A 48,004-nucleotide genomic window follows, 5' to 3' on the forward strand; every position below is an offset into this window, starting at 1 on the left:
TTCGCGCAGCTCATGGCCGCGGCCACGATCTTCACCCTCCCGATCATCGTGCTGTTCTTCTTCGCCCAGAAGACGTTCATTCAAGGGATTGCCACGACGGGCGGAAAGTAGGGGAGACGGGAATCGGGAGCCGGGAGTCGGGAATCGGTGCTGGGGAGTAGCTTGCGCGGATTCATCCGCGCTTTTGGTTCCGGCGAAGCCAGCCTTGGTGCTTTTGGGATCGTCGTAGAATCCCCTCATGCAGGAACTCATGGTCGGTTGGACGTTCCTCACCGGCGTGGAGCACGCCCTCCGTGACGACACGCTCTCGGACCGAGAGGCTCGTGAACTGCTGCGCGACTGCGCCGCGCTCGGCCAGCAGGGGTGGGCATTGGCGCACGCAGTGATCGACACGCTGCGCCTCGAAGCCGGCCAGAGGGTGGACCGTGAGCTTTCCCAACTTGAGATGGGCCCGTGGCTCGAAGGCATTGTGGATCAGATGGGGCGCTCGACGAGTCGCCACACTTTCGAAACGGTCCTCCACGATTCGTCGCGTGCGGTGGAAATGGATGCGACGCGTGTTGCGGCGGTCCTAATCATCCTCATGACGAACGCGCTCAAGTTCTCACCCTCGGGCCGAATTGGCATCGAAGTTCGGGGACGGGATGGGTGGAAGGAGTTCGAGGTGAGTGACGAGGGTCCCGGGATTCCGCCCGACGAGGCGGACAAGATATTCGACAAGGGCTTTCGAGGAGCGGCATGCTCAGATCTCTATGGGTCGGGGATGGGGCTGTACGTCGCCTCGCGGGTCACGAAGGAAGTGCTCGGCGGCGAACTCCGGCTGATGGATTCGCCAACCGGCGCGCGATTTGGTCTGCGAGTGCCGGTTTCGGTGACGCTGGAGGGAGGACGCGGAGCATGAAATGGATGATCCATCTGATCCTGATGACGCCATTTGCCGGGCTTTGTGCCGTTTGCCGCGCCGCAGTCGGGAAACTCACGGGACATCAGGTTCAACCCGCGGCGTCATCAAGACCAGATCCCTCTACGTCGCAGGGGATGACGGAAGCGGTAACCCTGTTCTGGCGGTGGGCGTACTCATGGGTGAACGGAGGAACCCCCATGTTCGCTTGGTCTGTGCTGTGTTTGATGGCCTTGGGGCAGCAACCGCCGCCCCCGCCCTACGTGCGCGTCGGCACTTACTCCCTCGGGGAGTTCACTCGGGCTTCGCTGGTCGGGGACGGCGTGCTCTACTACGTTCAGGGCGAGGTCTTGCGCGCCTTGGACCTCGCGACGGGGAAGCCGATCTGGCATCAAGCCCTCGTCGGGTCCGTGAAGCTCGCGACGGACGGCCACACGCTGTTCGCCTGCAGCGGAAGCTGGAACAACGATCCCGCATGGGTGTTCGCCCTCGATCCGAACACGGGCTCGATCCTGTGGAAGCTCCCGCGGAAGGGTCCTGCATCGCCGATGGCCGTTTCGGGTGACCGGCTGTTCCTCTCCATGGCGCAGGGAACCCTCTCGGCCTTGGACCTGAAGACGCGGCAAGCCGTGTGGCGGATCGACCTCCCTAGGCCGCCCAGACAGGCCTCAGACTCCAAAGAAGAGATCGCTATCACGGCACCGGGCCCGGTGAACGCGGTCACGGCCGAAAATGGGCGCGTGGTCGCGAACAGCGGATCGATCACCTCGTGTTTCGACGCGCGCACCGGCGCCTCGCTTTGGCAGGAGGGCGAATCGGCCTATTACGACGAACCGATCGTGACCGCGCGTGGTGTCGTGCTTGTCAAGGGTGGCAAAGCGTGCGTCGGCCGCGATCTAGCGTCGGGCAAGGTCCTCTGGCGGGTGGACCAGATGCTCGGCACTACAGTGAGTTCGCTCGAGGGGGCGTTCGCGATGCTCAGCCAGGGCAACTTGATCGGACTGGACCCGTCTTCGGGCAAGACGCTTTGGTCGCACGGACTGGGCTCTGGCCCGTTCACCGTGGGGCGACGATCCGACACGGTCCTTGGAGGCGTGCTGTTCGCGCGTGGTTGGGAGCGGATGATCGCCGTGGACGGTTTGGGAAAGGAGCTTTGGTCGTGCCCCGAGGATCAAGCTCTCGCGTCTCCGATCTGGACCGACGGCCGGCAGGTTGTTTGCTTCGACGGCCAGCGGTTGTTCCGCTACGTCCCGGGCACGCGGCCGGCGCTGCCCACCCAGCCGACCGCCCGAACGGAAGTTGCTGGGCGCCTCATTGCAAAGTTCGAGGACCTGGACGCCGAGGACTTGGCGCGGCTTGCGAGCCTCGGCGACGACGCCTTCGAACCGTTGCTCCGCGCATTCCTCGGGGCCGCCAAGGCTCAAGACTCCAGAGGTGCGTCCAGCGAGTCCTCGCGCTACGAATCGTTGGCTTCGGTGCTGAAGGCCACCGCCTCCAATCGGCGCGGCGACGATCTGCTCGCCGCGCTCGCCGCCTCCGGTCGGGGGAGTTCCGCCAAGCCGACATTGATCAGATTGCTCGCCCAGTTCGGCGACCCAGACAAGTACATCCCGTACCTTCTCAAGGAACTGGAGGTCCCCACTCCTGGATTCGAGTTCTACGACTCAAGCACCTATGTCTCGCGCATGATCGTGGCTCATTCGAACCATCCGTTGGCGGTTCGTTACATGATCGGGCAGCTCAAGGACCCAAAAGGCGACACCCAGCAGCGGTTCGATGCTTACGTGAACCTGGCGGCGTCGGGAAACGAGGAGGCCGTCGCGGCCGTGCTTGCGGAACGCTCCGAGCGAACTCTGCTCGCTCCGCTCGAAGAGCGCCTCGACCTGGCTCACGTCGGAGGGAGCACGAGGGATCAGGCGACATCGATCCTGCGCGCACAGAAGACCGATGCCAACGGGGTCACCTGGGGGCTGCTCAGCGTGGCCGTGCTTGGCAGCGACGGCGACCTCTGGCTCGTTCGCAAGGAGGGCGACGCCTGGACCCACCCTCGGTTCGCGGGAGTGAGTAGAGAGGCCCCGAGCAGTTGGGCGAATCCTCCGCCTCCGGTGCCGACATTCGCGGGCAAGACCGGAAAGGAGTTAGCGGACGGGGCCTGGTTCGACGCGCTCGTTGGCAATCCCGCGCTGGATTCGGACGCCGACGGCGACGGGTTGACCGACCTCGTGGAGGCGCGCCTGGGAACCGATCCCAAACGCGCGGACACCGACGGTGACGGAGACCCGGATGGGGTGGACCCTTGGCCCAATGCCCAGCGACGGCCCGAGTCCGATGCCGAGAAGGTGCTCGCGGCGGTCTTCGAGGCTCGTTACCACTTCTTCGGAGGGGACCAAGCGGGGATCTTCTTTGCACCTGCGGACATGGAGCCGTTCGAGATGGTCGGGTGGCGCGGACCAGTGATCTGGAAGGCGGATGCCCACGACTGGTCCACCCCGCTCGAGCAGTGCTACGAGCAGGGGGTCGCCTTTATCCGCTTCACGGGCGGCCGGGGCGGGGAGGACAAGCCATGGGAGGAGCAAATGATCACCTGGAACAAGGACCGCACCGAGGCCAGTACGCTGATCTCGACCTACTTCGGTGGCCTAAGCGGGACGGGCTACTCGGCGATCGTGCGCAAGATCGGTGATCGGTGGGTAGTCGTCTCGATGCGGATGGCCTACGTCTCCTAAGTCAACGGTGAACGAGCGTGGTCCGCGTTCAAGGCAGCCCGATGGATCATGTCGTGACGGTTGCAACGAACCGCAGATCCAAGAAGATCGAAGACCACGGCGGCAGCGGACCTGACGAGCTTTGGGCGGTTCAGACGATGATCGACGGATTGGTCCAAACCGCGACCGACTGGGAGAAAGTCAAGGGCTGAGGACGTGCCTGGGCGCGGCACTACCAGAAAGTCACCTCGAAGCCGGCGACGTTGATGAACCGATCCTTCGACTCGGGGGTTTTGTCCGGCAACACAGTCACGCGAATCGTGTGCAGGCCCGGGGGCAGGTCCCTGACGCTCCAATCGAACGGGGCTCCCCGTGTTGGCGCGTACTGGTCGACGACCGTAACCACCTTGCCGTCGATGCGCACCTCCGCGCGCCCGGCGTCGTCGTATTTCCACCCGAGCCAGCGCACCCCGGTGCCGTCGAACTTCGCCTCGCAACTGGCCCCAACCTCGTTGGAGAACCAAAACTGGCCGCCGTCGTTCCAACGGCCTGCCGTTTCCAGCCTGCGGAATCCGATGCGCTTGGGTAGCGAGGGGTCGAGGTAGAGAAAGTAATCCTCGCCCTCCTTGTAGGCGTAATACGGCCGTGCCAGCGTGCCCGGCTGAGACCGGAGCCTGAAGGAAAGCGCCTCCCCAGGCATCTTCTCGAAGTTCGCTGCAAGCTTGTCGAACTCGATGGCCCCTCCCGGATTGAACTCGGAACGGAACGCCATGGCGACCGGGCCGTAGGTAATCGCCGTTGGAAAGGTCTTCTTCGGGTCGATGGGCACCGATCGGAACTCCATGGGCAGCTCAAGTTCGAGGACTTCTCCCTTGCGCCAGCGCCGACTCACGCGCATCCAGTTCTTGCCGGCGTCGACAAGCGCCAACGGCTTGCCGTTCAACTTCGCCGTCATGGGTCCAGAAAGCCACCCCGGGCGCCGGAAGCTCAGAGCCATGGCCTCGCCGGGGGCCTCCTCGAAGGTCAGCGTGGTGCTCGGCGCCTCGGGAAAGCGCGTCGATTGCCGAAGCCGCACCGCACCGCCGTACGAATTGAACGTCAGGGTCGAGGGCACGAACAGGTTCACGCGCACACCGCCCCCCCTTTCTCGGAAATAGATGAGTTCCGGAAGGACCGCCACCGCCATGGGGCGCGTGCCTGTACAGCAGGTCCATTGGCCGTCGTTCACCTTCTGCCCCCCGAACGGGTTGTAGTCGGAGTTGTACATCACGCCCCCCGACGCACTCATCGGGATCGTCGCCGCGATTCCGTTGATGGCCAACCTCTCGACCCAATCGCCGTAGCGCGCGTCGCCGGTGATCAGGATCAAGAGCCGACACAGCTTGAAGGCGGCCCAAGAGCCGCACTGAGTCTCAAACGTGGGCGTGGTCGTCTCAAGGCGGTGGACCACCTCGTCGCGGAGCGCCAGCCGCTCGTCCGGCCCGTAGCCTCCGGTGGCAAAACACTGCTGGGTCTGCAGGAAGTCGTAGCCGCGGGTCACGGTGTCGAGATAGTGCTTCTCGCCGGTGGCCAGGTAGGCGCGCGCCGCCCCCGCAAGAGTGTTGACGTGGCTGTAGGCATGGTACGCCGTCGGCAGCGACTCCGTGCCAGGTCCTTGTCCTTTGAAGAGGGGGGCGCCCTTGGCGAGCCGATCCCAGAACGCCGTGTACTCCCAAACCTTGGCGAAGTCGCCGTATTTGTGCTCGCGGGTCAGGAAGTAGGCGCGGTAGAGGTTCTCGCTGAGCGTGTACCACTCCGTCGATCCTTGCCACACGTTGAGCGCATACGCGTTTGTGCGATCGAGGTTTTTGATCGCCCAGTCCGTGATGCGCGAAAGGTGCGCCTCGACGCCCTCGCTCTCGCAATAGACCGCCATGTCCACAAGCGCGCCCACCATCTTGTCGAACGTGTAGTGCGGCGCGTTGGGCTTGGTCGAGTAGTAGAAGAACCCGTCGGGCGCGATGCACTTGGCCCAGTTCGCCTCGAGCACCTCCGCCTTGGCCTTGCACGCGGGATCGCGGGTGGTCGCGTACATGCGCGCAAGCCCAGAGAGAATCTGGCCGAACGCGTTGAAGGCGTCGTCCGAATACCAACCTCCCAACTCGCGCCCCGGTGCGGGCAGCCCGGCCCTCCGCCTGAAGCCGAGCAGCAGATCGTCGTTGGGGATCCGCAGGTAGAACTCCTTGGCCTCGTCGAGCTGCGTCCTGAGCATTCCGGATTCGAGCGTGATGTCCTCGGGCTCGAACTCCCTAAGGCGTGGGTTGGGACCCATCGGCTCGAGGATCGAGATGCTGGTCCAACCTTGCGCAGGCTGTCCGACGGCAACCAAGTCCGACGCGAAGAGAACGTCCGGCCTGCTCTGGCCTTCGGCGACCTCGATCGTCCAGCCGTGGAAGGGGAGGTTGTCTCGGCCGCTCCACCAGTGGAGCGACGTCGGACCAAACCAGGACTTGTCTTCTCCAGCCGTCCAGTACCTGCCATCCAAGGTCGCTCGCACAGCCTCGACGGTCGCGCGGAAGTCAGCCTTGGCGGAATAGCAGCGTTGTCGACGCGGGGGCCCGCCGCCCAAGTTGTCGACGACGACTTCGGGCACCTCAAGCCGCTGGAATCCCTTGAGGAAGCTCTCGTCCAACGCGGGACGCTGGGCTCGAGACGGAACGGCGATCAGCGACAGGAGCAACGCCAAGGGGAGACCGAGAGCCCGTGTTGCAGGCATGGCTCACTTCAGTTCGCCGCGGAGGGCGTCTTTCCCTTTTCAACTCTCCGCAGGGCGATTATGCCCGAGGGCAACGGCGTGCGCCAATCACGGAAAATCCGACGGCACCGCGCCGACGCTCGCGACGAACTCGTCCCAGAGCGCCTGGGCGTCCTTGCCCGTGAGCTTATGGAACAACGGCATTGGGTCGTCGCCATGGCGGAGTGCCCGGTCCAACGCCGGCCCCAGACCCATGTCGTACTGGCGCGACACCCAGGCGAGCCAGTAGGCGGTGGTTCGGTAGCTGTCGGTGTACTTGTTGCGGGTTGCATCGATGCGCGGCCGTTTAGCCTCCGGCTCGTAGCGCCACCAGCGCACGTAGTCGGCGATGCCCTCGACGAGCCAGCCGGGCTTGGGGCCCCTTCCCGGGTAGGACTGCACGACGTGCGTCAACTCGTGGACGACCATCCCGAGATCGTCCGGATGGGCGGTGATCCACTCGCCGTTGATGGTGATCGTATTGCCCGACGTGTAAGCCGGCGCCGAGATCTTCTTCTTGATGACAAGCCGTATCTGCGACGGGGCCTTGTAATCCTCGGTGGCGAGCAGGGAGCACACCGTCGGGAACCACGACTCGACGAGCCCCTTGGCCGCCTCGCCCCACGCCTGACCCTCGGGGAAGTCGGACGCATCGACCGACACGGGAGGGCACTCCAGCCGCGGCGCCAAGGGATAGATGTGCTTTTGGAGCGGCTGTTGTGCCCCTAGGAGAGCCGCGCTCAAGAGGAGTGCGATGCATGCTGTCTGTTTCATCCAACCGTTGCTCGTTTCGCGAGTCATTTGTTCACCTCGTCCTTTGGCACGCCCGACAAGCGGGCGTGGCACCCGGTATCCACCCGGTATCCACCCGGTACCGGTCCGACCCATCGCCATTCTGATCGCAATCTGGCCTGGCCTCAATTCCATCCCCCATCGATTCGTGCCCGGGTCTCCGCCCAAGGCCGCACGCCGCTTGCCGCATCGCGCGATTCCACCGAGCACGCCCCGACGGCGCACCCGGCCTCCAAACATGCCTCGAGACCAAACCCGCGCACCCAACCCATCAGGAAGCCGGCGATGGTGGCGTCCCCCGCGCCCGTGGTCCCCACGGCCTCCACCGAGAAGCACGGGTGCTCTGCGGTCCGGTTCGCCCAGGAGGCCGCGTTCGAAAGTCCGGGAATCGTCGAGAGCCGGTCCTCGCCGGCGGTCCAGGCGGCCAGGCCTCGGGTCCCCCGCTTCACCACGACGATGCCCGCGCCCATCTCGAGGCACCGCTCGGCGCACTCCTCGGCGGGTCGCCCGAGCATGAACGCCAACTCCCCGTCGCTGGGGAAGAAGAGGTCCACAAGGGGCAGCACGCGTTCGAGGATCCGCCCCCAGGGCGCCTTCCCAGAAGGGGAGGCCGGATCGGGCAGGCTCATGTCCAGCGAGACCGCCGCCCCCGCGCGCCGAGCCTTGGCAAGCAGCGACTCCAACTCCCCGCCCTCGTCGGCGTACATCCGGGCCATGAGCGGCGGGTAGCCGAAGTGCAGCACCTTCGCCCCCTCCAAATGGGCGTCATCGAGGTCGCTCGCCGAAAACGTGTCGTTCTCGCCCGGCATGTGCAAGAACGTGCGGTCCCGGCCGGGCGGGCTGATCACGATCGAGTAGGAGGTCACACCGCCGGCGGTGGCCGCCAAGCCGCGTGTCAAAGAAGGCGACTCGGCGGCCAGCAGCTCGGCGACCACCCTTCCAAACGGGTCGTCGCCGATCTTCCCGACTAGGTCGACCGACACCCCGAGTCGGTGAAGGGCCCGGCCCACGTTCGGCACGCAACCGCCGGTGGCCAGGTCGGCGGCCCCGACCTCGATCAGGGCGCCGGGCCGCAGCTCGGCGTCCCTGAGGAAGTGCGGAATCACGTCGAGACAGATGTGGCCGGCGACGACGATCTCCGCCATCACCCGACCTCGACCGTCCGCCCGGTGCGCTGCGACTCCAAGGCCGCGGTGAAGAGTCGGTGGCTCGCCAGCGCCTCCTCCGGAGTCGCGCAGGGAAACGCGGGGCGGTTCCCAGCCAGCTCCTCGAGGTACGCGGCCCACATCTGCAGGATCGCATCGGTGAACCCGAACTCGAAGATGCTGCCCGTGATCGTCTGGGTCGCTCCCGCATAGCCCAGATCCTCCTCGCGCCACGCCTGCGGACCGCCGGGCTCGTAGGGCATCGTGCGGAGCGTCTTGGGATGGCGCGTGGAGAACTCGGCGCTGTTCTTCGTCCCGAGAATGCGCAGACTCCAGGTGTTGGTGTCGCCCGGTGAGATGCGTTTGGTTTCGAAGATCATCGGGAATCCCTCGGTGCTTTCGCACGCAAGGATCGCGTTGTCCCACGTCTCGCACGGTGCCGTGCCACCGTGCCCGTCGGGACGGGTCTCCACCACGTTGCTCAGCAGCGCGCGCACGTTCTTGGCGCGGAATCCCAACCGCAACGGAAGGTGGAGCACGTGCAATCCGAGGTCGCCCATGCAGCCGTACTCGCCGTTGGTCGCGATGCGGCGTTTCCAATTGATCGCCTTGTTCGGGTCGAGGTCGCTGCTGTGGCAGAACCCCGCCCGCACCTCGAGGATGCGGCCGAATGCGCCCTCTGACGCCATCTTCGCGATGCGCTGCGCACCGGGGAAGTAGGGAAACTCGCTCGAACAGCGCACCAGCAACTCGGGCTTGGCGTCCACGGCCGCGGAGATGCGCTCGGCCGCGGGAAGGTCGATGCCGAAAGGCTTCTCGGCGAACAGGTGCTTTCCCGCCGCGAGGGTGGCCGTGTAAAGCTCCTCGTGCCGGTGGTGGGGCACGGCGCAGTACACCGCCTCCACCGCGGGGTCGGCCAGAAGCTCGGAGTATCGGGTGGTTTGGAGGGGGACCTCGAAATGCGCACCGAACCACTCCATGGCTGCGGGGTCCGCATCGCAGACGGCCACGATTTCGGGCTTGGCGGAAACGCCCTCGAGATGGCACCACCGCGCCGCGGCGCTGGCGAACTCCCGACCCATCAGCCCACACCCGACAACCCCGAAACGGACGGTTCTCATGGCGTGAGGAGGGCGTGGGCGGCTTCGGGCGTGGCCCCTTCGTGGACGATGGCCATGAGCGCCCGGGTCATGCGCGCGGGACTCTCGTGCTGAATCACGTTGCGGCCGTAGACGATGCCCCTTGCGCCCTGCTGCATGAGATCGTACGTGCGCTCAAGGATCGTTGCGTCGGGCGCCCGTCCGCCGCCGCGCACGAGCACCGGAATCTCTCCCGCGATTTGGACGACGCGGTGGTACTCGGCCACGTCGTCGGTCGGGTCGGCCTTGATGACGTCGGCGCCCAGCTCAACGGCTTGGCGCACGAGCGGCAGGATCTTGTCGATGTTCCCATCGACCATGTAGCCACCGGAAGCCGTGTTGTCCCGCATCACCAGCGGCTCGACCATCAGCGGCATGCCCCACCGCTCGCACGCGGGTTTGAGGCGGCATACATTGGCCACGCACTGCTCGTGCAGTCCCGGTTGGTCCGGCAGGCGCAGAAGATTCACCACGACGCACACGGCGTCGAGCCGCAGGGCTTGCTCAACCGCATCGTCGATCAGGCGGCTGAAGAGGCGGGAGGGGAGGGCGTTCCCGTAGACGTTCGCCACGTCGGTCCGCAAGACCAGTGCGGGCTTGCGGGGGCCGGCGATCGACTGGAGCACGGGGGCGGTTCCGGGCGGAAGTTGGATCGCGTCGGGCCCGGCTTGGACGACCGTTCCGACGGCCAATCGGATGTCCTCGATGCCCCCCAGGAAGGAGCGCTCGTTGAAGAACCCGTGGTCGATCGCCACGTCGAAGCAGTGGCCGTCGGCGGCAAAGAGTCGGTTCAAGCGAGCGGTCGTGGACACCTTGGCCGAACTTACCCGTTTGCCGTGCGGCGCCCATGAAAAAAAGGGTGGACGCCATGGTCCACCCTTTCCAATTCGTTCAGGGCAGGGCCCGACCCGAGGGCCGGGCACCTGCGTGCGTCCCTACCGACCAAAACTTGCGCCTGCGGGAGAACGCGTGTGGCGTCCCTCGCCGACCTCCTCGATCAACTTGTCCGCAAATGCGGGGATGTCGTCGGGCTTCCGGCTTGTGACGATGCCGCGGTCGGTGACCACCGCCTCGTCTTTCCAGTGGGCGCCGGCATTCTTCAAATCGGTCTTGATCGAGGCGTAGCTCGTCACGTTGCGGCCCTGGAGCGCGTCGGCTTCGGCCAGCATCCACGGTCCGTGGCAGATGGCGCCGATCGGCCGACCGGACTCCACGAAGCCCTTGACGAACCGCACTGCCTTGTCGCTCATACGGAGCCGGTCGGGGTTCGCCACGCCGCCGGGAATCATCAGCGCGTCGAAATCTTCGGCGCGGCACTGATCCACGGTCTTGTCGACGTGCGCCTGTTTGCCCCAGCCGTCGCCCTTCCAACTCTTGATGTCGCCGGTCTCCAAAGACACGATGGTCGTGGTCGCACCCGCGTCCTCGAGCCTCTTCTTCGTGTCGAAAAGCTCCGATTCCTCAAACCCGTTGGTCGCGAGAATGGCGATCTTCTTTCCTTCAATCTTCTTGTTCATTGGTACCTCCCTTGGATGATTGGAACTAGCGTTGCAACTCAAGCTCTCTTAACTCCTTCTACGTCAAAGGTACTGGAGGTTCTTCGATTCTTGTGGAATCATTACGGTGCGTCCTTCCGCAACCCCCGCGCGCGAGAACGCCTTCGGTCGCATAATGCAATTGATGCGGACACGTCTCACGGTCCTGGGCGCGTTAGCCACGCTGCTGGCCGCGCTGATCGCTTTGGCTTCGCTCGTCTTCGGCGTTGCGGGCGCATTGGGCAAAGGGGGTGAGGTCAATCACACGACCGCGATTCCCAACCTGCTCACTGGTATCGTGTGCGCGCTGGCGGTGGCCGCGTTCCTGAGACGGCGCCGAGAGTGGTTTGGACTCGCGCTTGCGGGGGCGGTCGGCCACTTCGCGGGTCATGCGATGCTGCTTTCCCGCCTGGGAGATCGGGGCGGAGTGAATGCCGGGCGCCTCGCGGGGCTGTTCGCCGTGCCGATCCTGTGGCTGGTCGCGGTTCTCATCATGCGCCAGTCCCGGGAGGCCGTGAGCCAACCATGAAGATCCAAACCAAGCCGTTCCGCATCGGCGAAGGTGAGTCCGTGGATTTGGGGAAGTGCCCGACCCGCGTCAAGCCGTTCTACAAGTCGAAGGGCGACTACAAGGACCTCCTCGAGAAGCACATCGAGAAGCTGAGCGCGCTGCAGAACCTTCAATACGCCCACAACCAGTACGCCCTCCTGGTGATCTTCCAAGCGATGGATGCCGCAGGGAAGGACGGCGCGATCAAGCACGTGATGTCCGGCGTGAACCCCCAGGGTTGCCAGGTCTTCAGCTTCAAGCATCCGAGCGCCCAGGAGCTCGACCACGACTTCCTTTGGAGGACGACCCGGTGCCTTCCAGAACGCGGCCGCATCGGGATCTTCAACCGCTCGTACTACGAGGAGGTGCTCGTGGTGCGCGTCCATCCGGAGATTCTCCAAGGGCAGGGGTTGCCGAAGGAGGATCTCGAAGACCCCGAGATCTGGGACCATCGGATGCGATCGATGGTGGACCTCGAGAAGCACTTGAACCGCAACGGCACCAAGGTGGTGAAGTTTTTCCTCCACGTTTCGAAGGAGGAGCAGCGCAGGCGCTTCCTCGCGCGCATCGAAGATCCTGAGAAGAACTGGAAGTTCAGCCCAGGCGACCTGGCCGAGCGCGCCCACTGGAACGAGTACATGGCCGCCTACGAGGCGTGCCTCGGCGCGACGAGCACGAACCACGCCCCCTGGTACGCGGTTCCCGCCGACGACAAGTACAACGCCCGCCTCATCGTGTCCCAGGTGATTGTGGAGACGCTGGAGGGTCTGAAGATGACCTATCCCGAAGCCGAAGCGCACGGAGACGAGTTGGCCGCGTGCCGCCAACAACTGGAAGCGGAAGCAAAATAGCCGTTCGTCTATCGTCCTTCGTTGGTCGTTTGTCGTCCCCTCTCCCCGACAAACGACAAACGATCAACGACCAACGATCACTCCGTCCGCGCGTCCTTCAGGAACTTGGCGTGCCAGTCGAGGAACAGCCGGTTCCGGCCGCCGAAATGGACGGATTTGCCCTTCAAGTCGGCTGGCACCGACGGGATGGTGCGGGGGAAGTAGGCGTCCACGGCCATCTCGACGTCCGAGACGCCTTGGGGCGAGCCCACCTGGGGATTGCCCGCGAGCTGGAGATCGCGAACGGCCTGCTCCTCCGACTTGCCCCAGAGATTGTCGAGGGGCACGGGGTCGTCGGGTCGGTCGAAGCGCCACATCCAGAAGTTGCTCTTCCAACGGCGGCCGGCGACGTCGAACTCCTGCACGACTTGGGGCACGCGGCCGAGCGCGGAGGCTTCGGTTCCTGGACAAACGAGGATCTCGAAGTTCTTCAGGTAGATGCCCACTGTGGGCCCAAGCCAACCCGTGCGCGGATCGGAGGGAGGCCACGTAGTCCATGGTTTGTACCCGCCGGGCAGCGAGGATTTGAGGTCTCGGCGATCGGGGAGACGGTCGTCCCAGTCGCCCATGTACATCATCATCGCCGCCCCGAGCTGGCGGAAGTTGCTGATGCACGCGATCTGCTTGGCCTTGGCCTTCGCCTGCGAGAAGACGGGGAAGAGGATGGCCGCGAGGATGGCGATGATCGCGATCACCACCAAGAGCTCGATCAGGGTAAACCCCGCGGGCACAGGCGTCTCGCCTGCCTTTCGCGAGCTTGCCGTGGGGCTTGAGGGCCTTGGGGAAGTACTCACCTCGCGCCCCCGTGGGCAGGCCACGCGCTGTTCAACGGATAGACCTTGACTTCGCCGGTCCATGCGCCTGTTCGCTCCACCCGCAACCCGCGGGGGCCGTCGACCGGCAGCGCGAAGATCGGCATCGACACCGCTCCTTCTTGCGCGAAGATCTCGAGCGAGGCGCGGTCCACCAGCACCCGCAGCCGCAAGCGCCCTTCGACAGGTGCGACCCGCACGGACCTGTCGAGGCACTTCAAATCGTGCGATGGGGCATCGTAGGTGATGCGCTGGCCGTTGGCGACGAGGGCGAGCGTTCCCGTGGGCGGGACCTCCAGTGAGACCGTCGCGTCGATCAGGCCGCTCTCGACCGGAAACCAACCGGACCCCTGCTCCTTCACCAGGGGGCCATGCAGCCGTGCGAGCTCGGAAACCGGGTGGATGCGCAGCCTCGGGCCGTCTGGCGTGGACACCAGCGTCAACTCGGTGGGAATCCCCAATTCCTGGTTCCATGCGGTCCCCGGGAAGTTCGCATTGTTGTGCCACGCGATCTGCACGCGTCGGCCATTGGGGTCGTTGAAGTAGGTCTGCGCCGCGTAGCCCGTGTTGCCGAAGTTCGTGGGAATCGACTCGGTCTCGGGAGTAAAGGTCGTCCCGTCGAACGAGCCGACCCGGTAGCGGCCGCTGCCGCCCCAAAAAACCCACTTCATGCGCCCGCGATCACCGACGACCGGCAGTTCGAAGAAGTCGGGGCATTCGCTCGCCCCCGGCATCTCCACCGTCGAAAGGCGGGTCCACGCGCGAAGGTCTTTGGATCCGAGGAGCGCGTAGCGGTTGCCGTCGAGGAATAGCGCCATGACCCACTTGCCCGTGGGCTCGTGCCAGAGCACCTTGGGGTCGCGGTTCTCCGCCTCGAGGTGGCCGAGCACGGGGTTGTCCGGGAGTTTCGCAAAGATGCGCCCATCGGTCGAACTGGCGAGGCACTGCGTGAACGGCTGGCCCTTCGAGGCCTCGTTGGTGCCGCCCGCGGCCGTGTAGATGCACACCAGGGCCGGTTTGCCGACGGTGCCGAGCCCGCTTGTGTTGGCGACATCCACGACCGCCGATCCGGAGAAGATCGTGCCGAGGCGGTCGGGTTCAATCGCGTGGTCGATCTGCCTCCAGTGCACGAGGTCGGGGCTCACCGCATGGCCCCACGTCATGTTCCCCCACTGCGTGCCGAACGGGTTGTGCTGGAAGAACAGGTGGTACTCGCCGCCGAAGAACACGAGCCCGTTCGGGTCGTTCAGCCATCCCGCCTTGGCCGTGAAGTGGAACTGCGGCCGAAGCGGCTCTTCGTAAGGCGTGCTCTGAATCATGAGCGGAAGCGCAAGCGCAGCCAGGAGCATTGATCAGAAGGATAGCAGTCTGGGACTGCGCGGATACAAAGCTATCGCAAGGGGCCGTGGGTGCCAGACGGGTGCCACGCCCGCTTGGCGGGCGTGCGGAGGCCGGCAGCTCCACCTGGAACTCACGCCCGTCCAGCGGGCGTGGCAGTGCGCGCGAGAGCGCGCGCAACCAGCGAGGTGGAAGTCCTCGTCCGCTCTGCGCAACGGAGCGGTAGTTGAACATAACTGCGTCGCCGCGAGGCGGGGTGGAGAGCAATGGGAAACGAACGACCAGTCCGTAGGATGACGAACTCGATTCGGCATGGCGAAACCGGCGAGCCTGCTGCCAAGAGGCGAAGCCCGAACTCCCCGCTGTCGGGGATGGCTTCCGGCGTTGAGGTTGCGTGTCAAAGCGTCCGGAAGGGATCGCGGTGTGGTTGGAGACGGAACGGTCGGAAGGTCGCGCGCGTGAATCGTGGAGATCTGGAGAGGCGTCGGGGCGTAGGCCCGCCGCCGCAAGGCAAATGGGTAATGATCGCTCCCTCTCCAGAAGTCAGAGCGCCCATAGTAGCGTCGAAGCCCGGCAACGCGGGCGGAGCAAAGGGGCGCAGGAAGGTGGATGCGTGATGGAGGAACCGACGGAACGCCAGCCGGCGTCAGTGTCCGCGAGGACTAAGCAAGCCGGCGAGGTCCGAAGCCGCTGGGCGTGGACCGAGCCGACGGTTTGGACGGACCGCATGTTGGAAGCCCTGGAAGACGGGGTGAAAGGCGGCAGGTGGTACAGCCTGCACGACAAGGCGTTCAGCGTCCGCGCTCTGGAGGCGGCCTTTGCCAAGGTGAAAGCCAACAAGGGCGCTCCCGGCGTGGACAACTGGACGATCTCGCGTTTCGAGGCGAACCTGGCAGCGGAGATATCCCGCCTGTCGAAGGCCCTGTTGGACGGGTCCTACCGTCCGCAGGCCGTGAAACGGGTGTGGATCGCCAAACCGGGGTCTTCGGAGAAGCGTCCGCTGGGGATACCGACGGTGCGCGACCGGGTGGTGCAAACCGCTCTTCGCAACGCGTTGGAGCCGATCTTTGAAAGAGAGTTCGAAGACGGGAGCTACGGCTTTCGTCCCGGACGCTCGTGCCACCAGGCCCTGAAAAGGGTGTGGGGGAATCTCAAGAACGGCTCGGTCTACGTGGCGGACGCGGACCTGAAGAACTTCTTCGACACGATTCCCCACGAGCTGATGCTCACGGGTCTAAAGGAGAAGGTCTCGGACGGGAAGATACTGGCGCTGGTGAAGCTGTATCTGGCGCAGGGTGTGATGGGAGAAGATCTGGAACCGGGCGAGGAGGGAACTCCCCAAGGTTCGGTCATCAGTCCTCTTCTTGCCAACATCGCCCTGCACGGGCTGGACTTCATGGCGCGCGCGCGCGGCATCGAGCTCGTTCGCTACGCGGACGACTTCGTGGCCCTTTGCGGCACTCGGGAGGGGGCGGCGTCGGCTCTGGCGGCGGTGGAGGACTGGACCAGTCGGAACGGTCTGAAGCTGCACCCGGAGAAGACGCGCCTCGTGGATTACGGCTCGGGGGAGAGTTTCGAGTTTCTAGGCTACAAGTTCAAGAAGGGCAGGGCCTTTCCGCGACAGAAGAGCCTTAAGAAGCTGCGGGACAACATCCGCGCCCGGACTCCGCGCAATTCGGGACGCAGCCTTGAGGCGACCGTCTCCGATCTCAACCGGGTGCTTCAGGGCTGGTACCGCTATTTCCGGCACAGCTACCCGACGGCGTTCCCAGCCGTGGACCAGTTCGTGCGCCAGCGCCTCAGAGCGATTCTGAAAAAGCGCAAAGGGCGCGGACGGGTTCCACGCGGCAACGACTTCCAACGCTGGCCGAACGCCTACTTTCACGGTTTGGGTCTGTTCTCGACGGTGCAGGCCCACGCCGCCGACCAATCCTCTCGCAGGTGAACCACCAACCGGAGAGCCGGATGCGGGAAATCCGCACGTCCGGTTCGGAGGGAGGGGGGGAGTGTAACGGCTCTCTCCCTACCCCTATCCTGATGGGCACCCGATGGGCACCCGATGGGCACCCGGGTACCAGGAGCCCTGTACCGCAGATTTGGAACGGTTTCCCAATCCGCTCAATCCCATGGGTTACCTGCGGCTGGCCGTTTGGATCCTGTCCCCGATCTGGATCGCATCCAAGACCTCCATGCCCTGCGTGACCTTCCCCAGCACGGCGTAGGAGTGCCACAGGTACAGCCGGTCCTGCTTGATCACGAAGAGCTGCGAGTCGCCTCCTACCTGAAGGCCCGTCGAGGCGATGCCGACGACGCCGCGATGAAAGTCCACGTCGCTCGCTTCGAACGGAAGCTGCTTGCCCGACTCCCCGTCCCCCAACTTGGGGTTCAAGACCATTTTGCCGTCCTCCCCCTTGATTAGAAAGGGCTCGAGCGTCTTCGAGCCCGGGTCGCCCCACTGCGTGACCCAGTACTCCACGCGGTGGATGCGCTGGCGGTCGTAGAACCCGCGCTTCGCCAAATCGAGGATGTGGGCCACGGTTTTCGGGGAGTGCGCGGGGTCCGTGGTGACCACGAACGACTTGCCGGACGCCATCGTGAACTCGATGCGCGGGCCGGACGGCTGATACCCGCCTTGGATCCCGACAACGAGCGCGGCCAACAACGTTTGCAACATGGCTACGGGTTCTTCGCGCGCGTCCGGTATCCTTCCGTCTTTGGGGGTTGAACCGATGTCACGAATTCAAGAACTCGACGCCATCGTGGCTCGCCACGATTTGAACACGCACCCGTTCTACCAGGAGTGGGTCATGGGCACGCTTCCCATGGAGAAGCTGCAGGACTACGCCGCCGAATACGGCCGGTTCGTGGGAACCATCGCCAAGGGGTGGGACACGATCGGCGAGGCAGGCTACGCGGAAGAGGAGCGCGTGCACGAGCGGCTGTGGGACGACTTCAAAGGCGCGATCGGCGCCGGCGCGCCCTCGGGACGCGGCCACACCGAAGCGCTGGTGACCGCCGCGGACAGCCTCTTCTCGTACCGACCCGAGGCTGTGGGGGCCCTGTACGCCTTTGAAGCCCAGCAGCCCATCACCTCGAGGAGCAAACTCGACGGCCTGAACGCCCATTACGAGGTCTCCGAGGCTGGCAAGGAGTACTTCGTGGTCCACGCCGACGACGTGCACGAGGTGGAGAACCTGAAGCGCCGCGTCGAAGCCATGAGCGACGAGGAGTTCGCCCGCGCGAAATCCGCGTGCTCCGTGGTGTGCGCCGCCATGTGGTCCGCGCTGGACGGCGTCTACCACCGCGCCTAGACTGGTTTGTGGTTTGTGGTTGGTGGGCGAGGGGGACAAACCACAAACCACAAACCCTACGCAGTTGTACGGGGATTCCGGGGTTTTTTGGCGAACGTGGAAAAACCCCGTTGAGTATCCGGGAGGCGAACACCGAAGATTCTCTTGTCTGGCGCGGAAGGATCCGCGCGTCTGAGACAGGAGGTTTCGAATGCCGGTCTTTGCCTACACTGCCATCGATTCAAGCGGCCGCACGGTTCGCTCCGTGACGGAGGCTGACGACGAGCAGTTGGTCTTGGCGAAGCTTCGCGACCAAGGGCTCCACTGCACGGAGATCAAGCGCTCCGGCAGCTCGATGAAGAAGAGCTCCTTCGGCAAGAAGAAGCTGAAGGTCAAAAGCCTCGTCGTGTTCTCGCGCCAGTTCGCGACCATGATCGACGCGGGCATCCCGATCCTCCGGTGTCTCGACATCCTCGTCGGGCAGATGAAGGACCCGGTGATGCGCGAAACGGTCGGCGCCGTCGCCGTCGATGTGAAGGGCGGCCTGTCGCTCAACGAAGCGCTGGGCAAGCACCCGCACGTCTTCAACAAGCTCTATGTGAACATGATCCGCGCCGCCGAACTCGGCGGCATCCTCGACCAGATCCTCGACCGGCTCGCCGGGTTCCTCGAGTACGAGGCCGAGATTCGCGGAAAGATCAAGGGCGCGATGATGTACCCCGTCATGGTGCTCTGCTTCTCGGTGCTGATGCTCTTCGTGCTGTTCAGCTTCGTGCTTCCCAAGTTCAAGGAGATCTTCACCGGCATGAACGTGGAGATGCCGCCGATGACGGCCGCCCTCTTCTCGTTCGGCGACTTCATGCAGAAGTCGTGGTGGGTCGTGATCCTGCTCGCTGTCGGAAGCTTCTTCGGGCTCAAGATGTGGGGCAAGACGCCTCAGGGCCGGTATCAGCTCGACTTCCTGAAACTGCGGCTGCCGATCGTGGGCGAGCTGGCGCTCAAGATGAGCGTCGCCCGGTTCACCCGTACGTTCGGCACGCTCATCAGCAGCGGCGTCCCCATGCTGCGCAGCCTGGAGATCGTGGGAGAGACCTTGGGCAACGTCGTGTTGACCAAGGCGATCGACGACACGCGCACCAGCATCCGCGAAGGGCAGAAGCTCTCCGCGCCGCTGGCCGCCTCCGGCCTGTTCCCCAACATGGTCACGACCATGATCGACGTCGGCGAGGAATCCGGACGCCTCTCGGAGATGCTGGTCAAGATCGGCGACTTCTACGACCAGGAAGTCGAGTCGACGGTCAAGGGCCTCACGTCGATGATCGAGCCCATGCTGATCATCTTTATGGGTGTGATCGTCGGCTTTATCGCCATCTCGGTCATGACGCCGATCTTCAAACTCGTGAACAGCGTCTCGTAACAACTTGGTTCCGGGCGAGTGGATGCTCGCCCGGGTTTCTTCAATGTCCCACTTGGGACCGCGGTTACGGGAAGGGCCAGGAAGGCGCTTTCCGGAGCCGGCTAGGATGGCCGGCTGGAATGGTCAACGGAGTGTTGTATGTCTGAATCGATTCGTACGCATCAGGACCCGGAAGGGCTGGTTCTTCGCTACCTCAAGAAGCCTACGCCGGACATCAAAGACCTGATCATGGTGCAGTACGCGGGGCTTGTCGAGCGGATCGCTCGCCGCTTCAGTGGGCTGGAGCCGTTCGAAGACCTGTGCCAGGTGGGTTTCATCGGTCTGCTGAACGCGCTCGGGAAGTTCGACCCCGAGGCCGGAGTGCGGTTCAACACCTATGCGACGTACCTGGTGGCGGGAGAGATCAAGCACTACCTGCGCGACCGGACGCAGACGATCCGTCACCCCGCGTGGCTGCAGGAGCTGCGCCACAAGGTGAACCGGGCGGCAGGCGTTCTGCAGCAGACTCATGGCCGGACCCCCACCGAGCGGGAGATCGCCGACGCCCTTGGCGTGAGCGAGACCGCGGTGAGGGAGGTGTTCGTCACCCAGGAGATGCTTCGGGTGTCGTCCCTCGACGCGCCGGCCCCGGGTGATGAGGACGGATCGGGAGAGACCGAGAACCTCGACGCCGCGGCGTTCTGCCCGGAGCAACTCAGCGTCGAGGACCGCATGATGCTCGAGAACGCGATGAAGCAGCTCCGCACGCTCGAGCGGGACGTGCTCATGCATTTCCACTTCGACATGATGAACCAGACGGAGATCGCCTCCAAGCTTGGGATTTCCTGCAACTACGTGTCCCACATCCTTCGGCAGTCCCTCGCGAAACTGCGCAAGATCCTCGCCGGCGAAGAGGAGAAGGACCGCGTGCTGCGCCGCCAGGCCTCCGAGATCGACTACGAGGTGGTGGACGCCGAGACCGGTGCCTATACCGAAGCCTATTTCCACACGCGTCTGGCCGAAGAGGTTCACCGCGCTTCCGCCGCCGAGGGGTCCGTGGGCTTGGTGTGCGTGAACTTCAAAGGGCTCGAGACCTTGCGCTCGTTCTACGGCGACGCGAGCGTCACCGACTTCATGGCCGACGCTGCCGAGTTCCTGCGCGAGAACGTGCGCCGTATCGACATCGTTGCCCGGATGGGGGTGAGTGGCTTTGGTGTGATCCTGCCCGTGAACGGTCCCAACGTCGTGCTGGTTCGCGAGCGTCTCGTCCGCAAGATTCAGGATTGGATGAGCGGGCGCCTTGCGCAAAACGGTCCGATCGAGGTGGAACTGGGCCAGGCCCTTTACCCGCAGGATGGGAAGACCGCGAAGACGCTCCTGAAGAAGTCGGCGCTCAAGCCGCTGAGCGAAGCGGCGTAGCCAACGACCAACGACCCCTGGGTGCCACAATCGAAGCATGCCCAGCGCGATCCCAGTGGCCCACGACTTCAACTGTCCGTGGTGCTGGATCGGGCTGTTCCATGCGCGGAGGCTTCAACAGGAGTTCGGGGTCGCCATCGATTGGAGGCCCTACGAACTCTATCCCGACACCCGCCCCTGGCCCGAGCCGATCGCGGTCCCGCCGGTCAGCGGGACGCGCCCGCCCACTCCGGGCCGACTGACCCTCGCGTACGCCGCCGAGGGCATGGCCGCTCCCGCCGTGGCGCGACCCAAGAGGATGCGGACGCACGCGGCCCATGAAGCCGTGGAGTATGCGAAGACCGAAGGCGTCGCCGACGCCCTCGTCGAGCGGTTCTACCGCGGGTATTGGGAGCGCGGACTGGACCTTGCCCAGCCGTCGGTGCTGGCCAACCTGGCCCAAGGCACGGTGAAGGATGTCGGGAAGATGCTCGACGCCGTCCGAGACCGGTCGTTCGCCCCAAACATCGTCGGATTCGACGACGACGCCTATGCGAGCGGCGTGTTCCACGTGCCGACGTTCTGGATCGGCGAAAGGCGCCTTGCCGAGCAGCCGTACGTCGCCATTCGATCCGCGATGGAGGAGGCGGGTTACAGTCCTCGGGCGACGGGGGCACCCTACGCAGTCGTGCACTTCGACAAGGCACCCTCCGACCGGCCCCGCGTCGTGATGATGATGGTCGCGACGATCGACGGCAAGACGACGACCGGCACGCGCGACGAGCCGGTGATGGACCTCGGGTCCGAGGTCGACCACGCGGCGATGAGACAGGTCGAGAGTGCCGTGGACGCCGTGATGATCGGCGCGAACACGCTCCGGAGCACTCCAAAGCTCTGGTACGACGCCCGGCTCCAGCGCATCGTCGTGACGCGCTCGGGGCGGGTGGACTTCGCGGCTCGGTTCTTCACCGACGCTCCCTCCCGGGCGGTGATTGCGACGCCCGTGTCGGCAGCGCTCCTGGCTCCGGCGGACGTGGGTCTTTGGCGCGGAGGGGACGAAGGGGTCGACTTCGAGGCCCTCCTTCGCTGGCTGCATGTCGAGCGGGGGGTGAACACGCTCTTGGTCGAGGGAGGGAGCGACCTCAACGCCGCGCTCTTGACGCTCGACCTTGTGGACGAGCTCTTCCTGACGATCGCACCCAAGATCAAATTGGGGGCCGAAACCCCGACGATCGCCGACGGCGCGCCTCTTGCGCGGGACCAGGTGCGCCGGTTCGAGTTGGCGGAGCACCACCGGGTCGGAGACGAGCTCTTCGTTCGGTATCGCCGGGTGAAGGGAAGCTGACATGCCACGGTCCTCGACAAGTCCCCGCAAGGCGCGCCGATCCGTTCGCCGGCCGCTTGCCCCGGCCACCTACCTTCTACGAAACGCACGTCGGACGCTACCGCTGACCGGGGTGATCCTTTTGGCGGTGCTGTTGATCTCGGGCATCGTGTCGATGATCGACTCGATTCCGCTCTCGATCCGCACGATCTACCGCTACTCGGAGCACTCGCTCGGCGTCACGCCGCGAGGCGATCCGTCGCTGACGGAGTCGATTCGTCAGGAGATCTTGGCGGAGTCGCCCGTTCCGATCGAACGCATCGTCGTTTGCCGGGCGGCGGGTTCGCAGGTCCAGAGCATCGTGGGGAAGTGGCCCTTCGTCGTACTCGGCTTGAAGCCCGACGATCTCAAGTTCATGCTGAAGGAGCTGGGCTCAACCCGGGTGGAGGGACGTCTGCCCGAGGTGGGTGCGCCGGAGGTCGTGATCAGCGAGCCGGTGGCGCGGAACCTGAGCCTCAAGATCGGCTCGACCCTGCTCGGCCCCAACCTCCCCGAGAGTTACTCGCCCTACGACGTGAAGGTGGTCGGAATCGCGCAGACGGATTTGTGGTTGATGTTCGCCGATTACGACTACGAAGCGGCCAACCACTTTCCGCCGCTCGACAATCTGATGGTGATCGCACCGACGCTCGCACAGCAGGAACAACTGGACCGGTGGGCCGTGGCGCGCTTCAAGGGCCGTCGCGCGCAGATTTTCGCCTTCCACCGGCTCGAGGAGGAGACGAACGAGATGTTTCGCATCCTCTACCGCATCCTCGACGTCGTGATCGGAACGCTCGTCGCCGTGATCACTCTGATGATGGGGATGCTGATCAACATCTACCAATCGCAGCGGATCGTGGAGTTCGGGCTGTTGCAGGCGCTCGGCTACACGAAGCGGCAACTGCTGCGGCGGACGATGGTCGAGACCATCGCCGTGTTGGTCGCGGGTTGGCTGATCGGCATCGCGGCGGCGTATGGGCTGCTGAACGTGGCCAAAGCCGTGCTCATGGATCCCCAGGCCTTCGCCCTCGACCCGCTGGACCCCGCGGCCTACCGCTACACGCTCCCCGTTCCGTTCGCGATCCTCGCCGTCGCCGCGTTGACCGTGTGGTTGAGGTTTCGGAAGTTCGATCCGGTGGGGGTCGTGGAAAGGAGGCTGGTTTGATCCGCGGATCCCAGGTCTCGCTCGTCTACAACGACCATGGCCGCCCGGTGCATGCGTGCCGCGATCTCGACCTCGACATCGGGGCCGGCGAGTTCGTCGGGATCCTGGGACCGTCGGGGTCGGGCAAATCCTCGTTGCTCTATCTCCTCAGCGGCCTCAAGGTTCCCACGTCGGGAACGGTGCACTACGAGGGGCGCGACTTGGCGTCGATGAACGACGAGGAGCGGAGCGGCCTGCGGCTCCGCGCGTTCGGCTTCCTGTTCCAGCAATCGTTTCTTCTGGGGTATCTCACCGCGCTCGAGAACGTGCTGATCGCGGCTCCGGAGGGCGACCTGGAGGAGCGCGCCTCGGCGTTGCTCGACCGATTGGGACTTGCCGGCAGGACGCACCGCATGCCTCATGAGCTGAGCGGAGGCGAGCGCCAACGGGTGTGCGTCGCGCGGGCGTTGCTCGGGGAACCACGCGTCATCTTTGCGGACGAACCGACCGCGGCGCTGGACCATCGGAACGGGCTCGAGGTGGTCCGCCTCCTCGACGGGCATCGCGGCGACGGCGCGCTGGTGATGGTGACGCACGACCCCTCGATGCTGGAGAACGCCGACCGGATTCTGCATCTCAACGATGGGAAGTTGGAGGAGTAGGTGTCGCGACAAGAGTTCCTGCCTGACGAAGCCGCCACCCGTGCTTTGGGCGCGCGGTTGGCCGCCAGGTGGAGAGCCGGGGACGTCGTGCTTCTGGAGGGCCCTCTCGGGGCTGGCAAGACGACCCTGGTCCGAGGGGTCCTGGAGGCGTTGGGCCACGCGGATTCCGTGCGCTCGCCCACCTTCAATCTCCTTCAGACCTTCGCCACCGCACCGCCGGTGATGCACGCCGATCTGTATCGGGTGTCCACCTGGCAGGGCATCGGCCTCGAGGAGTATCTCGACACGCACCTGTGCCTCATCGAGTGGCCGGACCGGGCGGAGGGGCTCCTGCCGAAAGAAGCGTGTTGGCGGGTGCGGCTGGACTTCGCGGGCGAGGGCAGAAGCGCCAAGGTACGGGAGCCCGGGTAACCACCATTTGGGAGTGCGCGACCTTGGTCGCGCCTTCCACCCGAGCGGCTTGCCGCGAGTCCGGCGGGGAGCCGGACAAGTCCGGCGGGGGACAAGGCGACGCGCAAGCGCGCGCACTCCCAGGCGGGGGGCAGGCGGGATTTGGGAGTGCGCGACCTTGGTCGCGCCCTCGACGCGAGCGGCTTGCCGCGAGTCGGGCGGGGAGCCGGACAAGTCCGGCGGGGACAAGGCGACGCGCAAGCGCGCGCACTCCCAGGCGGGGGGCAGGCGGGATTTGGGAGTGCGCGACCTTGGTCGCGCCTTCCACGCGAGCGGCTTGCCGCGAGTCGGGCGGGGAGCCGGACAAGTCCGGCGGGGGACAAGGCGACGCGCAAGCGCGCGCACTCCCAGGCGGGGGGCAAGCGACGCGCAAGCGCGCGCACTCCCAGAGCCAAGGCGACGCGTGGGCGCGCGCACTACCAGGGGGGCGCTAGGGGCGAGGGGCGCGGGCCACGCCCTCTGTCCGCACGTGGATCAGCCGCTCGCGGTGGTCGTTGAACATGCACAGCGCCCGCACGCCGAACTGGCGGGAGACGCTGACGGCGGTCTCCCAATCGAGGGGATTGACCTTGCCGTCCTTGCATCGCTCGGCTTCCAAATCGAATCGGGGGCAGTCTCGGCAGTACACTTGAATGTCCGGACGCCCCAAGAGGGGCGGAGGGTGCAGGACCATCATGACACGTCTCGCTTTGATCGTCGCAGCGACGCTGCTCCATGGATCGGGGCCTTCGATTCGGCTCGAGGGCCAGTCGTTCGTTCTCGAGCAGGAGGGCCGAACGGTCAGCGTGCCCCTGTCCCGCAAACCTGCCGCGGAGCCGAAAGCCGTCGCGTACCGCGAAGGCGATGCGTTCGCCGTGTGGGACGTCGATCGGGGTCTCTCGATTCGGAAGGGGAAGGCGTTGGTCAGCTCCTGGCTGCCTGAGCTGCCGCGCTCCAAGCGGTTGTTCAGCGAGGAGGAGCTCGCCAAGAACAAGAAGCGGCTCGCAGCCAAGGAGATCGAGGCCGGTGCATCCGCGCTCGCAGGCTCGGTGCGGATCGGCAGCGTGGCCTACTTCCTGGTCCAGTGGCGGGACAAGAACGACGAGCCTTGGCTCGAGGCCCTCGTGAAGGTGGATCTCAAGGACAAGAAGCCGATCGCCGAGCTAGCCGGGCGCTTCGACGGCTTCTCGGTTGCCCGCGGTAGGATCGGAGACGAGCTGGTCGGCTTCGAGGAGCGGCTGATGGTCGTCGCGGAGCAGGGCGAAGCGTGGGGCATCGCCCGTTTCGACCCCGCCAGCCACCTCTTCTCGTTCGACATCGTCGGCTCCAGGCTCGCCAAGTCCGAGCCCATCGGTTCGCGCACGGTGGTGGTTCAGGAGAAGACCTCCTACGGAACGGTGCTCCTCGCAAGGGTCTATCTCCCCAACGGCACCCGGCGCAACCTCGCGGAAGGCCGGGGCTCGTTCGCGTTGATCGACGACCAGGAACCCCTGATCGCCAAGGTGCGCGATGCCCGCGGGGTCGCGCTGCGCAATCTCGATTCGGGGGCGGAGCTTAGACTCCCGGGCTCCAGCCGCATCGATCGGTCGGAGTTGGGCGTGATCGTCTCGTCGCCGCCCCAGAGCCCGACCGCGGCGCTCCTCTACGATCCCGTTCGGTGGGATCGCCTGGCCCTTTGGACCGCCGGACCCCAGGTTTCCGGCGGAGGCGGCTAGCAGGGTTCTGAAGATGGCGCACGCGCCGATTTCAGCACCCCGCTAGTTGTTGCGTACTTCGATGGACCAGTCCACGATGTCGAGGTCCGGATCGGGATTGTCGCCCGACGGCTCGAGGTCGAAAAACCTCGTGTTGTCGTAAACCCCCGCGTTCTGCAGCGGAATCGACACGTAGCTGTTGATCTCCGAAGGGAGGGCCCCATTGCCAAGCGCGTCCCACGATTTGCTGCCGCCGGACCCCTGAGGCACGCGGTCCATCGTGAGGAAGTTCACCTGAATCGACTTGTAAAGCAAGGCGTCGGCCGGAGTGGGGGCGATCTGCGTGAGGTCGACTTCGAACTGCAGCGTGCGGCCGTTGACCGGCACATCCACGAAGTTCACAGGCGCGCCGAGCAGGAACCACTCATTCAGCTGCGCGTCGCGGAAGGCGAAGAGGTTGTACTGGGGCGATTGGAGCGCGTCCCACTGAACGAAGTAAGTCGCGTTCCCGGCGACGAAGCCGTTCCCCCACGGAGGAGCGATCACGGGAATGGGCCCCTGGGTCGTGGGGTTCAGATCGACCGATGGGCGCAGCGCCACGATGTAGACGTAGCCCGGACGCAGCGTGCCCGCCACCGTCATCTTGAAGACCAGGCGCTTCGTCTTCGGACCGCCGCCGGTGCTCGGGAACTTGGCGCAGCCCCCCGCAAGAACCAGGGCCAAGACCGCTGCAAGCGCCGCCGCTCTCATAGCACGCTCTCGTTCCAGTAGAGGAACCGGTGGCACGACTCGCACTCGACGAGCCGCCCCTCCTTGGCACCCTCGATGAGGCGCTCGGGGAGCAGAGTGCCGCACATCTCGCACGAAGAGGGGCGTCCCGTGATCCGAGTCATCGCAATGCCTCCGTGCTTCTCGCGCGAACGCTCGTAGCGCTCCAGCATCACCTTGGGGATGCCCTCCAGGGCGCGAGGACGTTCCCCGGTCCGCACCTTGAAGTCGGCCTCCAACGTCTCCTTGAGCTTCACGACCTTCTGACGGTGCGCGACCAGCTCGGCCTTCTTCGCCTCGAGCCTTTCCTTTACCGCCTCGGCCTTCTGCTTCGCGGGGGGGACGAGCTCCCACAACTCCATCAGGCGCCCATCGAGATCCCCCCGATGTCGCTTGAGCATCTCGATCTCCTTCTGCAGGTTCTCGATCTCGCGCGGGCTCTTCAGGCTCCCGCCGAACAGCTCCTTCTCGAACCGCCGAATCTTGTCCTCCATGCCCTTTTGCTGAAGTTCGATGTCGTGCTGTTCGCCCGCCAAGGCCTTCGCGGCTTCGTCGAGCTTGGCGTGTTGCTCGGAGAGGGCGTTGATCTCCGCCTGGATCTCGCGTCCCGGATCGAGCGCTGCGGCGCGCTTTCGAATCTCGACGATCGCGAGATCGACTTTGTGGAGCTTCCATAAACGGTGCAGGTCGTCCGTGGGCATGGCTCATTATGGGTTCGCACGACCAACGAGATGGGGAAGGAATCGGCCCAAAGATCGCGAAATGGGGCATCGAAGCCATGCCCAGCATGTTCTCGCACCTGATTCTCGACGTCAGGGACCTTGAACGGTCGCTGTCCTTCTACCACGATTTGTTGGACCTTCCGATCATGCGCGAGGACGCCTGGGACGGGCACCGCCTGGCCTACCTGAGCACGGGAAAAACCCAGATTCTCCTGCTTCAACAACCTGCGGACGAGCAGAACCCTCTGCTGGACCGAAGCGGGGGGCTCGTGATCAACTTCCAGGTCAAGAACCTGCCCGAGATGGCGAAGAGCCTTGAACGCAAGAACGTGAAGGTGCTGCGCGGACTCGAAGTCGCGATCTGGGGCGACCGCACGTTCCTCGTCGCCGATCCGGACGGTTACGCCGTACTCCTTTCCGAATCGGCCGAGACGCTCCATTGAGCGACGTGCCAAACTGAGCCCATGGCGGTCCGGGTCGGATTCTTGAGTGTGGCGCACATGCACGCTTGGGGCTATGCGAAAGCCCTGCAGCACGAGCCGCGCGCGGTCCTCGGTCCCGTGTGGGACGAGAACTCCGAGCGGGCGGCCGCGTTCGCGCTGGCCCACGGGATCGAGGCCGCGGAGACGATCGAGCAGGCGCTCGACGCGTGCGACGCCGTGGTGGTGACGAGCGACAACCGTTCGCACGCCGAACTGTGCGAGCGGGCGGCGCGGGCCGGCCGGCACATTCTTTGCGAGAAGCCGCTCGTCACGAGCGAGGAGGAGGGGGCGCGGCTGATCGCGGCCGTCGACCAGGCGGGCGTGAAGCTGATGACCGCCTTTCCGTGCCGCTACTCGCCGGCCTTCCAACGGCTCGTCGAGCGTGTCCGCGCCGGTGACATCGGCCCGATCCGAGCCGTGTGCGCCACGAATCGCGGACGGTGTCCTTTCGACTGGTTCGTCGATCCCGAACGGTCGGGCGGAGGGGCGATGATCGATCACGTGGTCCACGTCGCCGACCTGCTGCGGGTGCTGATCGGGGAAGATGTGGTCCGGGTCCAGGCGATGGTCGGCAACAACATGTACGGGGAGGAGTGGGAGGACACCGCCATGCTCACGCTCGAGTTTCCCGGAGGCGTGTTCGCGACGCTCGACTCCAGTTGGTCGCGGACCAAGAGCTACAAGACGTGGGGCGATGTGGCGATGAACGTCGTGGGCGATGGCGGGGTCATCGAGCTGAACCTGTTCGGCCAGGCCCTCGACGTCTTCGACGACGCGGCGATGGCGCACCGGCTGCACGGCTACGGTTCCGATTTGGACTCGGGCCTGGTCGCCGATTTCGTGCGGTGCGTGGAAGAGGACTCGCCGCCGCCGATCACCGCCCACGACGGGCTGCAAGCCGCGCGCGTCGCGCTGGCCGGGTACGCGAGCATGGGCGCCTCGGAGCCGGCCGTGCCCGTCTCGGCATAATCTCGGTCGATGCCCCGCATCTCGATCCTGCTCACGTGTTACAACCACCTGGCGTACCTCCCTGCGTGCGCGGAGGGGGTCCGGGCCCAAACCTTCCAGGACTTCGAGGTGATCGCACTCGACGACGGGTCGACCGACGGGACGCGCGATTGGCTGGCCGAGCACGCGGCCGACTGGAGCCTGGTCTTCAACGAGCGGAATCTCGGCACCTACGGAACGCTCAACGTCGGGCTGGCAAAGGCGACCGGGGAGTTCGTTGCGGTCCTGAACGACGATGATCTTTGGGCGCCGGGAAAGCTCGCCGCGCAGTTGGCGTTGATGGACGCCCATCCCGAAGTCGGGCTGGTGCATACGGACGGCGGGTTCATCAACAGAGAGGGCAAGCCCCTGGCGGGTTCCCCCTTGGGATTTGCGTTCCCTCGGACCGAGACGGGCAACGTGCTGGCGGACCTGCTGTACCAGAACAAGATCATCGCCAGCGCCGTGCTGGCGCGGCGCGCCTGTTTCGAGGCTTTGGGTGGGTTCAACGAGGCGTACTTCGGGTCGGGCGACTGGGAGATGTGGCTGAGGATCGCCGAACGGTGGGACGTGGGATTCGTCGACGAACCCCTGACGTTCTACCGTGTGCACGGCGAGAACGCGAGCCACAAGCTGGACCGCATTTGGAGGGACGACGAGCGGCTCCGCGACTGGATCGAGACGCGCGCCGAGGTCTACGCCCGGAGGGTCTCGGATGCTCCTCGGCTTCGGAAGGCGATGGCGCACAACGCGGCCTGCCTGGGGACGGTCCGGACGCTGAACGGCGACCCAGCGGGCGGCCGCCGCGCGTACGCGCTGTCGATCCGGCGGGAACCCGCGCGTTTCAAGAGCTGGCTCCGGTGGATCGCGACGTTCCTGCCGCGGGCCGCCTTCAGGAGGTTCCTCTAGCCGTGACTCCCATCTACCTCGACCACGCCGCCACGTCGCCCCTTCGCCCGGAGTCGCGTGCGGCGATGCACGCCGTGGAGGGCGAGGTGGGGAACCCGAGCAGTCTCCACGGGTACGGGCGGCGCGTGTTGCGCTTTGTGGACGAGGCGCGCGAAGCCGTGGCGCGGGCGTTCGGGGGAGCGTTCGCCGAAATCGTGTTCACGTCGGGTGGAACCGAGGCGGCCAACCTCGCGGTGGTCGGCACCGCCCTTGCGCACCAGGGTACGCGGCGGCGCGTTCTGGCCTCCGCGGGAGAGCATCCTTGCGTGTTGCAGACCGCGCCCCTCTTGGAGCGCCTCGGCTTCCGACTCGAGACGGTCCCGATCGACCGCGTGGGCCGGCTGGACCTCGATGCGCTGCGGGACGCGCTCGGAGACGACGTGCTTCTGGTGGCTTTGATGCACGCGAACAACGAACTGGGAACCCGACAGCCGGTGGCGGATGCGGCGCGCCTGGCGCACCACGCGGGGGCCCTCCTGTTCACCGACGCGGTGCAGACGTTCGGTGCGGAAACGGGGTCCGTGGAGGATCTGGGAGCCGACCTCGCCTCGATGGCGGCGCACAAGTTCGGGGGCCCGCTGGGAGTAGGGGCGCTGTGGGTTCGGGGCGGAGTGGAGGTGGAGCCGCTTCTGCGGGGAGGTGCGCAGGAGCGGGAGCGGCGCGGGGGAACGGAGAACTGGCTGGCCTTGGCGGGGGTCCCGGCAGCCCTGTCGGCCGTCGACCCCGTCGCCGAAGCCGCTGGCAAGGCCGCCTGCCGGGCTGCGTTCCTCGGCGCGTTGGAGGGAGCGCCGGTGCGGTCGGTCCCCGAGGAGGAGGGCGTCCTTCCCGGGCACCTGCACGTGCGGTTTCCCGGAGTTTCCGCGGAATCGCTGCTGATCGCGCTTGATCGGCTCGGGGTCGCCGCAGGAAGCGGATCGGCATGCAGCTCGGGCGCCGTGGAGCCCAGCCACGTCCTGCGAGCGGCGGGATACGACGAGCGGGAGCAGCGCGAGGGGGTGCGCTTCACGTTCGGGTGGTCCTCCACCGTCGAAGAGTCTCGGGAGGCCGCCCGACGCGTGTCCGAGGCGGTCCGACGCATTCTCGGCCGCTGATCGCGGCCCGATCCCCTGGTACATTCATGCGACGCATGAGCCTTCCCATCGAGGATCTCACCCCCCGACAGATCGTCGCGGAGCTGGACAAGTACATCGTCGGCCAGTCCGCCGCCAAGCGCGCCGTGGCCGTCGCCCTGCGCAACCGCTTCCGGCGCCAGCAACTCCCGGCCTCGGATCGCGCGGACATCCTGCCCAAGAACATCCTGATGATCGGCCCCACGGGCGTCGGCAAGACCGAAATCGCGAGACGCCTGGCCCAACTGGCGCGCGCGCCCTTCATCAAGGTGGAGGCCACCAAGTTCACCGAAGTGGGCTACGTCGGTCGCGATGTCGAGTCGATGGTGCGCGACCTGGTCGGCGTGGCTCTGCGGCTGGTCGAAAACGAGCGGATCGAGGCGGTGCGCCCGCTCGCCCAGGAGCGCGTGGTCGAGCGACTGGCGGATCTGCTCGAGCAAGACGAGCAGCCCGAGCGCCCGCAGCGCAGGCGGGTAAGCCCCTACGACAACCCCATCGTGCGGCAGGCGTTCGAGATTTTCGGGCAGAAGATGGACGACGACTATCCCGAAGAGGTCGAAGTCGAGGTCGAGGTCGAGACGGACCCGGAAGAGGAAGCCAAGAAGCGCGCGAAGCGACGCAAACAGCTGATCCGAAAGATCAAGGCGGGGAAGCTCGACGACGCGTTGGTGGAGATCGAGACAGAGGAGTCCAGCAACCCGTTTGTTCAGGTCTTCTCCCCGCAGGGGCTGGAGGAGATGGGGCTCGACATGTCCCAACTCGGCAGCCCGTTTCCTTCAAAACGAACCGAGCGCACGGTCACCGTGGCGGAGGCGCGGGAGATCCTCTTTGGGGAGGAGGCCCGCAAGATGATCGACCGCCAGGGCGTCCAGCGCGAGGCGATCCACCGCACCGAACAGACCGGCATCATCTTCCTCGACGAGCTGGACAAAGTGGCGGGGAAGCAAGGCGGCTCGGGCCCCGACGTGTCCCGCGAGGGAGTCCAACGCGACCTGCTGCCGATCATCGAAGGCTCGACGGTGGCGACGAAGTTCGGACCCGTGACGACCGACCACATCCTGTTCATCGCGGCCGGCGCGTTCCACATGGCCAAGCCCAGCGACTTGATCCCGGAGCTGCAGGGCCGCCTGCCCATCCGCGTGGAGTTGGAAAACCTGACCGAAGAGGATTTTCGACGCATCCTGCGCGAGCCCCAGAACGCGCTCACGAAGCAGTACGTCAAGCTGCTGGCCACCGAATCCGTGGAGTTGGCGTTCACAGACGATGCCCTCGATGCCATCGCCGCCTTGGCGGCGGAGGTGAACTCCAAGACCGAGAACATCGGGGCGCGCCGGCTGCACACCGTCATGGAGAAACTGTTGGAGGAGTTGCTCTTCGATGCGCCCGAGGCCAAGTCCACGACGTTCGACGGCAAGAAGGTGCGCGCCAAATTGGCCGAACTGGTCAAAGACGAGGATCTGAGCCGGTACATCCTCTGACGGGTCGTGCCCGCGGTCGAAACCTTGTAGAATGGCGGACAACGGTTTGTCTCTATTCCGCAAATCGTGCTTGGGCCATGGACGGCCCGGAGGGGAACAGAGTTGAGGATGTTCGATGGATGGAAGGTCGCGCTCGGCGCGGCCATGGTCGTGGGGCTCGTGGGCGTGGCTCGTGCCGGCATGTTCTCGGACGAGGAGCGCGCCGACGTGGTCCGCTACTGGTCGGAGCCGGGCCGCTACACCGTCTCCACGCCCAAAGAAGCGGCCAAGCTGGGCGAGTGGCAGGTTCGGCTGACGCCGGACGGTTCGCAATGGCTGTGGAAATACAACCAAGCGCGCGGCCTGGGCAAGACCCCGCCCGCGCAAACGCCGCCGCCCAAACCGGACCAGGTCGTCTGGGACCAGTGGATCGACGCGCGGGTCGCGTGGGATCGATTCGAGGCGTGGAACGAAGCGGTGTCCAAGAACCTCGCCCAGGGATATGCCCTGGGCTCCTATCCCGACCTGCTCCCGGAGAAGCCGGGCGACGCCCCAGCCGGGTTGCTCGACCTGGTGGGCGCGCCGCCCAAGTTTGCGTCGGCGGTTCGCCCGCTTTGGCACGAGATCCGTTTCGACGACGGGCAGGTGGTGGGTTACAGCGACAACCCGAACATGCGCGCCCGCTACGCGTACTACCGCTTTCCTGACGGCGTGATGTCGGCCGGAACACCTGTCAGAACGCTCCCCCAGGAGGAGCTGGACGACCTTTTCGAAGCCGCCCATGTCACCGATCAGGAGCAACGGGTGATGAAGGCCGTGTCGTTGCTCGAAGGCGGGTTCGACTCCGTGAACACCTACGACACGGGGTTTGTTTCGGTCGGTTTCATCCAGTTCGCGTGCTTGAGGGAGGGGGGCGGTTCGCTGGGGGGCGTGCTCCTGCGCCTGAAGAGCGAGAACCCGGAGGCGTTCCAGACCACGTTTCGGCGGTTTGGGATCGACGTCACACCCGAAGGACTGCTGGCCGCGGTCGACCCGCAGACCGGCGACGAGGCCGAAGGGCCCGCCGCCGCCGCCAAGATCATCGCCAAGAAGCCGCTTATCGCCGTCTTCCAACGCGCCGGGCAGAAGAGCCGCCCGTTCCGGGTCGCCCAGATCGAGGTGGCGCGCGATCGGTATCTTCCGACCCACGATCCCGTCGTGTTCACGGTCGGGGACCGGCAGATCGCCTGCACGGTCGCCGACATCGTGAAGTCGGACGCGGGCCTCGCGACGCTGATGGATCGCAAGGTCAACACCGGCAAGCTCGATCCTCTGGCCGAGGTGGTCGCCGACATCTTTGCGACCAACAAGCTCAGCAAGCCGGAGGAGTTGGCCAAATACGAGCGGGACCTGGTCGCGGCGATCCGGTTTCGGAAGGACTACCTGGCGGACGCGTCGCTGGTCCAACCCGGTCCTGCGGCAGACCCGCAACGGAACTACAACCCGGCCTCGCGCCGGGGATCGCGCGGCGGTCAGCCCCGGCCCTAGATCGGTCGCACTTTGGGGCGGATTGCAGGAGATCGCCTGAAGAGGGCGAATCCGAAGCGCTACCTATGGCGAACAACGGTCTGACCAAAATCATCGCCGCGTCCTCCGCCGGCACGCTCATCGAGTGGTACGACTTCTACATCTTCGGCAGCCTTGCCAAGCTGCTGTCCGAGAAGTTCTTCCCTCAGGGGAATCCCACGGTGGCCCTGCTGGCGACCTTGGCGACCTTTGCAACGGGGTTTGTGGTTCGGCCCTTCGGGGCGCTGGTGTTTGGCCGCATGGGCGATGTCGTCGGACGCAAGCACACGTTCCTGCTGACCCTGTTGCTGATGGGCGGGTCCACGGCGCTGATCGGTTTGCTTCCCACCTACGGGCAGATCGGCGTGCTGGCGCCCGTGGTGTTGGTGGTGCTTCGGCTGGTCCAGGGTTTGGCGCTCGGAGGGGAGTACGGAGGGGCCGCCACCTATGTGGCCGAACATGCTCCTGATGGCCGCCGCGGCTACTACACGAGCTTTATTCAAACGACCGCGACGCTCGGGCTCCTCGTTTCGCTGGCCGTGATCGTCGGGATGCAGGAGGGGATCGGCAAGTCCGCGTTCGAGGCGTGGGGATGGCGCGTGCCGTTCCTGGGTTCGATCGTGCTCGTCGTGTTCTCCTATCTGATTCGGCGCAGTCTGGAGGAGAGTCCGATGTTCGCGGAGATGAAGGCGACCGGGGCGACGTCGGAAAGCCCCCTTCGGGAGAGTTTCCTCAAGCCCGCGAACCGGCGATTGGTGCTGCTCGCACTCTTCGGCGCGACGGCGGGGCAGGGGGTTGTGTGGTACACGGGTCAGTTCTACGCCCTCTACTTCCTGCAGACCGTGTTGAAGTTCGATCTGGTACGTTCGAGCCTGATCATCGGCGCGGCGCTGGTGCTGGCGACGCCGCTGTTCGTCGTGTTTGGAGCGCTCTCCGATCGGATTGGCCGCAAGAACATCATGATGGCGGGCTTCCTGCTGGCCATCGCGACGTATCTCCCCATCTACCGCGCGATGGTCGCGGCGTCGGGCTTCGACCCGGTCGCGGGTGTGGTGGTGGGCGAGCCGCAGACGCTGGTGCTGGTCGGGCTGGTGTTCATCCAGGTGGCGTACGTCGCGATGGTGTACGGTCCGATCGCCGCGTTCTTGGTCGAGCTGTTCCCGACGCGCATCCGGTACACGTCGATGTCGCTGCCCTATCACCTCGGCAACGGCGTGTTCGGAGGCCTGGTTCCTCTGATCGGAACGGCCGCCGTCGCCGCGACGGGCAACATCTACGCGGGCCTGTTCTATCCGATGGCGATCGCGGGGATGACCCTAGCCGTCGGCACGCTCGGAATCCAAGAGGTCGGCGAGGTCGCTCTGGCAGGCGCCAAAGACTAACCCCCAAGGCCCAAGGCCTAAGGCCCAACCTTCCAGCTCTTCCAGTAGCTCTCGTCCTCGAGCTCCAAGGCGTGCTGCGTGAGCTTGAGCGGGTGGAACGTGTCGAGCATGACGGCCAGCTCCTCGGTCCGCGTGGCGCCGATCGCCTTTTCGACGACGCCGGGCTGCGGTCCGTGGGGAATCCCAAGCGGGTGCAGGGTGATGGAACCGGTCTCGATCCCTTTGCGCGAGCCGAACTTGTCGTTGCAGTAGTAGAGCAGCTCGTCCGAGTCCACGTTGCTGTGCACGTAGGGCACGACGACCGCATCGGGATGGTAGTCGAGCATGCGCGGGCAGAACGAGCAGATCACGAAGTTGTGGCCTTCGAAGGTCTGGTGGATGGGGGGCGGCATGTGCAGCTTGCCCGTGATGGGGGAGAAGTCGTGGATCGAGAACGCGTAGGGATACACGTAGCCGTCCCAACCCACGATGTCGAACGGGTGGTACGGGTAGTTGTAAAGCGTGTAGCGGCCCCTCGCCTTGATCAGCACGGGAAACGACCCGCGCTGGTCCACGGTGGCCAGCTCGGAGGGTGGCCGGAAATCCCGCTCCTGGAAGGGGGCGTGCTCCAAGAGCTGCCCGTACTCGTTCCGGTACCGTCGCGGCGTCTCGATGGGACCGTGGCTCTCGATCGCGAGCATGTGCGTCGGCAGGCTGTCGAACTGCAGGCGGTAGATCGTTCCCCTTGGGATGACGAGGTAGTCGCCCGCCTGGAAGGGGACCGTGCCGAACATCGACTGAAGCTCGCCCGATCCGTCGCGCACGAACAGGCACTCGTCCCACTCGGCGTTCTTGTAGAACGTGTCCATCTGCTCGGCGACGTGGGCGTTCGACCAGAGCACGTCCTGGTTGCCCAGCAGGAGGCGGCGCCCGGAGATCGCATCGCCCGCGGGGGGCATCGGCTCGGTCTTGAGGTGCCGATGGCGCAACGGCTCGTCCTCGAGGAACGGCGTGGTCGCCGGGCCGCGGTCCTCCCACTCCGCCACTTCGGTGGGGAGGTGGTGGTGGTACATGAGCGACATCGGCCCCGAGAATCCGCGCGTGCTGAACAGCTGTTCGGTGAACAGGGTGCCGTCGGGCTTGCGGTACAACGTGTGGCGGGTCCGGGGCACTTTGCCGAGGCAAACGTATCTGGGCATCGTGGCCTCATTGTACTGAGTGGTCCCGCAATCTCGCCGGTGGCAACTTTGCGGGAAATCGGAGGAAAAACACGCAATGTTGCCTGGGGACCCTAAAGAACCTGAGGGAATCGACCGTTCTTATCAATGAAGGCGGAGAACGCCTGTGGCAGAAAAAGGCACGGTCGGGGCGACCCGAACCACGCAAAGCCTAGGATCTCGCAATTGAGCGAGACAGCCGGGATGCCTGTCTGGAAAGAGCCGATATGCGAATTTCAGACACCGAAGTGAAGAAGATCCTCTCGGGGAGCGATCCCCTCGTCCAGGAGATCGAAGAGATCTCCCTCGATGGCGCGCGCAACGGGCGCGACAAGGAGCTCATCGACCAGGTCGTCGCCAACGTCGCGGCGATGCCGGATCGGGATGAGGTCGTCGCCGAACTCAAGGCGCGCATCGAGGCGGGCCAGTACAACCCCACTGGGGACGAGATCGCCGACGCGATGATCCGCCGGGCCATCGCGGACCGAGTCCGCTAGGAGCTCGCGACGCCGAACAGCGGATCGTTCGCCAGCGACGCCTGCACGACGCCCACGTACCACTCGCCCGCCTCGTTGGCGGGCCGTTCGTGCCAGTCGTAAAGGTAGTCGGTTCCCAGGTCGACGTCGGGCAGGCGCTTGGGGAGTCCATGCCGGGGCATCCAGAGCTCTCTCACCACCGGGTAGTACTCGGGGGGCAGGGGCGTCTGCATGAGCACGTAGTCGTCGGTCACATCCACGACCAACACCTTGACCAAGTTGTATTCCCAGAGATTGCCTTCGAGTTGGGCCACGTCCGTGTTGCCTCCTTCGCTGGATAGGACGGAGCACGCCCGCAAATGGGAGCGCGGCCCGGGGCTTACTCGCGAATCTTCGGCGGGTCGGGCGCCACTTCGATCGGCTTGCGGAACGCCCCTTCGATCTGGGTCTTGATCACGTCGGCAGGGAGGTCGACCGTGGAGTCGGCGACGACGTGGAACGGGATGAGGACCGTGACGCGGCGGTTGGAAAAGTCGAGCGGCTTGTCGGGCTTGCGCAGCTTGTTGGCGGCGTAACCCCGCACCTGCGAGATCTGCTTGAGGGTGACCCCGCCGCTTTGCAGCGCGCGCTTCATCGCAAGGGCGCGGTCCGTGCTGAGGTTGAGGTTGTCGTAGTTCGCGCCGGCATAGGGCATCGCGTCGGTGTGGCCCTCGACGACCATCGTTCGACCCGACTGGGCCAGCAGCGGAGCGACTTTGGCGATCAGCCTCTTGGCGTCCGGGCGGATGACGGCCTTCCCGGTTTCGAAGAACACGGACCCGCTGGCCTCCATGAACTCGATCCGCAGCCCCTCCTCGGTGATCGACATCTCCATGTTCTTGAACAGGTTGCGCAGACTCGCGTCGGAGCCGATCGCCTCTTCAAGCTTGGTCTCGATCTTCTTGATCTCTTCTTTGTCCGATTTCTCCGCCATGTTCATCGTGTCCCCGCCCTGGCCTTGGCGGGGCGAGGGAGAGCCGGGAATGGCGAACGGGGTGCGCGACTTCGGTGGGTTCTTGATGAAGCCGTTCGGGTCGTTGAAGTAGCCGGCGACCATCGAGCGCGTCTCGTCCGACATGCCCATGATCCACATAACCATGAAGAACGCCATCATCGCCGTCACGAAGTCCGCGTAGGCCACCTTCCACGAGCCGCCGTGGTGCCCATGGCCCTGGACCTTCTTCTTCTTGATGATGATGGGGGTGCCGTCGTTCATCAGGCCGCCTTCTGCTCCTTCACGGAGGTCTCCATCTCGGCGAAGCCCGGCCGCACGCTCGGTTCGATGTTGCGACGCGCGAACTCGACGCAGGTGATCGGGGACTCGCCGCGGGCGAAGCTGAAGAGCGCGAAGCGGATGCAGTTCATGTACGACGACTCTGCCGAGAGGCGAAGCTCGATCGCGCGCGAGATCGGTGCGAACACGCCGTACGCGAGGAGGATGCCGAGGAACGTGCCGACGAGCGCCGCGGCGACCGACTCGCCGATCGCGGCCGCGTCGCCGCCGATCTTGCCCATCGTGATGATGACGCCGAGCACCGCCGCGACGATGCCGAAACCGGGCATCGCATCGCCGACCGTCTGGATCGCCTCCGCGGGGACCCGAGCCTCGTGGTGGGCGGTCTCGAGGTCGATCTCCATCATCTCCGAGAGATCGTGCGGGCCGACCGCACCGGTGAGGATCACCTTCATCGTGTCGCAGAAGAACGCGACCGCGTGGTGGTTGGCCAGGAACGTCGGGAACTCGCTGATGATCGCGCTCTCCTCTGGATTCTCGACGTGCTGCTCAAGCCCCAACAGACCCTCTTTGCGGGCGACGTTGAAGAGCTGGTACATCATTTTGAGGATCTCGAGGTACGCCTCTTTGGTGAACGGGTCGGGCTTGAGGAGCCCTGTGAACGCCTTGATCGCGCTCGAGAGGTTCTTCATGCCGTTCGCGCCGAGGAACGAGCCGAAGCCGCATCCGCCGAGGATGATGAACTCGTTGATCTGAATGAGCACGGCGATGTTGCCGTGATGCATGACGTATCCGACCATCGTCGCCGCCAGCACCAACACGATTCCAATGATCGTAAACATTAGCCGCCCATCGCTCCCCGCCTGACCCTCATGGCACCCAAGGGTTCTATTCCACACTGCCCCCGCATTTTTGAGGTGCCCCGGGCGAAATTCTCCGACCGCGGGCCAGGCAGATACAATGGGAAGTATCGGCACGCTGCGCCGAACATCGTGATGCCTTCCTCCACCCGACGCGTCCACCTCCTCGACCCCCACACCGTGAACCAGATCGCCGCGGGCGAAGTGGTCGAGCGGCCCGCGTCCGTGGTGAAGGAGCTGGTGGAGAATGCGCTGGATGCCGGCGCGACCCGCATCGAGGTCGAACTGGCGGACAGCGGGCGCTCGCTGATCCGGGTCGCGGACGACGGCCTCGGCATGGACCTGGAGGATGCCCAGGCGGCTCTTCAACGGCACGCGACGTCGAAGATCTCTTCGGCCGACGACCTGCTCGAGGTGCGGAGTCTCGGATTTCGGGGGGAGGCGTTGCCCTCGATCGCCTCAGTTTCGCGCATGACCCTCTCGTCCGGCGTCGAAGACGGGCTGCGGCACGTGCTGGTCGTGGAGGGCGGACGCTTGGACGAGCCCCGTCGCGCGTCGGGCCCGCGGGGCACCGAGGTGCGCGTGGAGGACCTCTTCTTCAACACCCCGGCGCGGCTCAAGTTCTTGAAGTCCGACACCACGGAGTTGGGGCAGTGCCTGGAGGTGGTGTCGCGCCACGCGATCGGGCACCCTTCCGTGTCCTTCACCGTCAGCCACAACGGCCAAGAGGTGTTGCGCACCTCCGGCTCGGGCGAGCTCTTGGAGGCCATCGCGGGCGTGTGGGGAAGGGACGTCGCCCGCTCCCTCGCGGAGGTGGACAGCGCCACGGCTGGCATGCGGGTGCAGGGGTTTGTGAGCCCTCCCCACGTCACCCGCCCCACGCGGGCGTACCAGTTCGTCTTCGTGAACGGCAGGCCGGTGCGCTCCCGCACGCTGATCGCCGCGCTGGACCAGGCGTTTCGGGACTTGACTCCCGAGCGCCGGTACCCGGTGTTGGCGTTGTCGATCGACATCGACCCTGCGCGGGTCGACGTCAACGTGGCGCCGACCAAGAGCGAGGTGAAGTTCCAGCACGAGGGTCAGGCGTTCGACGCGTTGCGCTACGCGATCCGCTCGGCTCTGATGGAGCATGGAATGATGCCCGCCGCGACCGGCGTCGGTGCGGCGAACGAGGCGCTGTCGGCGCTGCGGGGGGACGGAGGCGGCTTCGCGGGGTTTTGGGCCCCGAGTTCCGGGGGCAGCGCGGCGTCGCTCGATGCGCAGCGGCCTCTGGAGATGCCGCTCTCGGACGTCGCCGCGGTGCAAGCGTCGCAGCCGCTGCAAACGGAGCGTTACCCGTTCGCCGAGCTTCTGGACGGCCTGCGCGTGCTGGGCCAGGTGATGAACACGTTCATCGTCGCCGACACGCGCCGCGGCATCGTGATCGTGGACCAGCACGTGGCGCACGAACGCATCCTCTACGAGTATCTGTGCGGGCTCAAAGGCCCCACGGCCATCGAGCGGCAGACGATGCTCGCGCCGGAGACGCTTCATCTGGACCGTCGCGCGGCGGTGATCCTGCGCGAGCGGCTCGAAGAGGTGGTGAACGTCGGTTTCGACATCGAGCCGTTCGGAGGCGAGAGCTTCCTGGTGCGCGCGGCGCCCGCCGCGCTGCGGGGCAAGGACCCGCTGAAGGTGTTGCGAGACCTGGCGGACGAGTTGGTGGATTCCGTGGTGTCGCGCAAGCTCGCCCCCACGCGCGAGCAGATCTGGATCACGAGTTCTTGCAAGATGGCGGTGAAGGCGGGCGACCCCCTCGGGATCGCGGAGATGGAGAAACTCATCGTGGACCTCGCCAGCACCGAAAACCCCTACATGTGCCCCCACGGCCGCCCCATCACCCTCACGTTGACGTCCGAGGAGCTGTTGCGGCGCTTCAAGAGGACTTGATTCCTGGTTTGTGGTTGGTGGTTTGTGGTTTGTGGGGGTGAGGGGCAGGGGTGAGGGAGAAAGGGCCAGAACCCCCTCGCCCCTCTGGGGGAGAGGGGGCAGGGGGTGAGGGGCTGTGAGCGAAGCGAACTGCCGTAGCGAATTGTGAGGATTTTAGGGATCGACCCGGGTTTAGAGCGGATCGGATGGGCCCTCGTTCTGCGCGAGGGGTCGCGTCTCACGGCGATCGAGTACGGGTTGATCCAAACCCCGCGCGTCGAGTTGCCGGAGCGGCTGCGCATGGTTCACGAGCAGGCGTGCGAGCTGTTCGACCGCACGGCGCCCGATGCGCTCGCCACCGAGCGGCAACTGTTCGCCGCGAACAAGACCACGGCGCTTCTGGTCGCCCACGCCCTGGGGGTCGTGCTTCTGGCCGCTTCGGAGCGCGGGTTGGAGTGGGCGGAGTACGCGCCCCCGGAGATCAAGCAGGCGGTCGTGGGGAACGGCTCTGCGGACAAGAAGCAGGTGCAGTTCATGGTCCAGCGTCTCCTTTCGCTCAAGGAGACACCCAAGCCCGACGACGTGGCCGACGCCCTTGCGATCGCGATCTGCCACGCCATGCGAAGCCGTGTTTCAGGTCTTTAGTCTGGGAGTGCGCGAGCTTGCTCGCCGCCCTTCAAGGCGGCGACTTGTCGCCGGTCCGCAACGAGAACGAGGCGCCACGTAAGTGCGCTTTGGTTCCCCTCCTGAGCGAGGATAGAAGCACCAGGCGCGGTGGACCCGTCCCATCCATATGCTCCGTCCCACTCCGTACCGGCCTGCCCGCATGGCCCCCGAGGAAAGCGTACGCCTGCTTCGAGAGCAGTACGAAGTTGCAGACGCCCGCCGTTCGGTGCGCATGTTCTCCTCGGACCCTGTTCCTCGCGAGGCGATCGAGTGGGCGATCCGCATTGCGGGAACGGCGCCAAGCGGGGCGCACAAGCAGCCTTGGCACTTCGTGGCCATCGGCGACCCCGAACTGAAACGGCGGTTGCGCGAGGCGGCGGAGGAGGAGGAGCGGAAGTTCTACGACGAGAAGGCCCCGCCCGAGTGGCTTGAGGCGTTGGCTCCACTTGGAACCGACTTCAAGAAGGAGCATCTCACCGAGGCCCCGTGGGTGATCATTGTCTTTCGACGCGACTACGACGTGCGGGAGGATGGGACGCGCGCGAAGAATTACTACATGACGGAGTCCGTGGGGATCGCCGTGGGATTTTTGATTCAAGCGCTGCATCGTGCCGGACTCGCGACATTGACCCACACCCCGTCGCCGATGACGTTCTTGCGGGACCTGTGCGGTCGCCCGCTGAACGAGAAGCCGTTCGTCGTGCTCCCGGTTGGTTACCCCGCTGCGGACTGCGTGGTGCCCGGACTCGAACGAAAGCCGCTGGAGGGGATTGCGGAGTTTCGGTAGGGCCGCCCCCCGGTACACTCCCCCTATGATCATCCGGTACGCCATCGGGCTCTTGGCAGGGGCGGGGGCGGGGTTTGGCTACCACCTGCTGATGAAGGCGATCGGGTCGCAGTGAATCAACTGCCATCAACCGGCGGTGCCGGTGATCGGAGGGGCGCTCGTTGGACTGTTCATCGTCCTGACCAGCTCCCGCTAGACCTATGAACGCGCCGCTCGCGGTGTACGTGCACACGCCATTTTGTCCGTCGAAGTGCGGCTATTGCGACTTCAACTCGTACGCGATGGACGGACCGATCGTCGAACGGACGATTGTGGCGATCGAGCGGGAGATTCGGTCCAGCCCCTGGGCGGGGCGTCCCGCCAAGACGGTGTTCTTCGGCGGCGGGACCCCGACATTTCTGACGGAACACCAACTCGTCGGGCTCTTGAACGCCGTGTTGGAGGTCCACCCCCCGGTCGAGGGCGCGGAGATCACGAGCGAGGCGAACCCGGGAACGGTGGACAGGCCCAAGTTCGCCGCGATGCGCGCGGCGGGCTTCAACCGCATTTCCCTGGGGGCGCAGAGCTTCTTGGAAGACGACCTGGTGCTACTTGGCCGTGTGCATCGTGTCGGCGAGATCGAGCGCGCGGTGCTCGCGGCGCGGGATGCGGGGTTCGACAACGTCAACCTCGATCTCATGTTCGCCCTGCCCGGCCAGACCCTGCGGGCGTGGGGCGCCAACCTCGATCGCGCGATCGCGCTGACACCCGAGCATCTCAGCCTGTACTGCCTCACGCTCGAACCGAACACTCCCTTCTACAAGGAGCACTTGCGCGGGACGCTCGTGCAGCCGGGCGAGGAGCCTCAGGTCGCGATGTACGAAGAGGCCGTGGACCGGGCGGGCGCCGCGGGCTACGCGTGCTACGAGATCAGCAACTTCGCCAAGCAGGGAAGAGAGTGCGCCCACAACCTGTGCTACTGGCGAGGTGAGGAGTACGCGGCCTATGGGCCGGGTGCCGTGGGCCGAGTGGGTCCGACGCGCCGGACGAACCTGAAACACCCCGAGCGTTACAGCGCCGCCGTCGAGGCCGGAGCCGATCCCGCCTTCGAAGAGGAGGCGCTCGACGCAGAGACGCTGCGGACGGAACGCCTGATGCTGGGCCTGAGACTCGCCGAAGGGGTGCGCGCCGAAGGCGTCGCTCCCGAAGCGGTACGCCGGCTCGTCGACCGCGGCTGGCTCGAAGCCCCGAACGGCACCCTGCGCCTCACCCGCGAGGGCCGCCATTTCTGCACCGAAGCCACGTTGGAACTGATGTAGGAGGGTTCGCCCCGACGTTCGAGCGCCTCTCGTCAGGGCGGTCGCCACACCGCGGGATGACGAGAGACGCGAGATGACCATGCACCGCGGGATAGACTCCCAGGCATGCAGCTTCGCATGTGGATGTTCGACCTCGCTCGCGAGCAGGCGCCGACCCTGGACCACCTGCGCACGTGGTGCGCCCTGACGCGCGACTCGGGATTCAACGCGCTGGGGCTCTACCTTGAGCATCGGTTCGCCTACCCTTCGGCGCCTTGGGCCGCGGGCGTGGGCGCGGTGACGCCCGAGATGGTGCGATCGCTGCATCGCGAGTTTCCCGAAATCCAGATCGTCCCCTTCGTGAACCTGCTCGGGCACTTCGAGGGGGTGCTTTACACCGAAGAGGGGAAGCGGTACCGCGAAGAGCTGTTCAAGGGCATGCAGGCGTGCCCCTCCAAGCCTGAGTTTGTGGCGTTCGCCGAGCGGCTGCTGGACGACGTCATGGACGCGTTCGACAGCGACCTCATTCACATCGGTGGGGACGAAACGTGGCAGTTGGGTCTATGTCCCGAGTGCAAGGCGAGGGTCGAGGCCTCCGAAGGTGACGGTAAGGCGGCGATCTACGGCGAGCATTTCGGCTCCATGGCCCAGCGGGTGCTCGACCGAGGCAAACGGCCCGCGGTGTGGGGCGACATGTTCCTCGACCATACGACGGCACTGCAGTCCATGCCCAAAGAGACCCTGATCTTCGATTGGCAGTACTTCAAATCGTGCGAGCCGAGCAGTCGCACGTTCCTCGACGCGGGCCACGAGGTCGTGTGCTGCCCCGCCCTCCACACGTACAACGCCACGTGGATGCACGTGCCGCAGAGCGAGGAGAACGTGCGCACGCTCGCCGCCGATGCGACCCGTCTGGGCGCCCACGGAGTCTGCGTCACCACCTGGGAGAACGCCCTGATGGGCGCCTACGACACCCTCGCGCCAGCCATCCGCGCGTGCGGACAAATCCTCATGACCTCGCCGCTCGACGGCGCGGGTGGCGGCGAGTTCCTCCGCGGGTATCTCTCAGAGTCGGAACGCCACGAAGAGTGGGCCCGCCTCATGGGGGTGGAGCTTCAAGAGGCGGGCGGAACGTTCGCGTTCGGAGGCATCCGCAGTTCTCTCAAGGTGCGTCTGCTGCTCAACGCCAATCCGTTCCTGGCGTGGATGCACCATGCGGACGAACTGTGCGGCGAGGTGGGGGACAAGGCGCTCGGCGTGTTCGAGCGCGCGCTGGCGGTAGCGCCGACCGAAGCGATGAAGGGCCCCCCGCAGTTCGGCCGCGGTGCCGTCGAGTTTGTGCGCCTGGCCGAAGCCGCACGCCGCGCGTATGCGGAGGGAAATGTCGAGGCGGCCATCGGCAAGCTCGCGCCGACCCGCATGCTGTTCGATCAGCTCGAAACCGTGGCCAAGCGCACGCACGAGCGCTGCGGGGGCTCGCTTGCGGACATCGAGCGCTGCCGGATCGCCAAAGCGCACGTCGAGCGGGTGATCCAACGCATTCGGCGCTACGGCGATAGGTCGCTGGGGTACCTGCCCGCGTTCGAACACCTATGCCACCCCAAGTTCATGCCACACGACCAGGCCGCATGGTGGCTGATCAACCGCTGGGCCAACGAGTAGCTCCCAGGGCTTACATCCGTTCCGGGGCGGAGATTCCCAGCAGGTCGAAGGTGGCGCGCAGGCCGGTGCGCGCAGCCTCGCAAAGCGCCAGCCTCGCGGCGGACCGCTCGGGCTGCTCGGGCTGGATCACGCGGCACGCGTCGTAGAAGTGGTGGTACGTGCGGGCGAGTTCCACCGCGTAGGTCGTGAGCCGGTGGACGCCGTAGTCTTCGGCGCAGCGTCGTACTTCATGCGGCAGATCCAGAATCTTTTTGATCAGCGCGCCCTCCTTGGAGTGGACCAACAGCTTGCCCAACGAGGAGTCCGCGCGCAGTCCCGCCTCTTCGGCCTTGGCAATGACCGAGCAAATGCGCGCGTGCGCGTATTGGACGTAGAACACCGGGTTCTCGTCGCTCTGCTTGGTCGCCAAGTCGATGTCGAAGTCCATGTGCGTGTCGTGCGAGCGCATCAGATAGAAGAAGCGCGCGACGTCCTTGCCTATCTCTGTGATTACGTGTGGAATTACACTCTCCTTGATCGAGTCCCAAATGCCTGCCCGACGTTTGCTCTGCACGAAGTCTCTTTCGCCCGATCGACGGAAGACATAGTCGTCGATCCTTCGGATCAAGATCTCTCCCTTTGTCGACGCCTCGCCAAGCTGAAAAAGAAGATCCTTGAGTTCAAAGATGGACCCGTCGCGCTTCCGCATCGGTACGGCCCGTCCACCCTTGACGAATCGGACAATCTGAAAAATGATGATCTTCAGGCGCTCTGGTCGATCCGAGACCATTGGATAGCCAAGTGCTTGGTACATCGCGTTCATTCGTCCGATGTATCCATGATGGTCAGGGCCCAGCAGGATCAGGGCCTGATCAAATCCCTTTTGGTTATCAACGACACGATCGGTCAGTTTGTCGCGAAGGTAGGCAATATCTGACGCAATGTATGTAGATCTGCCGTCCGACCGGACCAAGACCCTGTCTTTGTCATCACCGAATGCGGTTGAATGAAGCCAAAGGGCTTTGCCCTGCGAACCGTTCCAATCGCGAGAACCCACTTGCGCCTGTGGTGCGGCGCCGACCTCCGGAGTTTCCGAGCTAAGATATGCATGGCCCTCTTTTTGGAGCCGCTCCAAAACTGTCTGGACCCGTCCGCTCTCGATCAAGCTCTGCTCCCTGAACCATGAATCGAACTGGATGCCAAAGGCCCTAAGTGCTTCCTCTTGATCCTCGATCATTGTCTCTTGGGCGTGCAACCTGAAACTTTTCGAGTCCAGCAGTCCACTTTGCTTTGCTCGTTCAACTATTCGCTTGACTGCGTGGTAGGCCCCAGACTCCGACTCTTCCGGTCTCGCTTTCTTTAGGTAGTAACTGAAGGTTCTCTGGACTAGGTCCGGCAGGAAGTCTTTGCACAGGTCCTTCAACTTTTGGGAATCTGTTGCAGCGTCCTGAATGTCAGATGGATCGACGTAGTGGTCCGCTTCGCGACAGTAGAGAAACACCACTGACGCGCGCTGGAACAGACGTTCAGCCTCTTGAGACCATGCATGTAGCTCCGATTCCTTCAGGAGGTCCGATATAAGGCACGCAATCCAGAGAGATGCGTCCTCCAGTTTGTAGCCTTCGGTGTTTGACGGCAACTTAGATCCCATTTCGATACTTGCATAGGGGTCCTCCTCGCTGATCTGGTTTAGGTGGTGCAACGCCTTGTCATAACCGTCAGTGATGCAGAGTAGATGTAGAGCAGTCTTCACACTACTCAGGAGAGTGCTTGGTTCAAGTTCGAAGTGGCGCAAAACAACGTCGAATACTTGTTCGATTCCAGGTGCGATCTTTGACGAGACTCGCTGTACGTAGGATCCTCGATAACTCATCCTATTAGGCAGGCGCGATCTCGCCCCAACGAGTTTCAGCCAGTAAGCCTCTACAGCCTTGCCGAACAGCCGCATTTGCTCTGAATTCACGCCGTCGTTCACGTAAAACTCGCGGTGGACATGGTTACCGACGGCCTCTAGCACCCGGCATAGCGTGTCCCCGAACGCCGCCCCTCGTCCTGAACCCACCGTTATCGGACCATTGGGGTTTACCGAGACGAATTCAACGTTAAGGTTCAGAGAATTGGAACTGGTGGATCGCTCGAATCCTTCGACAACTTCCGCGGCTTTCCACCCAAGCCATGAGGGATCGAGACGAAAGTTGAGAAACCCGGGCCCGGCGATTTCGATGCTCTCGATGGCATCGTGTTCAAGCAAGCGTGAGGCCAAGGCTTCCGCGATCGATCGCGGGTGTACGCCAGATCTTTTGGCCGCGGTTAGTGCGAACGCGGAAGCGAAGTCGCCATGTTCGGGCTTCTTCGGCTCGGCGACCTCGGGCATCCCATAGTCGCTGTCCGGAAGCTCGCCCGACGCGATCAGGTCGTTCACGGCATCCGCCAAGAGGTGATTGAGAGTGCTTCGAATCAAGAATCGAGTTTACCGGCAGGCGTGCAATCCCTCACAAGAACGCGGACGCGCGTCCCGCGCGAACCGACCGGCACCGAATTCGCGTCGTGAAGGTGAACCC

Annotated in this window: 44 protein-coding genes and 1 riboswitch; of the genes, 27 read left to right on the top strand and 17 right to left on the bottom strand. The window is 65.0% G+C overall.

The window, feature by feature from the left end; genetic code table 11:
* Positions 1-238: 238 nt before the first annotated feature.
* The 3 genes from M9921_15070 (at position 239) to M9921_15080 (ending at position 3,818) form a co-directional block, all read left to right on the top strand.
* On the top strand, positions 239-901 hold the full coding sequence (locus M9921_15070; protein ID MCO5298168.1) for a HAMP domain-containing histidine kinase: 663 nt from the start codon (positions 239-241) through the stop codon (positions 899-901).
* A gap of 200 nt (positions 902-1,101) precedes the next feature.
* Positions 1,102-3,627 carry a PQQ-binding-like beta-propeller repeat protein gene (locus tag M9921_15075; protein ID MCO5298169.1) on the top strand — a complete coding sequence of 842 codons (2,526 nt, stop codon included), beginning with the start codon at positions 1,102-1,104 and terminating at the stop codon, positions 3,625-3,627.
* Between the two features lie 41 nt (positions 3,628-3,668).
* Complete coding sequence (locus M9921_15080; GenBank protein ID MCO5298170.1) at positions 3,669-3,818, top strand: hypothetical protein; 150 nt, start codon at positions 3,669-3,671, stop codon at positions 3,816-3,818.
* A 20-nt stretch (positions 3,819-3,838) separates the two neighbouring features.
* Here the strand turns inward: M9921_15080 and M9921_15085 are convergent, their stop codons facing one another.
* The 6 genes from M9921_15085 to M9921_15110 all read right to left on the bottom strand — a co-directional run bounded on the left by M9921_15085 (position 3,839) and on the right by M9921_15110 (position 10,972).
* Positions 3,839-6,361, bottom strand: a complete 2,523-nt coding sequence (locus M9921_15085) for a glycoside hydrolase family 127 protein (GenBank protein ID MCO5298171.1) — start codon at positions 6,359-6,361, stop codon at positions 3,839-3,841.
* 87 nt (positions 6,362-6,448) lie between these two features.
* Positions 6,449-7,153, bottom strand: a complete 705-nt coding sequence (locus tag M9921_15090) for a basic secretory family protein (protein ID MCO5298172.1) — start codon at positions 7,151-7,153, stop codon at positions 6,449-6,451.
* Positions 7,154-7,296: 143 nt separating this feature from the next.
* A complete protein-coding gene (locus M9921_15095) occupies positions 7,297-8,316 on the bottom strand; it encodes a carbohydrate kinase family protein (GenBank protein ID MCO5298173.1) in 1,020 nt (339 codons plus the stop codon).
* On the bottom strand, positions 8,316-9,437 hold the full coding sequence (locus M9921_15100; GenBank protein MCO5298174.1) for a Gfo/Idh/MocA family oxidoreductase: 1,122 nt from the start codon (positions 9,435-9,437) through the stop codon (positions 8,316-8,318). Before M9921_15100 ends, M9921_15095 begins: the two co-directional genes overlap by 1 nt.
* Positions 9,434-10,249, bottom strand: a complete 816-nt coding sequence (locus tag M9921_15105) for a hypothetical protein (protein ID MCO5298175.1) — start codon at positions 10,247-10,249, stop codon at positions 9,434-9,436. The genes M9921_15100 and M9921_15105 overlap by 4 nt, the downstream gene beginning before the upstream one ends.
* Positions 10,250-10,390: 141 nt before the next feature.
* Positions 10,391-10,972: a type 1 glutamine amidotransferase gene (locus tag M9921_15110; GenBank protein MCO5298176.1), complete on the bottom strand. Its 582-nt coding sequence runs from the start codon at positions 10,970-10,972 to the stop codon at positions 10,391-10,393.
* 163 nt (positions 10,973-11,135) lie between these two features.
* On the opposite strand from M9921_15110, the gene M9921_15115 reads away from it, so the two are divergent.
* The gene (locus M9921_15115; protein ID MCO5298177.1) at positions 11,136-11,519 is read left to right on the top strand and encodes a hypothetical protein; all 384 of its coding nucleotides are present in this window, start codon (positions 11,136-11,138) and stop codon (positions 11,517-11,519) included.
* The gene (locus tag M9921_15120; GenBank protein ID MCO5298178.1) at positions 11,516-12,391 is read left to right on the top strand and encodes a polyphosphate kinase 2 family protein; all 876 of its coding nucleotides are present in this window, start codon (positions 11,516-11,518) and stop codon (positions 12,389-12,391) included. Before M9921_15115 ends, M9921_15120 begins: the two co-directional genes overlap by 4 nt.
* Positions 12,392-12,468: 77 nt before the next feature.
* Here M9921_15120 and M9921_15125 read toward each other — a convergent pair whose 3' ends face one another.
* On the bottom strand, positions 12,469-13,161 hold the full coding sequence (locus tag M9921_15125; protein ID MCO5298179.1) for a prepilin-type N-terminal cleavage/methylation domain-containing protein: 693 nt from the start codon (positions 13,159-13,161) through the stop codon (positions 12,469-12,471).
* A gap of 59 nt (positions 13,162-13,220) precedes the next feature.
* On the bottom strand, positions 13,221-14,591 hold the full coding sequence (locus tag M9921_15130) for a glycoside hydrolase family 32 protein (GenBank protein MCO5298180.1): 1,371 nt from the start codon (positions 14,589-14,591) through the stop codon (positions 13,221-13,223).
* Positions 14,592-15,196: 605 nt separating this feature from the next.
* On the opposite strand from M9921_15130, the gene ltrA reads away from it, so the two are divergent.
* Positions 15,197-16,525 carry a group II intron reverse transcriptase/maturase gene (ltrA, locus tag M9921_15135; GenBank protein MCO5298181.1) on the top strand — a complete coding sequence of 443 codons (1,329 nt, stop codon included), beginning with the start codon at positions 15,197-15,199 and terminating at the stop codon, positions 16,523-16,525.
* 186 nt (positions 16,526-16,711) lie between these two features.
* Here ltrA and M9921_15140 read toward each other — a convergent pair whose 3' ends face one another.
* Positions 16,712-17,254 (bottom strand): peptidylprolyl isomerase, encoded by a 543-nt coding sequence (locus M9921_15140; protein ID MCO5298182.1) that lies wholly within the window; start codon positions 17,252-17,254, stop codon positions 16,712-16,714.
* A gap of 55 nt (positions 17,255-17,309) precedes the next feature.
* Between M9921_15140 and M9921_15145 the strand changes: the two genes are divergently transcribed.
* The 7 genes from M9921_15145 (at position 17,310) to tsaE (ending at position 24,247) form a co-directional block, all read left to right on the top strand.
* Positions 17,310-17,891 (top strand): iron-containing redox enzyme family protein, encoded by a 582-nt coding sequence (locus M9921_15145; protein ID MCO5298183.1) that lies wholly within the window; start codon positions 17,310-17,312, stop codon positions 17,889-17,891.
* A 190-nt stretch (positions 17,892-18,081) separates the two neighbouring features.
* Positions 18,082-19,287, top strand: coding sequence for a type II secretion system F family protein (locus tag M9921_15150; protein MCO5298184.1), 1,206 nt, complete (start codon positions 18,082-18,084; stop codon positions 19,285-19,287).
* A 138-nt stretch (positions 19,288-19,425) separates the two neighbouring features.
* The gene (locus tag M9921_15155; GenBank protein ID MCO5298185.1) at positions 19,426-20,685 is read left to right on the top strand and encodes a sigma-70 family RNA polymerase sigma factor; all 1,260 of its coding nucleotides are present in this window, start codon (positions 19,426-19,428) and stop codon (positions 20,683-20,685) included.
* 37 nt (positions 20,686-20,722) lie between these two features.
* A complete protein-coding gene (locus M9921_15160) occupies positions 20,723-22,009 on the top strand; it encodes a dihydrofolate reductase family protein (GenBank protein ID MCO5298186.1) in 1,287 nt (428 codons plus the stop codon).
* Positions 22,010-22,136: 127 nt separating this feature from the next.
* Positions 22,137-23,195, top strand: coding sequence for an FtsX-like permease family protein (locus tag M9921_15165; GenBank protein ID MCO5298187.1), 1,059 nt, complete (start codon positions 22,137-22,139; stop codon positions 23,193-23,195).
* A complete protein-coding gene (locus M9921_15170) occupies positions 23,192-23,836 on the top strand; it encodes an ABC transporter ATP-binding protein (GenBank protein ID MCO5298188.1) in 645 nt (214 codons plus the stop codon). The genes M9921_15165 and M9921_15170 overlap by 4 nt, the downstream gene beginning before the upstream one ends.
* Positions 23,837-24,247 (top strand): tRNA (adenosine(37)-N6)-threonylcarbamoyltransferase complex ATPase subunit type 1 TsaE, encoded by a 411-nt coding sequence (gene tsaE, locus M9921_15175; GenBank protein MCO5298189.1) that lies wholly within the window; start codon positions 23,837-23,839, stop codon positions 24,245-24,247. It abuts the gene before it with no gap.
* Positions 24,248-24,716: 469 nt separating this feature from the next.
* Here tsaE and M9921_15180 read toward each other — a convergent pair whose 3' ends face one another.
* A complete protein-coding gene (locus M9921_15180; protein MCO5298190.1) occupies positions 24,717-24,962 on the bottom strand; it encodes a hypothetical protein in 246 nt (81 codons plus the stop codon).
* On the opposite strand from M9921_15180, the gene M9921_15185 reads away from it, so the two are divergent.
* On the top strand, positions 24,961-25,980 hold the full coding sequence (locus tag M9921_15185; protein MCO5298191.1) for a hypothetical protein: 1,020 nt from the start codon (positions 24,961-24,963) through the stop codon (positions 25,978-25,980). The two genes, M9921_15180 and M9921_15185, sit on opposite strands and share 2 nt — an antisense overlap.
* A 42-nt stretch (positions 25,981-26,022) precedes the next feature.
* Here the strand turns inward: M9921_15185 and M9921_15190 are convergent, their stop codons facing one another.
* Together M9921_15190 and M9921_15195 are read right to left on the bottom strand one after the other, a co-directional pair.
* Entirely contained in the window at positions 26,023-26,709 is a 687-nt protein-coding gene (locus tag M9921_15190; protein MCO5298192.1) for a hypothetical protein, read from the bottom strand.
* Positions 26,706-27,428: a hypothetical protein gene (locus tag M9921_15195; protein MCO5298193.1), complete on the bottom strand. Its 723-nt coding sequence runs from the start codon at positions 27,426-27,428 to the stop codon at positions 26,706-26,708. Before M9921_15195 ends, M9921_15190 begins: the two co-directional genes overlap by 4 nt.
* A 77-nt stretch (positions 27,429-27,505) precedes the next feature.
* On the opposite strand from M9921_15195, the gene M9921_15200 reads away from it, so the two are divergent.
* The 7 genes from M9921_15200 to M9921_15230 all read left to right on the top strand — a co-directional run bounded on the left by M9921_15200 (position 27,506) and on the right by M9921_15230 (position 35,359).
* Complete coding sequence (locus tag M9921_15200) at positions 27,506-27,892, top strand: VOC family protein (GenBank protein MCO5298194.1); 387 nt, start codon at positions 27,506-27,508, stop codon at positions 27,890-27,892.
* 21 nt (positions 27,893-27,913) lie between these two features.
* A complete protein-coding gene (locus M9921_15205; GenBank protein MCO5298195.1) occupies positions 27,914-28,900 on the top strand; it encodes a Gfo/Idh/MocA family oxidoreductase in 987 nt (328 codons plus the stop codon).
* Between the two features lie 9 nt (positions 28,901-28,909).
* A complete protein-coding gene (locus M9921_15210) occupies positions 28,910-29,827 on the top strand; it encodes a glycosyltransferase (protein MCO5298196.1) in 918 nt (305 codons plus the stop codon).
* 2 nt (positions 29,828-29,829) lie between these two features.
* Positions 29,830-30,957, top strand: a complete 1,128-nt coding sequence (locus M9921_15215) for a cysteine desulfurase (GenBank protein MCO5298197.1) — start codon at positions 29,830-29,832, stop codon at positions 30,955-30,957.
* 35 nt (positions 30,958-30,992) lie between these two features.
* Positions 30,993-32,453 carry an ATP-dependent protease ATPase subunit HslU gene (gene hslU / locus M9921_15220; protein MCO5298198.1) on the top strand — a complete coding sequence of 487 codons (1,461 nt, stop codon included), beginning with the start codon at positions 30,993-30,995 and terminating at the stop codon, positions 32,451-32,453.
* 108 nt (positions 32,454-32,561) lie between these two features.
* Positions 32,562-33,959, top strand: coding sequence for a hypothetical protein (locus M9921_15225; protein ID MCO5298199.1), 1,398 nt, complete (start codon positions 32,562-32,564; stop codon positions 33,957-33,959).
* Positions 33,960-34,024: 65 nt separating this feature from the next.
* Positions 34,025-35,359 carry an MFS transporter gene (locus tag M9921_15230; protein ID MCO5298200.1) on the top strand — a complete coding sequence of 445 codons (1,335 nt, stop codon included), beginning with the start codon at positions 34,025-34,027 and terminating at the stop codon, positions 35,357-35,359.
* Positions 35,360-35,376: 17 nt separating this feature from the next.
* On the opposite strand, the gene M9921_15235 is transcribed toward M9921_15230, so the two are convergent.
* A complete protein-coding gene (locus M9921_15235) occupies positions 35,377-36,537 on the bottom strand; it encodes a homogentisate 1,2-dioxygenase (GenBank protein MCO5298201.1) in 1,161 nt (386 codons plus the stop codon).
* A 147-nt stretch (positions 36,538-36,684) separates the two neighbouring features.
* A riboswitch (cyclic di-GMP riboswitch) is annotated at positions 36,685-36,767 on the top strand.
* Between the two features lie 15 nt (positions 36,768-36,782).
* Here M9921_15235 and M9921_15240 point away from each other — a divergent pair.
* Positions 36,783-37,052, top strand: coding sequence for a flagellar biosynthesis anti-sigma factor FlgM (locus tag M9921_15240; protein ID MCO5298202.1), 270 nt, complete (start codon positions 36,783-36,785; stop codon positions 37,050-37,052).
* Here M9921_15240 and M9921_15245 read toward each other — a convergent pair.
* From M9921_15245 to motA, 3 genes are all read right to left on the bottom strand, one after another.
* Complete coding sequence (locus M9921_15245; protein ID MCO5298203.1) at positions 37,049-37,345, bottom strand: hypothetical protein; 297 nt, start codon at positions 37,343-37,345, stop codon at positions 37,049-37,051. The genes M9921_15240 and M9921_15245 overlap by 4 nt on opposite strands.
* A gap of 65 nt (positions 37,346-37,410) precedes the next feature.
* Complete coding sequence (locus tag M9921_15250) at positions 37,411-38,286, bottom strand: OmpA family protein (GenBank protein ID MCO5298204.1); 876 nt, start codon at positions 38,284-38,286, stop codon at positions 37,411-37,413.
* Positions 38,286-39,146, bottom strand: coding sequence for a flagellar motor stator protein MotA (motA, locus tag M9921_15255; protein ID MCO5298205.1), 861 nt, complete (start codon positions 39,144-39,146; stop codon positions 38,286-38,288). Before motA ends, M9921_15250 begins: the two co-directional genes overlap by 1 nt.
* A 153-nt stretch (positions 39,147-39,299) precedes the next feature.
* Between motA and mutL the strand changes: the two genes are divergently transcribed.
* The 5 genes from mutL (at position 39,300) to M9921_15280 (ending at position 45,464) form a co-directional block, all read left to right on the top strand.
* A complete protein-coding gene (gene mutL, locus M9921_15260) occupies positions 39,300-41,093 on the top strand; it encodes a DNA mismatch repair endonuclease MutL (protein ID MCO5298206.1) in 1,794 nt (597 codons plus the stop codon).
* A 144-nt stretch (positions 41,094-41,237) separates the two neighbouring features.
* The gene (gene ruvC / locus M9921_15265; GenBank protein ID MCO5298207.1) at positions 41,238-41,717 is read left to right on the top strand and encodes a crossover junction endodeoxyribonuclease RuvC; all 480 of its coding nucleotides are present in this window, start codon (positions 41,238-41,240) and stop codon (positions 41,715-41,717) included.
* 181 nt (positions 41,718-41,898) lie between these two features.
* The gene (locus M9921_15270; GenBank protein ID MCO5298208.1) at positions 41,899-42,525 is read left to right on the top strand and encodes a nitroreductase family protein; all 627 of its coding nucleotides are present in this window, start codon (positions 41,899-41,901) and stop codon (positions 42,523-42,525) included.
* 200 nt (positions 42,526-42,725) lie between these two features.
* Positions 42,726-43,823, top strand: coding sequence for a radical SAM family heme chaperone HemW (gene hemW / locus M9921_15275; GenBank protein ID MCO5298209.1), 1,098 nt, complete (start codon positions 42,726-42,728; stop codon positions 43,821-43,823).
* A gap of 105 nt (positions 43,824-43,928) precedes the next feature.
* Entirely contained in the window at positions 43,929-45,464 is a 1,536-nt protein-coding gene (locus tag M9921_15280; GenBank protein ID MCO5298210.1) for a family 20 glycosylhydrolase, read from the top strand.
* A 10-nt stretch (positions 45,465-45,474) separates the two neighbouring features.
* Here M9921_15280 and M9921_15285 read toward each other — a convergent pair whose 3' ends face one another.
* The gene (locus M9921_15285) at positions 45,475-47,904 is read right to left on the bottom strand and encodes an arginine--tRNA ligase (protein MCO5298211.1); all 2,430 of its coding nucleotides are present in this window, start codon (positions 47,902-47,904) and stop codon (positions 45,475-45,477) included.
* Positions 47,905-48,004 lie beyond the last annotated feature (100 nt).

This window comes from Fimbriimonadaceae bacterium, assembly GCA_023957775.1.
Classification (GTDB): domain Bacteria; phylum Armatimonadota; class Fimbriimonadia; order Fimbriimonadales; family Fimbriimonadaceae; genus JAMLGR01.

Excerpts from the sequence above, each read along its gene's own strand:
- M9921_15250 (MCO5298204.1), bottom strand. The coding sequence starts at position 38,286 with ATGAACGACGGCACCCCCATCATCATCAAGAAGAAGAAGGTCCAGGGC.
- M9921_15235 (MCO5298201.1), bottom strand. The coding sequence starts at position 36,537 with ATGCCCAGATACGTTTGCCTCGGCAAAGTGCCCCGGACCCGCCACACG.
- M9921_15140 (MCO5298182.1), bottom strand. The coding sequence starts at position 17,254 with ATGTTGCAAACGTTGTTGGCCGCGCTCGTTGTCGGGATCCAAGGCGGG.
- M9921_15115 (MCO5298177.1), top strand. The coding sequence starts at position 11,136 with ATGCGGACACGTCTCACGGTCCTGGGCGCGTTAGCCACGCTGCTGGCC.
- M9921_15130 (MCO5298180.1), bottom strand. The coding sequence starts at position 14,591 with ATGCTCCTGGCTGCGCTTGCGCTTCCGCTCATGATTCAGAGCACGCCT.
- M9921_15145 (MCO5298183.1), top strand. The coding sequence starts at position 17,310 with ATGTCACGAATTCAAGAACTCGACGCCATCGTGGCTCGCCACGATTTG.
- M9921_15120 (MCO5298178.1), top strand. The coding sequence starts at position 11,516 with ATGAAGATCCAAACCAAGCCGTTCCGCATCGGCGAAGGTGAGTCCGTG.
- ltrA (MCO5298181.1), top strand. The coding sequence starts at position 15,197 with ATGGAGGAACCGACGGAACGCCAGCCGGCGTCAGTGTCCGCGAGGACT.
- M9921_15195 (MCO5298193.1), bottom strand. The coding sequence starts at position 27,428 with ATGCCCACGGACGACCTGCACCGTTTATGGAAGCTCCACAAAGTCGAT.
- M9921_15110 (MCO5298176.1), bottom strand. The coding sequence starts at position 10,972 with ATGAACAAGAAGATTGAAGGAAAGAAGATCGCCATTCTCGCGACCAAC.
- M9921_15240 (MCO5298202.1), top strand. The coding sequence starts at position 36,783 with ATGCGAATTTCAGACACCGAAGTGAAGAAGATCCTCTCGGGGAGCGAT.
- M9921_15225 (MCO5298199.1), top strand. The coding sequence starts at position 32,562 with ATGTTCGATGGATGGAAGGTCGCGCTCGGCGCGGCCATGGTCGTGGGG.
- M9921_15185 (MCO5298191.1), top strand. The coding sequence starts at position 24,961 with ATGACACGTCTCGCTTTGATCGTCGCAGCGACGCTGCTCCATGGATCG.
- M9921_15205 (MCO5298195.1), top strand. The coding sequence starts at position 27,914 with ATGGCGGTCCGGGTCGGATTCTTGAGTGTGGCGCACATGCACGCTTGG.
- M9921_15180 (MCO5298190.1), bottom strand. The coding sequence starts at position 24,962 with ATGATGGTCCTGCACCCTCCGCCCCTCTTGGGGCGTCCGGACATTCAA.
- motA (MCO5298205.1), bottom strand. The coding sequence starts at position 39,146 with ATGTTTACGATCATTGGAATCGTGTTGGTGCTGGCGGCGACGATGGTC.
- M9921_15080 (MCO5298170.1), top strand. The coding sequence starts at position 3,669 with ATGGATCATGTCGTGACGGTTGCAACGAACCGCAGATCCAAGAAGATC.
- M9921_15075 (MCO5298169.1), top strand. The coding sequence starts at position 1,102 with ATGTTCGCTTGGTCTGTGCTGTGTTTGATGGCCTTGGGGCAGCAACCG.
- M9921_15210 (MCO5298196.1), top strand. The coding sequence starts at position 28,910 with ATGCCCCGCATCTCGATCCTGCTCACGTGTTACAACCACCTGGCGTAC.
- hemW (MCO5298209.1), top strand. The coding sequence starts at position 42,726 with ATGAACGCGCCGCTCGCGGTGTACGTGCACACGCCATTTTGTCCGTCG.
- hslU (MCO5298198.1), top strand. The coding sequence starts at position 30,993 with ATGAGCCTTCCCATCGAGGATCTCACCCCCCGACAGATCGTCGCGGAG.
- M9921_15150 (MCO5298184.1), top strand. The coding sequence starts at position 18,082 with ATGCCGGTCTTTGCCTACACTGCCATCGATTCAAGCGGCCGCACGGTT.
- M9921_15190 (MCO5298192.1), bottom strand. The coding sequence starts at position 26,709 with ATGAGAGCGGCGGCGCTTGCAGCGGTCTTGGCCCTGGTTCTTGCGGGG.
- M9921_15270 (MCO5298208.1), top strand. The coding sequence starts at position 41,899 with ATGGCCCCCGAGGAAAGCGTACGCCTGCTTCGAGAGCAGTACGAAGTT.
- M9921_15095 (MCO5298173.1), bottom strand. The coding sequence starts at position 8,316 with ATGGCGGAGATCGTCGTCGCCGGCCACATCTGTCTCGACGTGATTCCG.
- M9921_15160 (MCO5298186.1), top strand. The coding sequence starts at position 20,723 with ATGCCCAGCGCGATCCCAGTGGCCCACGACTTCAACTGTCCGTGGTGC.
- M9921_15090 (MCO5298172.1), bottom strand. The coding sequence starts at position 7,153 with ATGAAACAGACAGCATGCATCGCACTCCTCTTGAGCGCGGCTCTCCTA.
- M9921_15155 (MCO5298185.1), top strand. The coding sequence starts at position 19,426 with ATGTCTGAATCGATTCGTACGCATCAGGACCCGGAAGGGCTGGTTCTT.
- M9921_15085 (MCO5298171.1), bottom strand. The coding sequence starts at position 6,361 with ATGCCTGCAACACGGGCTCTCGGTCTCCCCTTGGCGTTGCTCCTGTCG.
- M9921_15070 (MCO5298168.1), top strand. The coding sequence starts at position 239 with ATGCAGGAACTCATGGTCGGTTGGACGTTCCTCACCGGCGTGGAGCAC.
- mutL (MCO5298206.1), top strand. The coding sequence starts at position 39,300 with ATGCCTTCCTCCACCCGACGCGTCCACCTCCTCGACCCCCACACCGTG.
- M9921_15280 (MCO5298210.1), top strand. The coding sequence starts at position 43,929 with ATGCAGCTTCGCATGTGGATGTTCGACCTCGCTCGCGAGCAGGCGCCG.
- M9921_15230 (MCO5298200.1), top strand. The coding sequence starts at position 34,025 with ATGGCGAACAACGGTCTGACCAAAATCATCGCCGCGTCCTCCGCCGGC.
- M9921_15200 (MCO5298194.1), top strand. The coding sequence starts at position 27,506 with ATGCCCAGCATGTTCTCGCACCTGATTCTCGACGTCAGGGACCTTGAA.
- M9921_15100 (MCO5298174.1), bottom strand. The coding sequence starts at position 9,437 with ATGAGAACCGTCCGTTTCGGGGTTGTCGGGTGTGGGCTGATGGGTCGG.